This is a genomic window from Streptomyces sp. NPDC037273, assembly GCF_055603625.1.
The window spans coordinates 336,735-392,380 of record NZ_JBVJVO010000008.1; the positions used below are offsets into that span (position 1 = coordinate 336,735).

Below are 55,646 nucleotides of genomic sequence, written 5' to 3' on the forward strand. Positions count from 1 at the left end.
GTCGCAGGACTGTCCCACCCCCCCCTGATCCGACATGGGAGGGGAGGGGGGCCCACGCCCGCCCCCGCACGACGGGGGGGGCGCACCCCCGCCCACCCCCCCCGCCCCCCCCCCCGCCGCAGGTCGTACTCGTGCAGGATCGCCTTGGCGTGCCCGTACGCGAGGTCGTGCGCCCCGCGGAGCCAGCTCAGCCGCTCCTCGAAGCGGAGGAGGGACGGGCCCTCCTCGACCGTGCGCATCCAGTCGGCGATCTCACGACCGGTGCGGCGCGGGATCCGGGCCAGCATGTTGCGGTGGGTCTCTGCGGAGAATGTCTGGGACATCGGCGCCTCCGGACGCTTCGTACCGTGTGCTCCTGCTCTTCCCGTCACCGTGCCCAAGGGTTCGCCCGTTGGCAAGGGGCCCGGGACGGCGCGTAGGGTCGCGGGGTGCGCGATACGAGTGAACTGACCGCCGCCGCCGACCGCCTCGCGGACCGGCTGCGCGCCGCCCCGCAGAGCCGCCTCCAGCGCGGCGCCGCGGCCGAGGGGCTGGCCCTGGCCAGGGAGTTGGCCGTACGGGCCCAGCGTGCCGAGGAGCCCGGAAGCGAACCGCGGATCATGCCCGACGCCGGCGTCTTCGCCGTCGCCGACCAACTCGTCGTCGCCGCCCACGATCTGGCCGAGATCATGCGAACGGCCCCGGCCGGCCCCCACGAAGGGGACCTGGACGAGGCCGTGGAGCTGGTACGGGAAGCGACGCGGCGAGCGGGGCTGTAGCGGACCCCGGGGGGCCTACAGGGAGGCGATCACGCGGTCGGCGAGGATGTAGACGTTCTCCTCGTCGGTGTCGCCGTACGAGAACGTGAGGGCGAAGGCGCCCGAGACGCCCGAGCCGCCGAGCAGCACCGGGGTGCGGCCGGAGCGCAGCGCCTCCGCGAGGAGCTCCGCGGTCTCGCGGTGACCGGGGGTCATACAGAGCGTGGTGCCGTCGGCGAAGACGTAGACGTCCAGGGTGCCGAGCGGGCCGGGACGCACGTCGGTGAGCGCGGTGCGGGTGTCCGCGAGCTCCTCGAGACGGGCGACCGTGCGCTCGTGGTCGGTGACGACCGGCGTCTGCACCGGCACGAAGTCCGGGTGCGAGGGGTGCCGGCGACGGGCCGCGGCCAGCTCCGCCGAGTCCTCGGGGTACTCGTCCAGCGCGTCCGGGCCGTCGAGCGCGGCGGCCTCGGCCTCCATGGCCTCCAGCGCCATCGCCTCAAGGCCCGCGAAGTCCGCCTGGCGCGGCACGAAGAACGCGCCGTCCTCCGCCGGGCCGCCGAAGCCGCCGAGCAGCGACGGGGCGTCGGCCGCGTCCCTGGCCTCCTGCGCGGCCCAGAACGCGCGCGCCTCGGCCAGCTCGCGCTCACGCTCCTCGGCCAGCGCCTCCGCGACCGCGGCGCGTATCTCCGCGACGGGCGAGGCGGTGCGGGCGGCGGGCACCGTGACGCCCTGGCCGGCGGCCAGCTCGCCCCGGAGGGCGGTGACCTCCTTGCGGAGACCGTGGACGGCGTGCAGGGCAGCAGCGCCCACGGCCGTGGCAGCGGCCGTGGTCAGCAGCAGGGCAAGAGACATGGCGCTCACTGACGTACTCCCGATTCCGAGTCGATCCCCCGACTTCCTACATCAGCTTGTCCCGGGGCGGGGCATGCTGTCAGTGCATTACGTCACGAATTGGACAGGTATTTCTGCCAGGTGTTTAGTCCCGAAACGGCTCTGACCTGGGAAAACGAACTCCCCCGGGACGTAGGTCACATCCTGGGGGAGATTCGGTCACGGCTCGGACGCGGAGCGGTTGACCCGCTCGGTCAGTGGAGAGCGGGGCACCCGGTGCGGTGCCCGCTCGGGCGCGTGGGCTCGCGCGTCAGCTGAGGCGCTCGATGACCATCGCCATGCCCTGGCCGCCGCCGACGCACATGGTCTCCAGGCCGAACTGCTTGTCGTGGAACTGGAGGCTGTTGATCAGGGTGCCGGTGATGCGGGCGCCGGTCATGCCGAAGGGGTGGCCGACGGCGATGGCGCCACCGTTGACGTTGACCTTGTCGAGGTCCAGGCCGAGGTCCTGGTAGGACGGGATGACCTGGGCGGCGAAGGCCTCGTTGATCTCGGCCAGGTCGATGTCGCCGATGGTCAGGCCGGCGCGCTTGAGGGCCTGCTTCGAGGCCTCGACCGGGCCCAGGCCCATGATCTCGGGGGAGAGGCCGGAGACGCCGGTGGAGACGATCCGGGCCAGCGGGGTCAGGCCCAGCTCGCGCGCCTTGGTGTCCGACATGATCACGAGCGCGGCGGCGCCGTCGTTCAGCGGGCAGCAGTTGGCGGCGGTGACCAGGCCGTCGGGGCGGAAGACCGGCTTGAGGCCCTGCACGCCCTCCAGGGTGACGCCGGCGCGCGGGCCGTCGTCCGCGGAGACGACCGTGCCGTCCGGGAGGGTCACCGGGGTGATCTCGCGCTCCCAGAAGCCGTTCTTGATGGCCTGCTCGGCGAGGTTCTGCGACCGCACGCCGAACTCGTCCATCTCCTGGCGGCTGATGCCCTTCAGGCGGGCCAGGTTCTCGGCGGTCTGGCCCATCGCGATGTACGCGTCGGGGACGATGCCGTCCTCGCGCGGGTCGTGCCAGGTGGAGCCCTCGGAGGCGGCGACCTCGGCGGTGCGGGCCTCGGCCTCGGCGAAGAACGGGTTGTGCGTGTCCGGCAGCGAGTCCGAGTTGCCCTTCACGAAGCGGGACACCATCTCGACACCGGCCGAGATGAAGACGTCGCCCTCGCCGGCCTTGATGGCGTGCAGCGCCATCCGGGAGGTCTGCAGCGAGGAGGAGCAGTAGCGGGTGATCGTGCAGCCCGGCAGGTGGTCCATGCCCATCTGCACGGCCACGATCCGGCCCAGGTTGTTGCCCTGCTCGCCGCCGGGCAGGCCGCAGCCCAGCATCAGGTCGTCGATGTCGCGCGGGTCCAGCTCCGGCACCTTCGCCAGGGCGGCCTGGACGATGGTCGCGGTCAGGTCGTCCGGCCGCAGGTCCTTGAGGGAGCCCTTGAAGGCCCGGCCGATGGGCGAGCGGGCGGTCGAGACGATCACTGCTTCGGGCATCACGGCTCCATGAGGGTGCGGAGTAGGCGGACCGACTAGGAAGTTACCCGTACGTACTGCCGCGGTCACCGTCCCATCACTGTGACCCCCACCTCTTTTCTAAGCGCTCGCTCAGGTCTGGGCCTCCTCGGGGGCGGGCGTGCCGGCCGGGAGGGGGAGGCGCCGCCGGCGCCGGTGCTTGAGGAGGGCCCAGGGGGCGCGGGCGCCGGTGACCTCGGTGCCGGCCTCCTGGGCGGCCTCGGCGGCCGCCTTGGCGACCGGGAGGATGTTCTCGCGGCGGGCGGGCTCCAGGCGGTCGGCCTCGGGCCAGACGCCGAGGGCGGCGCAGAGCGTGGGCAGGACGGCCATCGCGGCGGTCGCGTACCCCTCCGCCGAGGGGTGGAAGCTGTCGACGCCGAACATCTCCCGGGGGTTCGCGGCGAACTCGGGCCCGAGCAGGTCGCCGAGCGACACCGTCCGCCCGCCCTGCTCGACGACGACGATCGTCTGCGCCGCCGCGAGCTGCCGGGAGGCCCGCCGGGCCAGCCAGCGCAGCGGCTGGTAGACGGGCTCGATGGTGCCGAGGTCGGGGCAGGTGCCGACGACGACCTCGGCGCCGGTCGTCCGCAGCCGGCGGACCGCCGCGGCAAGGAGTCGTACGGACTCGGTGGCCGGCAGCCGGTGGGTGACGTCGTTCGCGCCGATCATGATGACGCAGACGTCGGGCGGCCCGAGCGGCTGGGCGAGCAGCAGCGACACCTGGCGTTCGAGGTCGTCGGAGCGGGCTCCGGAGAGCGCCACGTTCCGCAGGACCACCGGCCGCTCGGCCACCGCCGCGAGCCCGGACGCGAGCAGCGCGCCGGGGGTCTGACCCGAGCGGCGCACTCCCTGGCCGGCCGCCGTGGAATCACCCAGAAGGGCCAGCCGCAGGGGGTCCTCCGTGCCGAAGGCGCGGCCGTAGAGTCCGTCCGCCCCCGGGGGCAGCGGCGCCGCCCCGCCCCCGACGGTCCGCTTGGCGAGCTGCATCTCGGCCAGCAGGACCCCGACCGCCGCCACCCCGAGCAGCCCGATGCTGCCGCCGCCGTACGCGGCACCCGCCGCGATGCGCCGCGCCACCCTCGCCCTCGACATGGGGCCATCACCTCCTTCAAGCCGTTCAGGGTCTAACTGCCCCGTAACCCGCTCCGACTACGCATACGCTGGCCACACCATTACGGAGACCCCGGAGATTACGGTGCAATTCCACGACTCGATGATCAGCCTCGTCGGCAACACCCCGCTGGTGAAGCTCAACAACGTCACAGCGGGCATTCAGGCGACCGTCCTGGCCAAGGTCGAGTACTTCAACCCCGGCGGCTCGGTCAAGGACCGCATCGCCGTCCGCATGATCGAGGCGGCCGAGGCGAGCGGCGCGCTCAAGCCCGGCGGCACCATCGTCGAGCCCACCTCGGGCAACACCGGCGTCGGCCTGGCGATCGTGGCCCAGCAGAAGGGCTACAAGTGCATCTTCGTCTGCCCCGACAAGGTGTCGCTCGACAAGATCAACGTGCTGCGGGCGTACGGCGCCGAGGTCGTGGTCTGCCCGACCGCCGTCGACCCCGAGCACCCCGACTCGTACTACAACGTGTCGGACCGCCTCGTCCGTGAGACGCCGGGCGCCTGGAAGCCCGACCAGTACTCCAACCCGAACAACCCGCGCTCCCACTACGAGACCACCGGTCCCGAGCTCTGGGAGCAGACGGACGGGAAGATCACCCACTTCGTGGCGGGCGTCGGCACCGGCGGCACGATCTCCGGCACCGGCAACTACCTCAAGGAGGTCAGCGGCGGGGCGGTCAAGGTCGTCGGCGCCGACCCCGAGGGCTCCGTCTACTCGGGCGGCTCGGGCCGCCCGTACCTGGTCGAGGGCGTCGGCGAGGACTTCTGGCCGACCGCCTACGACCGGAACGTGACGGACCGGATCGTCGCGGTCTCCGACAAGGACTCCTTCCAGATGACCCGCCGCCTCGCCAAGGAGGAGGGCCTCCTCGTCGGCGGTTCCTGCGGCATGGCGGTCGTCGCCGCCCTGGAGGTCGCGAAGGAGCTCGGCCCCGACGACGTCGTGGTCGTCCTGCTGCCGGACTCCGGCCGCGGCTACATGTCGAAGATCTTCAGCGACGAGTGGATGGCCGGCCACGGCTTCCTTGAGGACACCTCCACCGCCACCGTCGCCGACGTCCTGCGCCACAAGGAGGGCGTCCTGCCCTCGCTCGTCCACATGCACCCGGACGAGACCGTCGGCCAGGCCATCGAGGTGCTGCGCGAGTACGGCGTCTCCCAGATGCCCATCGTGAAGCCCGGCGCCGGCCACCCCGACGTGATGGCCGCGGAGGTCGTCGGCTCGGTCGTCGAGCGCGAGCTGCTCGACGCCCTCTTCACCCAGCGCGCCTCCCTTGAGGACCCGCTGGAGCGGCACATGAGCGCGCCGCTGCCGCAGGTCGGCTCGGGCGAGCCGGTCGCCGCCCTCATGTCGGTCCTGGGCGACGCCGCCGACGCGGCGATCGTGCTGGTCGAGGGCAAGCCGACCGGTGTCGTCAGCCGCCAGGACCTGCTGGCCTTCCTGGCCGGCGGCGGGAAGTAGTCCCGAGAACGGTGTGCGGCGGGGCGTGAAACGGGTTCTTCGTACAACCGGTACGAGCGTGACACGTGCCCGCAGCACCCGCTTAACACCCGCACGGCACAGTGGGGTCTGTCGGCGTCAAGGACTTCCGGAGCGGCTCCCGGGTCTCCCACGACGCCGCGGACGCGGAGACCGGCCCTGACCCGGGCCCGTGTCCCCCGCGGGGACCGCCGTCGTCCCGCCCCCCGTTCACGGGGGTGCGGCGGTCCCCGCGCCACTCCTTTCGCTCTCCTCACCGGACTGCATATCCTTATGCAGAGTCATTCGCTGGTGAATAGGTGAGGGGGCGGCATGAGCGACAGCCCGGCCGGTCGGCTGCAGGCGCTCTTCGAGGGGCACCGGCTGACGCCCACGCAGCGGCGGATCGCCCACTGCATGGTGCGTCGCGCCAACGACGTGCCGTTCCTGTCCAGCGTCGAGCTCGCCGAGCTCGCCGGGGTCAGCCAGCCCTCCGTCACCCGCTTCGCCGTCGCCCTCGGCTTCGACGGCTACCCGGCGCTCCGCAAGCACCTGCGGGAGGTCGCGCCGCCCGAGGCCGAACCCCAGCGGGCGCAGGAGAACGAGTACCAGCAGGCCGTGCTCGCCGAGATCGAGAACCTGCGGCACCTCGCCGGGCTGCTCGCCGACCCGGCGCCCGTCGAGCGGGCCGGCCGGCTGCTCGCCGGCTCCCGCCCGCTGCCGGTGCTCGGACTGCGGGCCGCCTCCTCGCAGGCCCGCGGCTTCGCCTACTTCGCCGCCAAGGTGCACCCCGACGTCCGCCTCCTCGACGAGGGCGGCTCGATGCTCACGGACCGCGTCGACGCGGCCGTACGGGCCGGGGCCAGTGCCCTGCTGTGCTTCGCGCTGCCCCGGCACGCCCGCGAGGTCGTCGAGGCCCTGGAGTACGCGCGGGCGGCCGGGCTCGCGGTCGTGACCGTCGCCGAGTCGGCGTTCGCGCCCGTCGCCGCCCACAGCGACGTCCTCATCCCGGCCGCCGTCGGCACCGGGCTCGCCTTCGACACCGCCTGCGCCCCGATGATGCTCGGCCGGGTCCTCCTGGAGGCCATGGCGGACGAGCTCCCGGACGCGCAGGCGCGCCTGGAGGAGTTCGACGCGAAGGCGGCGGCGCGGGGCCTGTTCGTCGAGTAGGCGGTGGGGAGGGTCAGATCTCCAGCTCGGACTCGATCTGCTTCAGGCGGTGGCGGGCCATCGCGAGGTTCGCGGTCTCCTTGTCCAGGGCCAGGTAGAGGAACAGGCCGTTGGTGCCGCGGCCCTTCAGCAGCCTGATCAGGTGGTACTGCCGGCCGAGGGTGATCAGGATGTCCTCGATCTCGTCGCCGAGGCCGAGCAGCTGCATCGCCTGGACCTTCGCCCGGACGACGTCGGTGTTGGCCGCCGCCGCCACGTTCAGGTCGAGCTCCTTGCCGCCGCCGATGGTGCCGAGCGCCATGCCGCTGGTGTAGTCGACCAGCGCGGCGCCGATCGCACCGCTGATGGAGGCCGCTTCCTTGAGGGAGGTCTCGGTGTTCGCCATGGTGTCGTACTTCCTTTTCGGGTGAGCGGGTGTGCTGTTCGGACGGGTCAGTTCAGGTCTTTGCGTTCCAGTGCGCCGTCGACGAGCTCCCCTATCCGGGCGCTGGACCGGCGGGCCTCCAGGTGGAGCCGCCCGACGTTGATCCGGGGCTCGGCGAGCAGGGTCAGGACGGCCGCGCCGCCCGCCGCGTACGTCGCGACGTAGCCGTCCTCGCCGCGGACCAGGAGCTCGCGGAAGCGGCCCTGGCCGGTGGAGTCGGTCAGCCGCTGGCCGACGCCGAGCGCCGCCGCCGTCAGCGCGGCCACGCTCTCCGCCTCGCCGTCGACGGTGTCGTGGGCGAGGACGAGTCCGTCGGCGCTCGCCGCGAGCGCCCCGGTCAGCTGGGGCAGCCGGGCGCGCAGCCGTCTGAGTTCGCCGAGGACCTCGGCTTCTGCCGTCATGAGCTGTTTCCTTTCGGCGCGCAGGCGCAGGGCACGCCTCATCACAGGTGTGCCTCCAGGGCGTCACGGAGCCGGCGCAGCAGGGCGATGTCGGGATCCGTGACCCGCGGGGCCGGTAAGGGCGCCGGCGCCGGCGGTACGGAGTCGGGTTCGGGGGGTGTGGCGACGAGCCCGGCGGCGGCCAGCCGCCGTACGTCGAGCAGGGTGTGGAAGGCGGGGCGGCCGAGCAGCCGGGCGAGCTCGGCCGGGGTCCGCTCCCCGTCGGCGGCGGCGAGCAGGGCCCGCTGGCGGGCGCCGACGCTCTGGCCGGGGGCGGCGGGGCGCGGCACGACGGGGGCGGTGTCGACGGAGGCGTACGGCCAGACGGCGTCGAGGAGTTCGCGGCGGCGGACGGTCTCGCGCTCGACGGCCTCGGCGGAGACCGGCCGCACGGTGCCGAACCAGTGCCCGACCCCGTACCGGAAGCGGGTGGGGCCGCTGGTGGGGGAGAGGGCGAAGAAGGCGGCGTCGAAGACGGCGCCGAGGTGGCAGATCTCCAGCTCGCCGTCGTGCAGCCGGCCGCTGTCGACGAGGAAGCGGCCGACGGCCCGGTGGGCGCCGGCCCGGTCGACGGCCTCGTCCCAGCCTTCGCGGGGGAGCCGGCCGCCGGCGGTCAGGAGGACGTCGACGCCGGGGGCGGCGGGGGACTCGGCGTGCACGACGCGGCCGTCGACGAGGTAGAGGGTGCCGTGGTCGCGGAGCAGGGCGCCGGTGGCCTTCTCGGCGGCGAGCCGGACCAGCATGGGGGAGACGGGGGTGGCGACGGCGCTCATCCGAGGACCAGCCTCTCGGCGAGGTCGCGCAGCCGGAGGCGGGCGAGGGCGAGGTTGCCGGTGTCGCGGTCGAGCCACAGGTGGAGGAAGACGCTGCTGTCGAAGGAGGTCTCGACGAAGCGCAGGACGTGGTAGCCGGCGCGGGTGGTGACGATCAGGTCCTCGACGGGCGGGCCGGCGGGTATCTCCCCGGGTGTCGGGGCGGTCGTCGTGAAGGAGTCGAACTCGGCGGCGGCGCGGGCGAGTTCGGCGGTCTCGGCGGCCGTGGTCTCGTGGTCGCCGGTCGGTGAGTCACCCGCCGTCCCGAGGGCGAGCCCGCTGGTCCAGTCGACCAGGGAGGCTCCGCGAGCGCCTGGCAGGGCCATGGCCTCCAGAAGGCACTCGTCGATTCCGGGCACGCGGATTCCCCTCCCGATGCGGCGTGCGAACGTACGGCAGTGACGGTGACGCTACTGAACGTTCCGGCCTCGGGTGGGCGTTCTGGCATTTTCCATCGGAACATGCCTGGGTCTGACGGAAATTGATCCGCGGGGTGCCGGACGGAGGGATCAGAGACGGGACTCGACGGCGTTCGCGATGTCGGACAGGTCCTTCGCCAGCGCCTTGGCGACCGCCTTCGCGCCGAAGCGGGCGAGCAGCCGGGCGAGGAATCCCGGGGCGCGGCCGCCGGTCGGACGGGCCGAGAAGGCCATCCGCAGGGTGGTGCCGCCGCTGCCGTCGGAGGCCAGGGTGAGCTCGGAGACGTAGTGCATGCCGTGCGAGTCGGCCGCCGTGACGTACCGCTCGGGCGCCTCGCACTCGGTCACGGTCATCTCCTCGGTGGCCTCCTTGCCGAGCATCCGCCGGGTCTCGCGCCAGCGGGTGCCCACGCCGAAGACGCCCTCGGTGAGCACCTCCACCCGCTCGACCCCGCTCAGCACCCGGGGCAGGTCCCGCAGGTCGGTGATCGCCTCCCAGACCCGGCCCGGAGAGGCGGCGACCCGGCGCTCGACGACGACGGAGGTGGTGTCCGTACGCGTAGCAGTCATGCCCTCATCGAAACCGCGCCGCCGGTCCGCCGCACCCCGAGTCCTAGGGGGTGAGAGCGTCCGCGCGCGCCCCGCCCGCCTCGGCGACGATCTCGTCGAGCGTCTGGGCCTTGCGTACGGTCGCGAAGGTCACCGCCCCGTCGGGGGCCACCGTGAAGCCGTGGATCGCGGGGCGGGGCAGGCTGTTGTAGGCGTAGTGGTGGGCGAAGTAGTAGGCGCCGGTGTCCGGGACGGCCACGACGTCGCCGGGGTGCAGCAGCGGCAGGGCGCGCCCGGTGGCGATCAGGTCCCCGGCGAAGCAGGCGGGGCCCGCCACGTCCTGGACGGTGACGTCACCGGCCCTGGGGCGGCCCTCGGAGTCGTACGCGAGGACGCGCAGTGGCCAGGAGTCGGGGGCGTAGACCGTTCGGGTGGCGAGCTGGACGCCGGCGTGGGTGACGGCGATGGGGCGGCCGCCGGAGGTCTTCGTGTACTCGACCCGGGCGAGGACCGTGCCGTGTTTGGCGAGCAGGGAGCGGCCGAACTCGGTGACGAGGCGGTAGCGGCCGTCGAAGAGTCCGGGGGCGGTGTCGGCGAGCAGCCGGGCGTACTCGGCGTACGTCGGGGTCTCCTCGTCGGAGGCGAAGTTGACCGGCAGGCCGCCGCCGATGTCGACGGTGTCGATCTGCTGCCGGCCGGCCGCCCGGTTGATCTCCTCGGCCAGCGCGTACGCCTCGCCGACGCCCTCCGCCATCAGGGCGAGCGGAATGCCCTGGGAGCCGGTGTGGGTGTGCAGCCTGGTCAGCCAGGGCCGCTCCAGGTACGCCTGGACGACGCCCTTGCGGGCGCCCTCGTCGCGGAGGGCGACGCCGAACTTGGAGGTGGCCGTCGCGGTCGAGAGCGCGCCGATGGAACCGGCTCCGACCTGCGGGTTCACCCGGAGTCCGAGGGGTGAGGCGGTGGGTGCGGAGGCGACGAGCGCGTCGAGCCTGGCCAGCTCCTGGAGGTTGTCGGCGTTGACGGCGATGCCGAGCGCGAGGGCCTGGCGGAGCTCGGCCGGAGTCTTCGCGGGGGAGTCGAGCACGGTGTGGCCGGGCGGGATTCCGGCGGCGCGGGCGAGGGCCAGCTCGCCGGGGCTGGCGACCTCGACGCCGAGCCCCGCCTCGTGGAGCAGGCGCAGGACGGGGACGAGGGGGGCGGCCTTCACGGCGAAGGCGTGCAGCACGTGGGCGTCGGTGACGGCGGCGAAGGCGCTGGTCAGGGCGGCGGCGGAGGCGCGGATGCCGGCGGTGTCGAGGAGGGCGACGACCGGTTCGGCGGGGGAGAGGAGTCCTTGGTCGACGGAGGCTCGGACGGCGAGATCACGACGGTAGGAGGCCATGCGGCCCATCCTGGTGCATCCCTTCACCGGTACGGGTGAGGCCGCCCCTGTTGACTACAACTATTCAGCAAGTCAGGATGTGAATATCTGAACGACATTTCGAGGAGGCACCGCCATGTCAGGACCCCGCCCCGTACGAGCAGCCCGCGGTACGGAACTGAGCGCCCTGGGATGGCAGCAGGAAGCCGCCCTCCGGATGCTCCAGAACAACCTCGACCCCGAGGTCGCCGAGCACCCCGACAAGCTCGTCGTCTACGGCGGCACCGGCAAGGCCGCCCGCGACTGGCGCTCCTTCGACGCCATGGTCCGCACCCTGCGCACCCTCAAGCAGGACGAGACCATGCTCGTCCAGTCCGGCCGCCCCGTCGGCGTCATGCAGACCCACGAGTGGGCCCCCCGCGTCCTCCTCGCCAACTCCAACCTGGTCGGCGACTGGGCCAACTGGGAGGAGTTCCGCCGCCTGGAGCACCTCGGCCTCACCATGTACGGCCAGATGACCGCCGGCTCCTGGATCTACATCGGCACCCAGGGCATCCTCCAGGGCACCTACGAGACCTTCGCCGCCGTCGCCGCGAAGAAGTTCAACGGCACCCTCGCCGGCACCATCACCCTCACCGCCGGCCTCGGCGGCATGGGCGGCGCCCAGCCCCTCGCCGTGACGATGAACGACGGCGTCGCCATCTGCGTCGACGTCGACCCGCGCGCCATCGAGCGCCGCATCGAGCACCGCTACCTGGACGTCAAGGCCGACAACCTCGCCCACGCCCTCCAGCTGGCGACCGAGGCCCGCGACGCCCGCCGCCCGCTCTCCATCGGCCTCCTCGGCAACGCCGCCGAACTGCTCCCGCAGATGCTCGCCGAGGGCGCCCCCATCGACATCGTGACCGACCAGACCTCGGCCCACGACCCGCTGTCCTACCTGCCGATCGGCGTCGCCTTCGACGACATGGCCGACGCGGCCGCCAAGGACCCGGCCGGCTTCACCCAGCGCTCCCGCGAGTCGATGGCCAAGCACGTCGAGGCCATGGTCGGCTTCATGGACGCGGGCGCCGAGGTCTTCGACTACGGCAACTCGATCCGCGGCGAGGCCCAGCTCGCCGGCTACGACCGCGCCTTCGCCTTCCCCGGCTTCGTCCCCGCCTACATCCGCCCGCTGTTCTGCGAGGGCAAGGGCCCGTTCCGCTGGGCCGCCCTCTCCGGCGAGGCGAGCGACATCCACAAGACGGACAAGGCGATCCTCGACCTCTTCCCCGAGAACGAGTCCCTGCACCGCTGGATCAAGATGGCCGGCGAGCGCGTCCACTTCCAGGGCCTGCCCGCCCGCATCTGCTGGCTCGGCCAGGGCGAGCGCGACAAGGCCGGCGACATGTTCAACGACATGGTCGCCGACGGCACCCTCGCCGCCCCCCTCGCGATCGGCCGCGACCACCTCGACTGCGGCTCCGTCGCCTCCCCGTACCGCGAGACCGAGGCCATGCTCGACGGCTCCGACGCCATCGCCGACTGGCCGCTGCTCAACGCCATGGTCAACGTCGCCTCCGGCGCCTCCTGGGTCTCCATCCACCACGGCGGCGGCGTCGGCATGGGCCGCTCCATCCACGCCGGCCAGGTCTCCGTCGCCGACGGCACCAAGCTCGCCGGCGAGAAGATCCGCCGCGTGCTCACCAACGACCCCGGCATGGGCGTCATCCGCCACGTCGACGCCGGCTACGACATCGCCGAACGCGTCGCCGACGAGAAGGGCGTCCGCGTCCCGATGCGCGAGGGTGACTCCGCGTGACCTCGTCCCACGACGGCACGGCCGGGGAGTCCGCCTCCCCGGCCGCGCCGGCCACCCCGTCCTCCCCGTCGTTCCACGCCATGTGGCGCAGCCTCGCCCCCATCGGCCGCAACGCCGACTCCGGCGGCTACCGCCGCTACGCCTGGACCGCCGCCGACGCCGACTGCCGGCTCTGGTTCCGGATGCAGGCCGAGGCCCGCCGCCTGGACGTCGAGACCGACCGCAACGGCAACCAGTGGGCCTGGCTCGGCGACCCGACGGCCGGCGACGCCGTCGTCACCGGCTCCCACCTGGACTCCGTCCCCGACGGCGGCGCCTTCGACGGCCCCCTCGGCGTCGTCTCCTCCTTCGCCGCCCTCGACGAGCTCCGCAAGCGCGGCGTCTCCTTCAAGCGCCCCCTCGCCATCGTCAACTTCGGCGACGAGGAAGGCGCCCGCTTCGGCCTCGCCTGCGTCGGGTCCCGCCTCACCGCCGGCCGCCTCACGAAGGAGCAGGCGTACGAGCTCCGCGACGCCGACGGGATCTCCCTCCCGCAGGCCATGGAGGCCGCCGGACACGACCCCTCGACGATCGGCGCCGACCCCGAGCGGCTCGCCCGCATCGGCGCCTTCGTCGAACTGCACGTCGAGCAGGGCCGCGCCCTCGACCTCTCCGGGGACGCCGTCGGCATCGCCTCCGCCATCTGGCCGCACGGCCGCTGGCGGTACGACTTCGCCGGCGAGGCCAACCACGCGGGCACCACCCGCCTGGTCGACCGACGCGACCCGATGCTCACCTACGCCGAGACCGTCCTCGCCGCCCGCCGCGAGGCCGAACTCGCCGGCGCCGTCGCCACCTTCGGCAAGATCGCCGTCGAACCCAACGGCGTCAACGCCATCCCGTCCATGGTCCGCGGCTGGCTCGACGCCCGCGCCGCCGACCAGGGCTCCCTGGACAAGGTCGTCGCCGGCATCGAGGCCGAGGCCCGCGCCCACGCCGAACGGCACGGCATCGACCTCGCCGTCGTCCAGGAGTCCTTCACCCCGATCGTGGACTTCTCGCACACCCTGCGCGACGAGCTGTCCCGCATCCTCGGCGCCTCCGGGAAGGTCCCGGTGCTCGGCACCGGCGCCGGACACGACGCGGGCATCCTGTCCGAGTCGATCCCGACCGCCATGCTGTTCGTACGGAACCCCACCGGCGTCTCGCACTCCCCGGCCGAATCCGCGGCCGAGGACGACTGCGTGGCCGGGGTCCTCGCACTCGCCGACGTACTGGAGGAACTGGCGTGCCGCTGACGACGTACTGGCTGGAACACGCCTGGCTCGACACCCACGTCGAGCCGGACGTGGCCCTGGAGGTCGCCGACGGCCGCGTCACCGCGGTCCGGACCGGCGTGGCGACCCCGCCCCCCGGCGCCGTGGCCCTCCACGGCCTCACCGTCCCCGGCCTCTCCAACGCCCACTCGCACGCCTTCCACCGCGCCCTGCGCGGCACCGTCCAGGTCGGCTCCGGGACCTTCTGGACCTGGCGCGAGGTCATGTACACCGTCGCCCAACGCCTCACCCCCGACAGCTACTTCGCCCTCGCCCGCGCGGTGTACGCGGAGATGGCGCTGGCCGGCATCACCTCCGTCGGCGAGTTCCACTACCTCCACCACGCGCCCGGCGGCACCCCCTACGCCGACCCCAACACGATGGGCGAGGCGCTCATCGCCGCCGCCGCCGAGGCCGGCATCCGCATCACCCTCCTCGACACCGCCTACCTCTCCTCCGGCTTCGGCGCCGCCCCCGAGCAGCACCAGCTCCGCTTCACCGACGGCACGGCGGAGAAGTGGGCCGAGCGGGTCTCGGCGCTCAAGGACCGGGAGGGCGTACGCGTCGGCGCGGCCATCCACTCCGTACGCGCCGTCCCCGCCGACCAGCTCGCGACCGTCGCCGCCTGGGCGTCCGAACGGAACGCGCCCCTGCACGTCCACCTCTCGGAGCAGACCGCCGAGAACGACGCCTGCCTCGCCGCGCACGGCATGACGCCCACCCAGCTCCTCGCGGAGCACGGCGTCCTCAGCCCCCGCACCACCGGCGTCCACAACACCCACATGACGGACGCGGACATCGCCCTCATCGGCTCCACGTCCACCGGCACCTGCATGTGCCCCACGACCGAGCGCGACCTCGCCGACGGCATCGGACCCGCCGTCGCCCTCCAGCGCGCCGGCTCCCCGCTCTCCCTCGGCAGCGACAGCCACGCCGTCGTCGACCTCCTGGAGGAAGCGCGGGCCATGGAGCTCAACGAGCGCCTCCGCACCCGCACCCGCGGCCACTGGACCGCCGCCGCGCTGCTCCGCGCCGCCACCGCCGACGGCCACGCCGCCCTCGGCTGGCAGGACGCCGGCGTCCTCGAGGAAGGCGCCCTCGCCGACTTCGCCACCATCGCCCTCGACACCGTCCGCACCGCGGGCCCCGTCCCCCGCCTCGCCGCCGAGACCGCCGTCTTCGCCGCCACCGCCTCCGACGTCCGGCACGTCGTCGTCGGCGGCCGCCACATCGTCCGCGACGGCTTCCACACCTCCGTCCCCGACGTCGGCAAGGCCCTCGCGGACGCGATCGCCGCGCTGAGGGGCTGACACCCGGGCCACCTGCCCGCACCCGAACCCCCAGCCCCCCACCGGAGAGCAGCATGACGACGACGCTCATCACGAACATCGCCACCCTCGTCACCAACGACCCGGCCCTCGGTGAAGGCCCCCTCGGCCTGATCCAGGACGCCGCCCTCGTCCTCGACGGCGCGACCGTCGCCTGGGCCGGCCCGGCCGCCGCCGCGCCCGTCGCCGACCGCCGCGTCGACGCGGGCGGACGCGCCGTCCTCCCCGGCTTCGTCGACTCCCACTCCCACCTCGTCTTCGCCGGCGACCGCACCGCCGAGTTCAACGCCCGCATGTCCGGCCAGCCCTACAAGGCGGGCGGCATCCGGACCACCGTCGCGGCGACCCGCGCCGCCTCGGACGCCGAGCTGTCGGCCAACGTGGCCCGCTACCTGCGCGAGGCCCTCGCGCAGGGCACCACGACGTTCGAGACCAAGTCCGGCTACGGCCTGACCGTCGAGGACGAGGCCCGCGCCCTGCGCATCGCGGCCGAGCACACCGACGAGGTCACCTACCTCGGCGCGCACATCGTGTCGCCGGACTACGCGGACGACCCGGCGGCGTACGTGGAGCTCGTGACGGGCGAGATGCTGGACGCCTGCGCCCCGTACGCCCGTTGGGTGGACGTCTTCTGCGAGAAGGGCGCGTTCGACGGCGACCAGGCCCGGGCGATCCTCACCGCCGGCAAGGCGAAGGGCCTGCACCCCCGGGTGCACGCCAACCAGCTCACGTACGGCCCCGGTGTCCAGCTGGCGGTGGAGCTCGACGCGGCGAGCGCGGACCACTGCACGCATCTGACGGACGAGGACGTCGACGCGCTGGCCTCCGGCAACACGGTGGCCACGCTCCTCCCGGGGGCGGAGTTCTCCACCCGCGCCGAGTGGCCGAACGCCCGCCGCCTCCTGGACGCGGGCGTCACCGTCGCCCTGTCCACGGACTGCAACCCCGGCTCCTCCTTCACCTCCTCCGTCCCCTTCTGTATCGCCCTCGCCGTACGGGACATGGGCATGACCCCCGACGAGGCCGTCTGGTCCGCCACCGCCGGCGGCGCCGCGGCCCTCCGCCGCACCGACGTCGGCCGGCTGTCCCCCGGCGCCCGCGCGGACCTCACCGTCCTCGACGCCCCGTCCCACGTCCACCTGGCCTACCGGCCCGGCGTCCCGCTGGTATCGGAGGTCTGGCGCAGGGGCGTGCGCGTGGTCTGAGCACCCGGTTGAGTAGACGTACTCAGGCGGGGGCGATCAGCCCCCGCCCAGACTGTGATCATGACTTCGACCTCCCCGCTCCCCAGCCGAATCCGCCGCGGTCTCGCGCTCGCCGCGCTCTCCGCCCTCGCCCTCACCGCCTGCGGTACGGAGAGCGGGGGAAGCGCCCGCCTCGACGCGTCCGGGCCCGGGGCCGGGGCCACGAGCTCCGCGTCGCCCGCCCCGACGCCCACCCGTACGCCCACGGCGCCCGCCGTCGACCCCGCCGACGACCCGAACCGCACGCCCGAGGAGCAGGCGGCCGAGCTGAGATACATGCAGTTCCTGCTCAAGGTCGCCGAACCCTGCGTGGACGCCCCGCCCACCGGCCCCCTGCCCGTGGAGCCGGACAGCACGCCGCACACGGGCCCGAGCGCCCCGCCCGAGCCCCCCGTCGAGGACGCGACCCCGCCCGCCCCGACCCCCTGGAACTTCGAACGCGCCCGCCAGGAACACGACTTGACCGACGTCGACAAGTGCGCGGCCCCCCTCCACGGCAAGCGCCTCTCGAAGGCCCTGCACGGCACCACCCCCGCCACCCCCGCCGCCGTCACCCAGACCCTCCGCGGCCTCGGCTACGACATCCCCTACCGCCTCCACCTCCCCCAGCAGACCCCCGGCCAGGTCACCTTCACCCTCGACCTCCGCTCCATGGGCGGCGAACTCTGCCTCTCCGCCACCTACGACGGCACCCACACCACCCTCGACCCCTACGCCGCCTCCCCGGACATCACCTGCCAGGACGTCAAGCGCCGCGCCTGATCAGCGGAACTCGTGGACGACCTCGATCACGCCCACGATGTGCGCGTTGAACTCCGCGAGCTCCTCCGCCGGCACCCACAGCTCCAGGATCGTCCGGCCACCGGCCTGCTGTACCGGGTACCTGCGCAGGAACTCGGTGTCGACCTCGAACCGGGTCACGTAACCGGCTCCGTCGTGCTTCACGTTCCAGTCGCGGGCGATCCTGATCGCGTAGTCCTCGTTGAGCACCGGGTAGAAGATCGGCTGCTCCGGCAGGCGCGGTGGCCAGGCGCGCCACTCCAGCTCCTGTACGAGCTCCAGCTCGACGGGCCCGGTGGGGCGCCACAGTGTCGTCGTCGGGCTGGTGTCGCCGGTCATGATGCTCGCTCGCTCTCTCCGTGTGTCGTTCAGGGCAGGCGAAGGTACCGGTGGGGCCCCGGGAGGGGCCAGCCGGTTTCGGTGGGGGTGGGGCTATTCGTCGAGGGTGAGGCCGTGGCGGAGGCGGGTGAGGGTGCGGGAGAGGAGGCGGGAGACGTGCATCTGGGAGATGCCGAGCTCGGCGCCGATCTCGGACTGGGTGAGGCCGGTGACGAAGCGGAGGGAGAGGATGAGGCGTTCGCGTTCGGGGAGGGAGGCGATCATCGGCTTGAGTGAGGCGACGTACTCGATGCCGGTGAGGCCGTGGTCCTCGTAGCCGAGCCGGTCCGCGAGGGCGGTCTCGCCGCCCGAACCGTCCTCCTCGTCGGGCTGGGCGTCGAGCGAGGCCGCGGTGTAGGCGTTGCTCGCGGTCATGCCCTCGACGACCTCCTCGGTGGAGATGCCGAGCGCGTCGGCGAGTTCGGCGGCGGTGGGGGAGCGGTCGAGCCGCTGGGAGAGCTCGTCGCCGACCCTGGCGAGGTCGAGGCGGAGTTCCTGGAGCCGCCGGGGCACGTGGACGGACCACGAGGTGTCGCGGAAGAAGCGCTTGATCTCGCCGATGATCGTCGGCATGGCGAAGGTGGGGAACTCGACCCCGCGGGCGAGTTCGAAGCGGTCGATCGCCTTGATGAGGCCGATGGTGCCGACCTGGACGATGTCCTCCATCGGTTCGCTGCGGGTGCCGTAGCGCGCGGCGGCGAACCTGACGAGGGCGAGGTTGAGTTCGACGAGCGTGTTGCGGACGTACGCGTGCTCGTGGGTGCCCTCTTCGAGCTCCGCGAGCCGGGCGAAGAGCTGCTTGGAGAGGGCGCGGGAGTCGACCGGTGCGATCCGGTCGAGGGGTACGTCGGCGGGGACGGTGAGGCCGAGCGCTGCCGACGGCGCGTCGGGGGTACGCGGGGCGTCGAGCCGGGGTGACATGAGTCTCCTTCGTTGTTCTTCTGCTGCGGTTTGCGGCGCCTCCGAAGCCGGTCGTGTCGGGTGTTCCCTTCTAGCCCTACCTGCTCGACGCTGATCGTTGCAAGTGCCAATAATCCGTTTCGTGCCGATATGCACCAGCCCATGGGTGCAAGGAAGGGTGCCTCGCTTGTAGGGTTCGACGCACGTCAGTCGGCATCCGCGAGAGCGAGAAGAGGCACGGTCATGGACCGCCAGCACATCGGCAGCGCGCAGCCCGCCCGGCTGCGGGTCGAGGTCCGGACCGTGGACGGCGCGAGCGAACTCCTCACCCCCGTGGGTGAGCTCGATCACCACACCGCCGGAATCCTGAGCGCCCCGCTGGACAGCGCGCTCGACGCGGGCCGTTCCCGGCTCGTCGTCGACTGCTCGGGCCTGGAGTTCTGCGACTCGACCGGGCTGAACGTGCTGCTCGGCGCCCGGCTCAGGGCGGACGCGGCCGGCGGTGGCGTCCATCTGGTGGCGATGCGGCCCCCGGTGGCCCGGGTGTTCCACATCACGGGCGCGGAAGCCGTCTTCACCCTCCACGAGACGCTCGCCACGGCGCTCCCCGGCTGAGACCGGCGCCGCCGCGGCGCCCCGGCACGGCCCGTACGTCCCGAACCACGTTCCGCCCCTCTGCCCCGTCCACCCTGTCTCGTCAACCGGTGAGGTGAAGCGCTGATGGACCGCGATCCCGACGTCCGTACGCTCGCCCTCGGCGAGACCAGCGGTACGGTGCCGCTCGCCCGCGACTTCACGAGGACCGCGCTCCAGGAGTGGGGCTGGCTGCCCGCCGCCACCGCCGACCGCAGGGCCGCCGCCGAGGACGTCCTGCTGGTCGTCTCCGAACTCGTCACCAACGCCTGTCTGCACGCCGAGGGCCCCGAGCGGCTGCGCGTCCTGCGCAGGTCCGCCGTCCTGCGCCTCGAAGTCACCGACCGCGGCGCCGGTCAGCCCGCGCCGCGCACCCCGCACCGCTCCGGCCGGCCCGGCGGGCACGGGATGTTCATCGTGCAGCGGCTCTGCCTCGACTGGGGCATCGAGCGGACCCCCGGCTCGCCTGGCAAGACGGTCTGGGCTGAACTCGCCGCTCCCTGACGGGAATCGGGGCCGGCGGGGCGGCCCTCACGGGACCCCTCAGGACTTTCACCGTCTCTCTTCCTTCTTGCTTCTTCCCTCCGTGAGGCCTCAGGCGTACCTTGACGGCCAATCTGAAAGACCGTCAGTTTCGTTGCGGTGAGGGGTGCTCGGGTGTCCAAGGTGCCGAACCGGAGGAGAACGACCGCCGCGCTCACGGCGGCCGTCGCGATGACGGGCGCGACCGTACTGGCCTCGGCCCCGGCCGCCCAGGCGGCCGTCGTCGACGTCAACTACGCGTGCCAGACGAAGATCGGGCCCAAGAGCGCGGTCTCGCCCGTCGACATCAAGGCCGTCAAGAGCGGCAGCGGCTACACGATCACCATGTCGTTCGAGAAGGGCGTCTCCGACAGCCCGATCGAACTCCCCAAGGGCGTCATGACCCCCCGCGCCGAACTCGTCCTCGGCGGCGCCGCCTCCGGCACGGTCAAGGTCACCGGCAGCCCGAACACCGCCGCCATCCCCGCCTTCAAGCCCATCGCCATCGGCAGCCTCACCGGCACCTTCACGCCGAAGAAGAACGGCAAGGTCACCTTCACCGCCGGCAAGCTGACCGTCCACGCCCTCGGCATGGACGCGGCCGTCTGCACCCCGAAGAACAACCCCAAGCCGTCCCTCGAACTCGATGTCACCGGCGCCTCGGGCGGCTCGGACACCCCGCCGCCCGCCGACGACGGCTCCGGGGCGGAACTGCCCAAGACCGGCCCGCTCGACTCCGCCATGGCCCTCGGCACCCTCGGCGGCACCGTCCTGCTGACCGGCGCCGCCGGAGTCCTCTGGCTCACCCGGCGCACGGCACGCTGATGCGGGCGGCCCCCCGCTCCGGCCTCCTGGCCGCCGCGACCGCCCTCGCCGGCGTGGTCGCGGCGGCTCCGGCGGTCGCCACGTCCTCCGCCGGCGCGGCGGCCCCCGCAGGGGCGCCCGGCCGGACGGCGGCACCCGCCTGGACCGCGGCGCCCGCCGCCGGACGGCCGTACGCCTATCTGGAGGGCCCCGCCGGCAGCGTCCTCCAGGACACCCTGTCGGTGACCAACCCGGGCGCGGGGCCGCTCACCGTCCGCCTCACCGGGCAGGGCGCGCCGGTGGCCTTCGCCGCCCGGAGCGTGACCGTGCCGGCCAGGACCAGGGCGGACGTGCCGTTCGCCGTGACCGTCACCGCCGACACCCCGCCCGGCGAACACCGCGGCACCGTCCGCGCCACGGCCGCCGGACGGGAGGTGCGGGTGGACCTGAGGCTGCGGGTGAACGGCCCGCGGCTCGCCGCGCTCACCGTCGAGGACGTCCGCGTCGACGCGGGCACCCTCCACTACACCCTGGTTAACCGCGGCAACACGGTCCTCGCCCCGGCCCTCGCGGTCCGGGCCGAAGGCCTCATCGGCACGGTCCTCGACCGGCCCGAGCGCCCCCTGCCGCTCACCCTCAGGCCCGGCGAGCGGGCCGCCCGCACCGAACCCTGGCCCGATCCGCCCGCCCTCGACTCCGTCACCGTCCGGCTGACCGCCACCGCCCCGGGCGCCGCCCCCGCCACGGCCCGCGCCGAGGCGGCCTTCGCGTCGGGCCCCGCGCTTGCCGCGGTGGCCGGCCTGCTCCTGGCGGCGGGCGGCGGCGCCTGGCGGATACGGCGGCGCGGCGCGTCCCGCGGGGCCTGTTCTTCCGGCCGAGCCACGGAGGGAGCGACATCATGAGGACGATCCGAACGGCCGCCGCCCTGCTGGCGGTCCTCGCCCTCGCGCTGCTGCCTGCGGCACCTTCGGCCGCCGCCCCGGGGCCCGCCGTCGAGCTCTCGCAGCCCGAGGGCGGCAAGGGCGGCGAGATCACCGTCAGCGGCAGCGGCTGGAAACCCGGCGCGCTGCTCATGCTGCTCGTCTGCGGGCAGGCCACCCCCGCCAGGGGCGTCATCGGCGGCACCAACTCCTGCGCCAACACCGACGGCCGGGCCGCCACCGTCGACGCCCGGGGCGCGTTCAGCACGAAACTCCCGGTCGCCGAACCGCCCAAGCCCTGCCCCTGCGTGGTGCACGTCGCCGGGGTCACCGGGCAACAGGACGCCGTCGACAAGGAGTTCACCGTCGCCGGGCATCCCGTGGCGCCGCTCCCCGAGGCCGCGGGCGACGGCCGGCTCGCCGTCCTCGCCGCCGTACGGCTCGACGGTTCCAGCGGCCTCCTCGTCTGGTTCGGGGCGCCCCCGCGCCGGGAGATCGTCTTCACCGTCGGCAACCTCGGCTCCGCGGCCGTCCGCGACCCCGTCTTCGAAGTGGGCACCAGCCACGGCGTGTTCGCCCCGCAGTACGAGGAACGCCAGTGGCGCGGCACCATCCCGCCCGGCGGCAAGGCCCTCGTACGGCTCCCGGCCGAACTGACGGCCGGCGCCCACGGCGACTACCAGCTCTCCGTGCGGTACGCGGGCAAGGTCCTGGTCGAGCAGCCCTGGGGGGTCGGCAGGCCCTGGGGCGTGACGCTCTTCTGGGCGCTGCTCGCCGTGGTCGTACCGGCGGCGCTGTTCCGGATCGGGATGGCCGTCGTCGACAAGGTCCGCCCGCGCACCGGCGGCCCCACCCGTGCCCGGGCGCGCACCCGGACCCGTACCCGTGCTTCCGTCCCCGCGGCCCGCGCACCCGGCGGCCCGGCGGACGAGGAACCGACCACGGTCCTGCCGTGGTTCAGCCCTGACTCCGCACCGTCAGCGCCAGAGAGCAGCAGCCCGACGACGAAGGGACATGCGTGAGTACGCAACGGAGGATGAGCGCGGCCGGGGTCGCGCTGATGCTCGGCGGCGCGGGGATCCTGTATACCGCCGGCCCCGCACAGGCCGCCGAGATCTCGTACAAGACGGAGTGCATCCCGCCGTCCATCTCCGGACTTCCGCCGGTGCAGGGCGCCACGAAGGTGCTCGTCACCGCGCCGGCGGAGGCGAAGGTCGGCGACGAGGTGGAGATCGTCTGGAAGACCGTCCAGGCCGCCTCGAAGAACCCCGACGTGCTCGACCTCGGCAAGGACACGGTCAAGCCGACCGGCGTCCTCACCGTCGGCGGCGCGGACTCCGGGACCGTCGCCATGGAGGGGCCGCGGCAGAACCCGCCGATCCCCAAGAACAGCCCGATGGTCCTGCCCGACATGAAGGGCAAGCTGAAGCTGACCAAGGCGGGTGACATCACCCTCACCCCCGGCAAGTACACGATCAACGTGTCCAAGCCGATCTCCACCGACACCAAGTGCACCCCGAAGGAGGCCGTGCCCGTCGGCGCCACCATCAAGGTCACCGACGCCGGCGGCTCGACCTCCGGCGGCTCCTCCTCCACCACCACCTCCGGCGGCTCCTCCTCCACCACGACCTCCGGCGGTACGAGCTCCACCACTTCCGGCGGTACGAGCTCCACGACCTCCGGCGGTACCAGCTCCACGAGCTCCGCGAGCGGTGGGTCCGGCGACACGGGCGACACCGGCGGGTCCGCCGTGACGTCGAGCGGCGGCACGGGCGGCTCGGCGAGCACGTCGACGAGCACCTCGGGCGGCGGCTCCGGCGGGGGCGGCGGGCAGACCGACTTCCCCGGCAAGGAGGTGTCGGTCGCGTTCGCCTGCGACTCGCCCGGACCGGCGAACATCAAGTCCAAGGTGACGATCAACGCCAAGAAGAACGGCGAGGTCTACGACCTGGTCGTGAAGACGGCCAAGGGCGTCATGCCCAGCCCGGCGGCCTTGCCCAAGGGCGCTCTCAAGCCCTCCATGGTGCTGAAGATCGGCGGGGCCGACAGCGGCACCGTGAAGGTCGTCGGCGCACCGAACCCGACCGCTCTGGCGGAGAAGGCCCCGGTGAGCCTGGAGGACATGAAGGGCACCTACCGGCCCGGCGCGACCGGCAAGTCGACGCTCAGCCCCGGCACGCTCACCATCAACGTCTCCATCGGCCCGGTGAAGATGGCGATCCCGTGCAGGATCAAGGGCGCCGTGAACGCCTCCCTCGAACTGGACACCAGCAAGCAGGCGGGCGGCGCCGCCGGCGGCGCGGACGCCGGTCCCAGCACGAGCGCGGGCACGGACTCGGCCTCCGGCGGCTCCTCCGGCGAGAACCTCGCCGAGACCGGCGCGGCGAGCGACGGCGCCCTGCGCGCCCTCGCCCTGGTCGCGGGCACGGTCATCCTGCTCGGCGGCGCGGTCTTCACCTTCACCCCGTGGGCGCGGCTCAGGAGGTGACGGGAACGGCGAAGGCCGCCGCACCGGTTCGGTGCGGCGGCCTTCGGTCGTACGAAGCCGTACGGGGGTGGGGTCAGTGGACGCTGCCCATGAGCCCCTGGACCTTCTTGCGGTACATGTAGATCGCGAAGCCGGCCGCGACGGCGAGCGCCGCCTGCAGGGCGATGATCCCGGTTCCGTTCAGGTCCACGCCCGCGATGGAGAGCAGACCCGTGGTGCAGTCACCGGCGGTGACGGCCAGGAACCAGACACCCATCATCTGGGAGGCGTACTTCTGCGGGGCCATCTTCGTGGTGACGGAGAGGCCGACGGGGGAGAGGCACAGCTCACCGATGGTCTGGATCATGTAGATCGAGACGAGCCACATCGGGGAGACCTTGGTGCCGTCGCCCGCCATGTTCATCGGGACGATGAAGACGAAGAAGGACGCGCCGACCAGGACCAGGCCCATCGCGAACTTCACGATGGTGTTCGGCTCCTGGTTCTTGCGGGCCAGCCACAGCCACAGCCAGGCGAAGACCGGGGCCAGCGCCATGACGAACAGCGGGTTCAGCGACTGGTACCAGGTGGCGGGGAAGCCGAGGCCGAAGATGGTGTCCGCGGTCTTGGCGTCGGCGAACAGGGAGAGCGTCGAGCCACCCTGGTCGTAGATCATCCAGAAGATCGCGGCGGCGACGAAGAACCAGATGTAGCCGGTCACGCGGGACTTCTCGCCCGCGTTCAGGTCCTTGTCGCCCTTGATGCGCGCCAGGACGGCGACCGGGATGATCAGGCCGGCGAGGGTGATCGGGACCATCGCCCAGTTCAGGGTGTACATGCCGAGGGCGACCACGGCACCGTAGAACGCGGCGACGACGACGGCGACGACGGCGACCTTGGTGATGACGGCCTTGCGCTCGGCCGGCGACAGCGGGTTCGGGACCTCGCTGCTCTTCGGGTTCAGCGTCTTGCCGAAGGCCAGGAAGACGGCCAGGCCCAGGCCCATGCCGACGGCGGCGAGGGCGAAGCCCAGGTGCCAGTTGACCTTCTCGCCGACGGTGCCGATGACCAGGGGAGCGAAGAACGCGCCCAGGTTGATGCCGATGTAGAAGAGCGTGAAGCCACCGTCACGGCGCGGGTCGTCGGCGCCCTTGTAGAGGTGGCCGACCATCGTCGAGATGTTGGCCTTGAGCAGACCGGATCCGACCGCGACGAGCGCGAGGCCGACGAAGAACATCGCCTGGCCGGGGATGGCCAGCGAGATGTGACCGAGCATGATCACGGAGGCCGCGATCGCGACCGTCTTGCGGGCGCCCCAGACGCGGTCGCCGAACCAGCCGCCGGGCATGGCCATCAGGTAGACCATCGACACGTAGACGGAGTAGATCGCCGTCGCCGTGGCCGCGGTCATCGCGAGGCCGCCGCCCTGGCTGCCCGTGGCGGCGTCCACGCCGCCGGAGACCAGGTACAGAACCAGAAGGGCCCGCATGCCGTAGTAGGAGAAACGCTCCCACATCTCGGTCATGAAGAGGGTGGCCAGGCCGCGGGGGTGGCCGAGGAAGGTCTTCTCGTAGCCGAGGGGTTCGGCCGAGTCCTTCGTCAGGCTGGACGCCATGTCGATCCTTGCTCTGTCGGGACGCACGCCTTGTGAGCGTGATGCGCCCGGTGGGGGAGGCCGGCACCGGCGAAGTCGTGGGACTCCGCCGGGATCCACGCCCCGGGAGATGCGTCGTCGCTTCCCGGGACCCGGCCCACAGGTCATTCGCCGTCATCCGAGGCTGGCAGGGCCCACCTCACGCAGAAAGAGGACCTTGGCGCGCGAAGCTGGCCAAAGGTCCCCGAATACCGCTACTGACGTCTCGACACCATACGACACGACAGTGCCGGATATGGAAGGACTTGAGAGATGGATCACAGGCGCGGATGCAACCACGCGCCGTCATTCGAAGGTCATGTGCAAGATACCCACAAGATCCCCAGGGGTCGTCCGGCCCGTGCCGATCCCGCCCCGGCCCGGTACGCCTGCGGACTACCATCACCCCATGACCCGTGTACTGCTCGCCGAGGACGACGCATCCATCTCGGAACCGCTGGCCCGCGCCCTGCGGAGAGAGGGGTACGAGGTCGAGGTCCGCGAGGACGGCCCGACCGCCCTCGACGCCGGACTCCAGGGCGGCGTGGACCTGGTCGTGCTCGACCTGGGCCTGCCCGGCATGGACGGCCTCGAAGTCGCCCGCCGGCTGCGTGCCGAAGGCCACACGGTCCCGATCCTGGTCCTCACCGCACGGGCCGACGAGGTCGACACCGTCGTCGGGCTGGACGCGGGCGCGGACGACTACGTCACCAAGCCCTTCCGGCTCGCCGAACTCCTCGCCCGGGTCCGGGCCCTGCTCCGGCGCGGCGCCACCGAGCCCGCCGTCGCCCCCGCCACCCACGGCGTCCGCATCGACGTCGAGTCGCACCGGGCCTGGATGGGCGACGAGGAGCTCCAGCTCACGGCCAAGGAGTTCGATCTGCTGCGGGTCCTCGTCCGCGACGCGGGCCGGGTCGTCACCCGCGACCAGCTGATGCGGGAGGTCTGGGACACCACCTGGTGGTCCTCCACCAAGACCCTCGACATGCACATCTCCTGGCTCCGCAAGAAGCTCGGGGACGACGCCGCCAACCCGCGGTACATCGCCACCGTCCGCGGCGTCGGCTTCCGCTTCGAGAAGTCCTGAGTCACCGTTAAGCCATGCGCCGCCGCCTGATCAACTCCACGCTCGCCGTGGTGCTCGTCGTCATCTCCGTCTTCGGTGTCTCCCTGGTCCTCGTGGAGACCCGCACGATCGCCGGCAGCGCGCAGGAGAGCGTGGACTCGGAGGCGCTCCGAATCGTCTCGATCGTGGACAGCCGGCTGATCGGCGGGGAGCCGGTGAACCCGGACATCCTGGCCGAGCAGAGCGGCGCCAAGCGCTACGCCCAGATCCGCATCCCGGGACGGGAGTCGATCGAGATCGGCACCCGCCCCGAGGGCGACGTCATCCGGGGCCTGGCCGAGGGCGAGCGCGGCGAGACCGTGATCGTCGAGGAGTCCCGCTCGACCGTCACCGCCGAGGTCGGCCGCACGCTCCTGATCATCGGCGCCGTGGCCCTGCTCGCCGTCGTGGCCGCCGTCCTCCTCGCCGTGCGCCAGGCGGACAAGCTGGCGTCCCCGCTCACCGACCTCGCCGAGACCGCCGAACGCCTCGGCTCCGGAGACCCCAGGCCCCGGCACAAGCGGTACGGGGTCCCCGAGCTCGACCGCGTCGCCGACGTCCTGGACGCCTCGGCCGAACGCATCGCCCGGATGCTCACCGCCGAGCGCCGGCTCGCCGCCGACGCCTCCCACCAGCTCCGTACGCCCCTCACGGCCCTCTCCATGCGCCTGGAGGAGGTCGCCCTCGCCGACGACCTCGACACGGTCAAGGAGGAGGCGACGATCGCGCTCACCCAGGTCGAGCGGCTCACCGACGTCGTCGAGCGGCTGCTGACCAACGCCAGGGACCCGCGCACCGGCTCCGCCGTCGCCTTCGACCTCGACGAGGTCGTCAAGCAGCAGCTGGAGGAGTGGCGGCCGGCCTACCGCAGCGCCGGCCGGGCCATCGTGCACTCCGGCAAGCAGGGGATGCGGGCCGTCGGCACCCCCGGGGCGGTCGCCCAGGTCCTCGCGGCCCTCATCGAGAACTCGCTCATGCACGGCGGCGGCACCGTCGCCGTGCGCACCCGGGTCACCGGCAACCAGTCGGTGATCGAGGTCACCGACGAGGGCCCCGGCGTCCCCGCCGACCTCGGCGCCCGGATCTTCGAGCGGGCGGTCAGCGGCCGCAGCTCCACCGGCATCGGCCTGGCGGTCGCCCGCGACCTCGCCGAGGCCGACGGCGGGCGCCTGGAACTGCTCCAGCAGCATCCGCCGGTCTTCGCGCTCTTCCTGAGCCGTGAGGTCAGGAGCCGTACGGAGGAGCTCCCGGAGCGCCCGGTCCGCTGACCGCGCGTCCCCGGCGGTACACGCGAAAGGGCCGGTCCGATGACGGACCGGCCCTTTCGGGAAGCGGGGGGATCAGACCCGGTCGGGCTGACGGCGGGTGGCCTGGCGCGGGGCGTGCTCCAGGAAGGACTCGGCGGCCTGCACGGCCTCCTTCTCCTCCGGGGCGGGCAGCGCGCGGAAGACCCAGGTGCGGTACGACCAGAAGCGGAAGACCGTGCCGACGCCGATGCCGAAGAACTTGAAGAAGTTGCTCTGCAGCGGGCTGTCCCAGCCGAAGCCGTACGTCGCCGCGTAGAGCACGCCGTTCTCGATCACCATGCCGATGGCGCTGAACAGCAGGAAGAGGGTCAGCTCGCGGGCGCGGCCGGACTTCTCGCGGTCCCGGTAGGTGAAGTACCGGAAGCCGACGTAGTTGAAGGCGATGGCGACGACCGTGGCGATCAGGCTCGCGCGGACCACGGGGAGCTCCGTGGTGTTGCGCACGAGGTTGAAGACACCCATGTTGACCAGGACGCCGAGGCCGCCGACGGCCCCGAATTTCACCACCTCGCGGGCGAGCTGGTTCAGCTTCGTGCGCAGCGCGCCCGGTTCACTCATGGTGGTGGCCCGTCTCATCAGTTCATATGACGTCCGGGTGACGTCAACCAAACCATGCTAACCAGCCGGTCCGGTGATCGTCCTCCGGCCGCCGAAACTGTGAGCCTTCCCCGTCCCACCTGTGCCAACACACAGCCGCGTGAGTGATCAAAGCTTGTGCGGATACCCTAAGAGGGTGACGTTCCCCGTAGTAGGCATGGTCGGTGGCGGTCAGCTCGCCCGTATGACCCACGAGGCGGGTATCCCCCTCGGTATCAAGTTCAAGCTGCTCAGCGACACCCCGCAGGACTCCGCGGCCCAGGTGGTGAGCGAGGTCGTCATCGGCGACTACCGCGACCTGGACACGCTGCGTGACTTCGCGCGCGGATGCGATGTGATCACCTTCGACCACGAGCACGTGCCCACCGAGCACCTGCGCGCCCTCGAAGCCGACGGCATCCCCGTCCGCCCGGGCCCCGACGCCCTCGTTCACGCCCAGGACAAGGGCGTGATGCGCGCGAAGCTCGACGAGATCGGCGCCCCCAGCCCCCGGCACCGCATCGTCGCGGACGCCGAGGACGCGGTGGCCTTCGCCGCCGAGGTGGGCGGCTTCCCGATCATCCTGAAGACCGTGCGCGGCGGCTACGACGGCAAGGGCGTCTGGTTCGTCCGTACCGCCGAGGACGCCCGCGACCCCTTCCTCGCCGGGGTACCGGTCCTCGCCGAGGAGAAGGTCGACTTCGTCCGCGAGCTCGCGGCGAACATCGTCCGCTCCCCGCACGGCCAGGCCGTCGCCTACCCGGTGGTCGAGTCCCGCCAGGTCGACGGCGTCTGCGACACCGTGATCGCGCCCGCGCCCGACCTCGACGACGCGCTCGCGGTCCAGGCCCAGGAGCTGGCGCTGCGGATCGCCAAGGAGCTCGGCGTCGTCGGCCACCTGGCCGTCGAGCTGTTCCAGACCACGGACGGCCGCATCCTCGTCAACGAACTGGCGATGCGCCCGCACAACTCAGGTCACTGGACCCAGGACGGGGCGATCACCTCGCAGTTCGCCAACCACGTCCGGGCGGTGCTCGACCTGCCCCTCGGCGATCCGCGACCGCGCGCGCCGTGGACCGTGATGTGCAATGTCCTGGGCGGCGACTACCCGGACATGTACTCCGCGTACCTGCACTGCATGGCCAGGGACCCGCAGCTCAAGATCCACATGTACGGCAAGGACGTGAAGCCCGGCCGCAAGGTGGGGCACGTCAACACCTACGGCGACGACCTGGACGAGGTGCTGGAGCGCGCCCGCCACGCCGCCGGATACCTGCGAGGAACGATCACCGAATGAGCCACGCCACCTCCGACGCCCCCGTCATCGGCATCGTCATGGGCTCCGACTCCGACTGGCCCGTCATGGAGGCCGCCGCCCAGGCCCTCGACGAGTTCGAGATCCCCTACGAGGTCGACGTCGTCTCCGCCCACCGGATGCCCCGCGAGATGATCGCGTACGGCGAGGAGGCGGCCGGCCGCGGCCTGAAGGCGATCATCGCGGGCGCGGGCGGCGCCGCCCACCTGCCGGGCATGCTCGCCTCGGTCACCCCGCTCCCGGTCATCGGCGTGCCGGTGCCGCTGAAGTACCTCGACGGCGTGGACTCGCTCTACTCGATCGTGCAGATGCCGGCCGGCATCCCGGTCGCGACGGTCTCCGTCGCCGGCGCGCGGAACGCGGGCCTGCTCGCCGTCCGCATGCTCGCCGCGCACGACCCCGAGCTCCTCGCGCGGATGGAGGAGTTCCTCCAGGACCTCAACGCCCAGGCGACGGAAAAGGGCAAGCGCCTGCGGGCCAAGGTCGAGGGCGCGGAGTCGTTCGGCTTCGCCAAGTGACCGCGGCGGACCGGCTCGCGGAGGCCAGGGAACTCCTGGCCTCCGCCCCCGTCGTCGACGGCCACAACGACCTGCCGTGGGCCCTGCGCCAGCACGTCCGCTACGACCTGGACCGCCTCGACATCGGCGCGGACCAGACCGGCGTGCTCCACACCGACCTCGCCCGCCTGCGGGCCGGCGCGGTCGGCGCCCAGTTCTGGTCGGTGTACGTGCCCTGCGCCCTCACCGGCGACAACGCGGTCAGCGCGACCCTGGAGCAGATCGACATCGTCGACCAGCTCCTGGAGCGGTACGGCTCCGAGCTCGCCCCCGCGCTGACGGCGGCGGACATGGAGGCGGCCCGAGGCCAGGGCCGTATCGCCTCCCTCAAGGGCGCCGAGGGCGGCCACTCGATCAACAACTCCCTCGCCACCCTGCGGGCGTTCCACGCCCTGGGCGTCCGCTACATGACGCTCACGCACAACGACAACAACGACTGGGCGGACTCGGCCACCGACGAGCCCGGCGTCGGCGGACTCTCGGCCTTCGGGCGCGAGGTCGTCCGCGAGATGAACCGCTGCGGCATGCTCGTCGACCTCTCGCACGTCGCCGCCACCACCATGCGGGACGCGCTCGACGCCACGACCGCGCCGGTGATCTTCTCGCACTCCTCGTCCCGCGCGGTCTGCGACCACCCGCGGAACATCCCGGACGACGTCCTGGAGCGGCTGCCCGCCAACGGCGGCGTCGCGATGGCGACGTTCGTGCCGAAGTTCATCCTCCCCGCCGCCGTCGAGTGGACGGCACGGGCGGACGACAACCTCCGGGCGCACGGCTTCGACCACCTCGACACCACCGCCGAGGCGATGAAGCTGCACCGCGCCTTCGAGGCGGAGCACCCGCGCCCGATCGCCACCGTCGCCACGGTCGCCGACCACCTCGACCACATGCGCGAGGTCGCCGGCGTCGACCACATCGGCATCGGCGGCGACTACGACGGCACGGCCTTCTCCCCGGCCGGACTCGACGACGTCGCCGGCTATCCGAACCTGATCGCGGAGCTCCTGCACCGCGGCTGGTCCCGGCCCGACCTCGCCAAGCTCACCTGGTCCAACGCGGTCCGCGTGCTGGGCGACGCGGAGTCGGTCTCCCGCGACCTCAGGAGCCGTACGGCTCCGTCGAACGCCACCATCGACACGCTCGACACGCCCTGATCCACTCACCCGGACGGCGTACTCCGCCGCGCCCCCCGAGGGGGCCGGTGGCACGGTGGACGGTACTGCCCCGCCGCTCTCGGCGGGGCGGTACTGCATCGCCGAGTTCGGAGTAAGACCATGGCGGAACTGCTAGACGACCATCCCACCCTCTCCACCGTCCCTGCCGCCGCCGGCGAGCTCGACCCCCCGGAGCCACCCCCGCCGCTCGACGAGACGGCCCGGGCCCGGGCCCTCCTCGCCGCCCAGCCCGTCACCGAGGGCCACACCGAACTCCCCGGGTCCCTCGACCCCGAGGACCTGCCGCCCGCCCGCGCCGCCGAGGCCGGGGCGCAGCTCTGGTCGCTGCACGTGGAGGCCGACGAAGGCGTCATCGGGACCCTGCGGCGGATCGACGGCGTCCGGGCGCTCGTCGCCGCCTGCCCCGAGGACCTGCGCCTCGCGTACACGACCTCGGAGATGGCCCACGCCCGCAACTGCGGCCGGGTCGCCGCGCTCCTCGGTCCGGTCAGCTGGACCGCCCTCGGCGGCTCGGCGGCCACCCTGCGGGCCTACCACGCGCTCGGCGTCCGGGCGGTGAACCTCACCCGCTTCGACCGCTTCGCCCGTGACGCGGTCCGCGAGATGAACCGCCTCGGCCTGGCCGTGGACCTGTCCGGCGCCGACCAGGACACCGTCCGCCGCGCCCTCGCGGTGACCCGCGCCCCGGCGCTGCTCACCCGGGCGGCCACCGAGCCGCTGCCGGACGACGTGCTGCGCCTGCTCGGCGCGAACGGCGCCGTCTGCATGGTCACGGTGACCGAGGACACGGCGGCCGCCGCCGACGAGCTCGACCGGGTACGCGCGGAGGCCGGCGCCCCGTGCGCTGGCGTCTCGCACACCACCGACCCGGCCAGCGGCTACGTCCCGCTCTTCGCGGAGCTGCTCCGCCGGGGCTGGACCGCGCAGGAGCTCGTCGGCCTCGCGCACGCCAATGTCACCCGGGCGCTGCGGGAGACGGAGTTCCTGGCCCGGACGAACCGGATCCGCCCGGCCGCGGCCTGACCACAGGGACGCGAGAGGGGCGCACCGCCAAGGCGGTGCGCCCCTCTTCGTTCGCCGTGATGACCGGGTCAGGCGCGCGGGCGGCCCATCGCCCGGTACGTCCAGCCGGCCGTCCGCCAGCGCTCGCCGTCCAGCGCGTTGCGGCCGTCGAGGATCACCCGCGAGGAGGCGACCTTCGCCAGCTCCGCCGGGTCGAGCTCGCGGAACTCCCGCCACTCGGTCAGGTGCAGCACCACGTCCGCCCCACGGACGGCCTCCAGGGCCGAGTCGGCGTACCCGAGGGTCGGGAAGACGCGGCGGGCGTTGTCCATGCCCTTCGGGTCGTAGACGGTGACCTGGCCGCCCTGGAGGTGTATCTGGCCGGCCACGTTGAGCGCGGGGGAGTCGCGGACGTCGTCCGAGTCCGGCTTGAAGGTGGCGCCGAGCACGGCGACCCGGCGGCCGAGGAAGGTGGCGCCGCCGAGGGCCTCGCGGGCCATCTCGACCATCTGGCCGCGGCGCCGCATGTTGATGGAGTCGATCTCGCGGAGGAAGGTCAGCGCCTGGTCGGCGCCGAGCTCGCCCGCGCGGGCCATGAACGCCCGGATGTCCTTGGGCAGGCAGCCGCCGCCGAAGCCGATGCCGGCGCGGAGGAACTTGGCGCCGATGCGGTCGTCGTGGCCGATGGCCTCGGCGAGCTTGGCGACGTCGCCGCCGGCGGCCTCGCAGACCTCGGCCATCGCGTTGATGAAGGAGATCTTGGTGGCGAGGAAGGAGTTCGCGGCCGTCTTCACCAGTTCGGCGGTCGGGAAGTCGGTCAGCACGAACGGCGAGCCCTCGCCGACGGGGACCGCGTACACCTCGCGGAGCGTCTTCTCGGCGCGCTCGCCGGGGCCGCGCACGCCGACGACGATCCGGTCGGGGTGCAGGGTGTCCTGGACGGCGAAGCCCTCCCGCAGGAACTCCGGGTTCCAGGCGAGGTCGACGCCCTGGGGGAGGAGCGCGGCGAGCCGCTCGGCCGAGCCGACGGGCACGGTCGACTTGCCGACGACCAGGGCCCCTTCCCGGACGACCGCGGCGAGGGAGGTGAAGGCGGCGTCGACGTAACTCATGTCACAGGCGTACTCGCCGTGCTTCTGCGGAGTGTTCACACAGACGAAGTGCACGTCGCCGAAGGCGCCCACCTCCTCCCAGGAGGTGGTGAAGCGCAGCCGCCCGCTCGATCCCTCGATGCCGGCCACGTGCTTCGCGAGGAGGTCCTCGAGGCCGGGCTCGTACATCGGGACCCGGCCGGCGGCCAGCATCTCGATCTTCTCGGGCACGACGTCGAGCCCGAGCACCTCGAAGCCCAGCTCCGCCATGGCCGCGGCGTGGGTGGCGCCGAGGTAGCCGGTGCCGATCACGGTGATCTTCAGGGCCATGCGGGTCTCCAGTGAACGTCGGCCGGAAATGCCTGCCCGAGCATAGTCGTGCCCTGGTCCGGGGCCGGGTCACGCCCTACCATTTCAGTTACTTAACGGTAGTTAGCAAGTGTGGGAGTGAGTGAACGTGACCGGTTCCAAGGACTTCGACCTGTATCGGCCCTCCGAGGAGCACGACATGCTCCGGGAGTCGGTCCGCGCGCTCGCGGAGGCGAAGATCGTTCCGTTCGCGGCGGCGGTGGACGAGGAGGGCCGGTTCCCGCAGGAGGCGCTGGACGCGCTGGTCGCCAGCGACCTGCACGCGGTGCACGTCCCGGAGACCTATGGCGGTGCGGGCGCGGACGCGCTGGCCACGGTGATCGTGATCGAGGAGGTCGCGCGTGCGTGCGGCTCGTCCTCGCTGATCCCGGCGGTCAACAAGCTGGGCTCGCTGCCGGTGATCCTGTCGGGCTCGGAGGAGCTCAAGCACAAGTACCTCGCGCCCCTCGCCCGTGGTGAGGCGATGTTCTCCTACGCGCTCTCGGAGCCGGACGCGGGTTCGGACGCGGCCGGCATGAAGACCCGCGCGGTGCGCGACGGCGACTTCTGGGTCCTCAACGGCGTGAAGCGGTGGATCACCAACGCGGGCGTCTCGGAGTACTACACCGTGATGGCCGTCACCGACCCGGACAAGCGTTCCAAGGGCATCAGCGCCTTCGTCGTGGAGAAGTCCGACGAGGGCGTGTCCTTCGGCGCCCCGGAGAAGAAGCTCGGCATCAAGGGCTCCCCGACCCGCGAGGTCTACCTCGACAACGTCCGCATCCCCGCCGACCGCATGATCGGCGCCGAGGGCACCGGCTTCGCCACCGCGATGAAGACCCTCGACCACACCCGCATCACCATCGCCGCCCAGGCCATCGGCATCGCTCAGGGCGCCCTCGACTACGCCAAGGGCTACGTCAAGGAGCGCAAGCAGTTCGGCAAGCCGATCGCCGACTTCCAGGGCGTGCAGTTCATGCTCGCCGACATGGCCATGAAGCTGGAGGCGGCCCGCCAGCTCACCTACGCCGCCGCCGCGAAGTCCGAGCGGGTCGACGGCGACCTCACCTTCTTCGGCGCCGCGGCCAAGTGCTTCGCCTCCGACGTCGCCATGGAGGTCACCACCGACGCCGTCCAGCTCCTGGGCGGTTACGGCTACACCCGCGACTACCCCGTCGAGCGCATGATGCGCGACGCCAAGATCACCCAGATCTACGAAGGCACCAACCAGGTTCAGCGCATCGTGATGGCCCGCAACCTCCCGTAATCACCGGACGCCGCAAGGCGAACAGAAGTGTTGCCGGAGGCGGTCATCCGTGCTCGCCTCCGGTCCGCACAGACGCGCGGTTGGGCTAGATTTAGCGCTTCGTACACCCGATCGTGTTAGGGAAGACAATGACGGAAGCGGTGCTGCTGGTCGGCGGACAGGGGACGCGCCTGCGACCCGTCACGGTCAACACCCCCAAGCCGATGGTTCCAGCCGCAGGGGTCCCCTTCCTGGCCCACCAGATAGCCAGGGCCGCCGACGCGGGTGTGACCCACATCGTCATGGCGACCTGCTACCTCGCCGAGGTCTTCGAGCCGTACTTCGGTGACGGCTCCGCGTTCGGCGTCCACCTGGAATACGTCATCGAGGACGAGCCGCTCGGCACCGGCGGCGCCATCCGCAACGCCGCCCGCCGCCTCACCAGCGGCCCCGACGAGCCCGTCCTCGTCTTCAACGGCGACATCCTCACCGGCCTCGACATCCGCGGCCTCGTCGAGTCCCACCAGGCCGCCGAGGCCGACGTCTCCCTCCACCTCGTCCGCGTCGCCGACCCGCGCGCCTTCGGCCTGGTCCCCACCGACGCCGAGAACCGGGTGCTGGCCTTCACCGAGAAGCCGCAGACGCCCGAGGAGATCGTCACCGACCAGATCAACGCCGGCTGCTACGTCTTCCGCCGCTCCGTGATCGACGCCATCCCCGAGGGGCGTCCGGTCTCCGTCGAGCGCGAGACCTTCCCCGGCCTGCTCGCCTCCGGCGCCAAGCTGCACGGCAAGACCGAGGACACCTACTGGCTGGACCTCGGCAAGCCCGAGTCCTTCGTCCAGGCCTCCGCCGACCTGGTCCGCGGCGTCGTCGCCTCCCCGGCCGTCCCCGGCCCCCGCGGCGAGGCCCTCGTCCTCCCCGGCGCGCAGGTGGATCCCGCCGCGAAGCTCGGGGACGGTACCGTGGTAGGAGCCGGTGCGCGCATCGAGGCCGGCGCCGTCGTCCAGGGCTCCATCGTGCTCGACGGCGCCACCGTACGGGCCGACGCCCAGGTGACCGCCAGCCTCATCGGCGCGCGCTCGGTCATCGGCGAGCGCACCGTCGTCGACAGCTCCGTCGTCGGTGACGGGGCCCGGGTCGGCGCGGACAACGAAGTGCGCGCCGGCGCGCGTGTGTGGTGCGAGGCAGAGCTGCCCGACGCCGCGCTCCGCTTCTCCTCGGACCGCTGACCCGGTCCCGGGTCTCCGCGTGATCTCCAACCTTTCAGTCGTCAGTGAGGCAGCAATCCAGTGACAGGTGTGTACCAGAACCCCGGTGCGGATGACGTCGCGACCGCGAGCGCACTCCCCGAGTCGTGGGGCCGTACCCCGCTGACCGTGGTCATGCCCACGTACAACGAGGCCGGAAACGTGCCGCGCATGGCCGAGCTCCTCATGGACCTCGACATACCCGGCCTGCGGCTGCTGATCGTCGACGACTCCTCCCCGGACGGCACCGGCCAGATAGCCGAGGAGCTCGCGCAGAAGTTCCACGCCGAGGACGGCACCCCGCGCATGTCGGTCATGCACCGCACCGCGAAGGACGGCCTCGGCCGCGCCTACGCCGCCGGCATGACCAAGGCCGTCGAGGACGGCGCGCGCTACGTCCTCCAGATGGACGCCGACGGCTCCCACCCCGAGGGCAAGATCGCCGAGATGCTCGGCGTCGCCCTCTCCACCGACGCCGGTCTGGTCGTCGGCAGCCGGTACGTCCCCGGCGGCACCCTCTCCGACGCCTGGGGCGCCCACCGCAAGCTCCTCTCCCGCTGGGCCAACGCCTACGCCAGCACCATCCTCGGCACCCGTGTGCGCGACATCACGGGCGGCTTCAACCTGTGGAGCGCCGAAGCGCTGCGCGCCATCGACCTCGGCTCCGTCGGCTCGGCCGGCTACAGCTTCCAGGTCGAGATGAAGTACGCCGCGCTCCGCCGGGGCTTCCAGGTCATGGAGGTGCCGATCCACTTCGAGGACCGCACCGTCGGCGAGTCCAAGATGAACCTGGCCGTCCAGCTGGAGTCCATCGCGATGCCTTGGAAGCTGCGTGTGCGCTCCCGGGGCCGTAAGTGAGCCTCTCCGACATACGCAGGGACTCCCCGGCCGATGTGAACCGGGCGACGGCCGACAGGCCCGCCCGCACGTCGGTCGAGGGGTCCTCGTGGACCGCCCGGCTCTTCTCCGAGAGCCGGGTGCTCGCGGTGGTGCACGGCGCGCTCCTGCTCGTCGTGACCGCGTTCGTGTTCATGGTGGTGCGCCTGCCCTGGACCGGTGACCTCGGCGTGCACGCCGCCACCATCCAGCGGCTGCGGCACGACCTGATCCACCCGGGCAACCCGATGGTGGACTCGGCCACGGACAGCCCGTACTACTCGCCGTGGATGGTCTTCCTGAGCCTGGTCGCCAAGGCGACCGACCTCAACACCTTCCACATCCTGCGGCTCGCGGCCGTCCTCAGCCTGGTGCTGCTCTTCACGGGCATCTGGTTCTTCACCCGGACCTTCACGGACCGGCGCGTGGCCCCGCCGCTCGCGGTGCTCTGCGTGCTGTTCCTCTGGGGCACCAAGGGCTTCGCCTGGAGCGGCTTCCTCGGCTTCGCCTCGCTCGGCCTGATCATGTCGTACCCGAGCGTCTTCACGCTCGCCCTCGGCATGCACTTCCTGGCCCTGCTCCGCGTCGCCCTGCGCCGCGGCACGGTCACCGGCTGGTTGCCGTACGCCGGACTCGGCGTCATGTGGGCCGTCCTGATGCTCAGTCACCAGTTCTCCGGCGTCGTGATCACCCTCGGCGCGATCGGCGTCCTCGGCGGCGCCCGCCCGTGGCCCGTCAAGGAGACCTGGTTCAAGCTGACCGGCGCCGTCGTCGCCGGCGTCGCGGTGCTGGCCCTGTGGCCGTACTACCCGTTCTTCTCGCTGTTCGGCATCGGCGGCCTGGAGGACATCCACAAGGTCCTCTACAACAACCTCTTCCCGGTCTACGGGCTGGTCATGGTCGTCGGCGGCGTCGCCCTCGTCATGCGCTTCGTCCGCGACCGGCGGGACCCGCTCGTCCTGTGGTTCCTCGTCGCGCTCGCGATGGTGACGGCCGGCTGGTTCCTCGACAAGTGGTCGTACGGCCGCGTGCTGCCCGCCGTCGTCATCCCCGCGCAGATCGCCGCCGCGATCGCCGCCGCCGAGGCGGGCCGCAAGCTCGTCAAGGCGCTCTTCGGCACCGCCCTCGCCGCGGCCCTCGTCATGGGCCTCTGGGGGCAGCGCTCCGGCCTCGGCTTCGTCCTCCGTCAGGACGCCCTGTCCACCACGGTCACCGAGGGCACCTGGCAGCCCCCGCGTACGTACCACTGGGTCGCGGAGCACGCCAAGTACGGCGACGTCTTCATGACCGACTGGAAGGCGGCCCAGAAGCTGCCCGCCTTCGGCTTCTACACGGTGACCGTCCCCTACCCGGACTTCTTCCTGCCGGACGAGGACGAGCGCGTCGCCGACTCGAAGCGGTACTTCGCCGAGGGCGCGTCCCGCGACGAGCGCCTCGCGCTGCTCCACAAGTACGACGTCACCTGGGTCCTCCAGTGGAAGGGCCAGCCCGGCCTCCCCGAGGGCGACCCGGCCGTCCGCAAGGTCGAGACCGGCCCCAACGGCCAGACCCTCTACCGCGTCGTCGGCTGACACCGCGCACCGGACACGACGAAGGCGCCCCCCACGAGTGATCGTGAGGGGCGCCTTCGCCGTGTCACCGGTGTACCGGCTCCTACCGGCTCCTACCGGTTCTTACCGGTTCTTACCGGTTCTTACCGGTTCGACTCGACGGTGACCTTCTCGTCGTTCTTGATCTGCTCGACGAGCTGCTTCACCTTCGGCATGTCCCACTTCAGGGAGTTCTGCGGCGCGGAGCCCGCGAGCGGCATGTTCATCGACTTGCCGTCACCGCTGTTGATGCCCTTCATCGCGAAGAACATCTTCCCGAGGTCGTACAGCGACATGTCCTTGTCCACGATCAGCGTGTCCAGACCGGCGCCGAGCGTCGGGTACAGCGCGAACGGGTTGAGGATCGTGCCCGGCGTCGCCGCCTGGTTGGCCAGCGCGGAGAGGAACTTCTGCTGGTTCTTCGTCCGCTGGAGGTCCGAGTCGGCGAAGGCGTACCGGGTCCGGACGAACGCCAGCGCCTGCTCGCCGTTGAGGGTCTGCTTGCCGGCCTGGAAGTTCGCGCCGGACTTCTTGTCCTTGAAGCCCTTGTCGATGTTCAGCTCGACGCCGCCGAGCGCGTCCACGATGTTCGCGAAGCCGGCGAAGCCGATCTCCGCGTAGTGGTCGATGCGCAGCCCGGTGTTGAACTCCACGGTCCGCACGAGCAGCTCGGGGCCGTCCATCGCGTAGGCCGCGTTCAGCTTGGAGCCGCCGCGCGCCGGGTACGCCTTTCCGGACTCGGAACCGACGAAGTTCGGGATCGTCACCCAGGAGTCACGGGGCAGCGAGACCATCGTGTTCCCGCTGGAGCAGGCCGCGAGGATCATCATCGAGTCGGTCCGCTTGCCCTCGGCCGAGCCGGTGTGCAGCTTCTTCTTCTCCTCGGCCGACATGCCCTCACGGCTGTCGGAGCCGACGATCAGGTACGTCGTGCAGTCGCCCTCCTCGGGCCGCTCGATGACCTTGGAGAGATCGACCTCGTTCCGCATCTGCGAACTGGCCCACGCGTACGTGCCGATGCCCCAGGCGAGCACACCCACGACCAGCACGATCGAGCCCACCTTGGCGCGCTTGCGCCAGTCCGGCGCGGGCCGCCCCGGCCCCTGCGGGGTGTACGGGGGCGGGGTGCCGCGGCCGCCCTGGCCGCCGCCCTGCGGGGAGCCGTAGACCTGGCCGGTGCTGTAGCCGGAGTCGTAGCCCTCGTTCCGCGCCTGCGTGTAGTTCGGGTTGTAGCCCTGGCCCTGGCGGGGCTGCTGCTGCGGTCGCTGCACGTGGCTCATCCGGCGGGGTCCCTCGGGCTGGGAGTTCGCGCCGCCGCGCCCGTACCCACCGTCTTCAGGCCAGTCATTCATACGGACCAGTGTGCCGGGCAGGCCGATCGGGGCGACAGCCCGGGTAGAAGATCGGACCGGTGCTGTTGCCAAGCTGATGCAAACCGGACCTGACGACGACGCCGACCAGACCCGGCATATGGTGGAGGGCATGACAGAACAGGGCGATATCCCGGACGAACTCCCGGGCAAGCCGACCTCCGCCTCCCGCACCACTCTCAGCCACATCATGACCAGCCACGACACCAACCTCCTCGGTACGGTGCACGGTGGCGTGATCATGAAACTGGTCGACGACGCCGCCGGCGCCGTCGCGGGCCGGCACTCCGGCGGCCCCGCCGTCACCGCCTCCATGGACGAGATGGCCTTCCTCGAGCCCGTCCGCGTCGGCGACCTCGTCCACGTGAAGGCCCAGGTCAACTGGACCGGCCGCTCCTCCATGGAGGTCGGCGTCCGCGTCCTCGCCGAGCGCTGGAACGAATCCACCCCCGCCACCCAGGTCGGCTCCGCCTACCTCGTCTTCGCCGCCGTCGACGCCGACGGCAGGCCCCGCCGCGTCCCCCCTGTCCTCCCCGAGACCGAACAGGACAAGCGCCGCAACCAGGAAGCCCAGATCCGCCGCACCCACCGCCTCGCCCGCCGCCAGGCCATCAAGGACCTCCGCGAACGCCGGGCCGCCGAGGGCTACGAGGACTGAGCACCCGGCCCCCGCACCCCCACGGGGCCTACGGGCACACCACCTGGTCCCCCGTGACCGCCTCGAACGGCCCGCCGCGCCCCGCGTCCTCCGCCCGCACGGCCCGCACGGCCCGGTAGTCACCGCCCACGATCACCCGCAGCACCCCGCCCCGGCCCGCCACCGCCTTCAGCTCCGCCCCCGGCAGCGCCGCCGCGAGGGACTTCGCCGAGCGGTCCCAGCGGGGGTCGTACTCGACCACGGTGCGCGCCCGCTCCTGCCCCGCCCCCGTCATGGGGGAGCGCGTGGTGTCGAAGCCGGTGGCGCGCAGCGCGTCGTCGACCTTGCGCCCGAGGCCGTCGGTGCGGGTCCCGTTGTAGACCTGGACGCGGATGGTCTTCGGCGCCACGTCCACGACGGCCGCCTTCGGCGCCTTCGAGGAGCTCGCGGCCTTCTGCGGGGCGAGCGGCCGGTCGTCGCGGAGGGCCTGGAAGAGCTTCTGGGCCTTGGCGGCGTCCCACTTCACGGTCGAGCCGATGCCCTTCACGGGGAAGCTCATGTCACCGATGGGGACGGAGACGAACTCGGAGGAGGCCGGCGTGAAGCCGTGCATCGCCTTGGCGAGGGCGAGCAGCTGATCCGTACCGAAGTCCTCGTCGGCCCGTACGGAGCTCAGCATCGTGGTGGCGACCTCGCGGAACCGCACCGGGTTGAGCAGCACCCCGCCGCTGGTGGTGCGCTCGATGAGCGCGGCGAGGAACCGCTGCTGGCGCTGCATGCGGCCGATGTCGGCGGCGCCGTCGATATGGCGGGAGCGGACGTACTGGAGGGCCTGGCCGCCGTCGAGCTCGTGGGTGCCGGCCGCGAGGTCGAGCCCGGTGTACGCGTCCTTGACCGCCCGGGTCGTGCAGATCTGGACGCCGCCGACCGCGTCGACGGTCTTCATGAAGCTGGTGAAGTCGACCTCCAGATAGTGGTCGATCTTGACGCCGGTCATCGACTCGACGGTCCGCACGGTGAGCGAGGGCCCGCCCTCGGCGTAGGCGGCGTTCAGCTTCACCGGGTGGGCGCGGTGCTTCCGGCCGCTGTTGAGGTCGGTGTGCTCGGGCATCTCGGCGTACGAGTCGCGGGGGAGGCTCACCACGCTGGCCCGTTCCCGGTCCTCGGAGATGTGGACGAGCATCACGGTGTCGGTGCAGTGGCAGGGGGCGCCGCCGAGCCGGTACTTCGCCTTCTCCTCGGGGGTGATCCGGTCGCGGCCGTCGGTGCCGACGACCAGGACGTTCATCCCGTGCCCGGCCCGCGGCCGGTTCTTCATGTCCTTGAAGGGGTCGACCCGGGTGATCCCGGTGTCCAGACCGGTCACCACGGCGTGCCCGATGCCCCCCGCGGCGAGGACCGTCACGGACAGCGCCGTCGCCATCCGCATCCCCCACCGTGGGCGCCTGCGCCGCCGTCGGACCGGTGCGGGGCGGGCGGCGGGCCGGGGACGGGGCGTGCGGGGCGGTGGGGGCACGGACGGACACCTCCGCGGGTGCGACAGCGGGAACCGTGAGCACGGTAGGCCCATACGATCAGCGCCAGCGGCCGCCACCCGCTCGGCGCGCACCGCTGTCCCCCATTCGCGGTAACGTGGCGGGCAATGAACGCCACGCCCCCCGTCTCCGTGATCATGCCGGTCCTCAATGAGGAGCGGTACCTGCGCACCTCCGTTCGTCACATCCTGGAGCAGGAGTACGAAGGAGAGATGGAGGTGGTGATCGCCCTCGGCCCGTCCACGGACCGCACGGACGAGATCGCCGCCGAGCTCGTCCGCGAGACCGCCTCGGGCAAGCGCCGCGTCATCACGGTGCCCAACCCGACCGGCCGCACCCCCGCCGCGCTCAACGCGGCGATCGAGGCCTCCCACCACCCGATCGTGGTACGCGTCGACGGCCACGGCATGCTGTCGCCGAACTACATCGCGACGGCCGTCCGCCTCCTCGAAGAGACCGGTGCGCAGAACGTCGGCGGCGTGATGCACGCCGAGGGCGAGAACGCCTGGGAGGACGCGGTCGCCGCCGCGATGACCTCGAAGATCGGCGTCGGCAACGCCGCCTTCCACACGGGCGGCGACGCGGGCCCCGCCGAGACCGTCTACCTGGGCGTCTTCCGGCGTGAGGCGCTCGAACGGCAGGGCGGGTACAACGTCGAGTTCATCCGCGCCCAGGACTGGGAGCTGAACTTCCGCATCCGCGAGGCCGGCGGCCTGATCTGGTTCTCGCCCGAGCTCCGCGTCCAGTACCGCCCGAGGCCCTCCGTGAAGGCCCTCGCCAAGCAGTACAAGGACTACGGCCGCTGGCGCCACGTCGTCGCCCGCTACCACCAGGGCTCCATCAACCTCCGCTACCTCGCCCCGCCGACCGCCGTCTGCGCCATCGCCGCCGGTCTCGTCGTCGGCGCCGCCCTCACCCCGCTCGGCTTCGTCGTCCCGGCCGGCTACCTCGCCGCCATCGCCGTGGGCTCCGTCCCGGCCGGCAAGGGCCTCTCCCTGAAGGCCCGCCTCCAGATCCCCGTCGCCCTCGCCACCATGCACATGTCCTGGGGCTACGGCTTCCTCACCAGCCCCCGTTCCCTCGCGAACAAGGTCATCGCCAGCCGCCGCCCGGCGGTCCTGACGAGCGAGCCCGAATCGGTCTGAGCGCCCTCCGCGCACACGACGACGGCCGGACCCTCAGGGGCCCGGCCGTCGGTCGTGTCCGCGGGTACGCGCGTCAGTAGGTACGCGCGCTCTTCCCGTCCCACTTGTAGGGCGAGAAGACCTGCATGCAGCCCTTGTCGTTGCCCCGCAGGACCTCCGCGCCGTCCGGGATGTCACCGGCCTCGGCGGCCGGCTTCTTGTAGACGGTGCCCTCGCGCCAGTCGGCGCCGACGACGAGCGTGAGGCCGGTGGCCTTCGCGTCGGCCCGGGCGGCCGACTCGGGCAGCCCGAGCGCCTTGGCGACGGACTGGGCGTTCGCCTTGCCCTGGTCTCCGTCGGCCTTCGGGTAGGTGACCACGGTGTCCGGCCGGCTCGCGCCCTCCTTGGAGGACTCGGCCTGCGTGAAGCCCTTGCCCTGGAGGAGCTCGGTGACGGCGCGGGCACGGCCCTCGGCGGCGGGCTGGGCGTCGCTTCCGGTGCCGTTGACGACCGCGACCGCCAGCGAACCGGGCGCCTCGGCGGTGGCCTTCGGCTTGGCGGACGAGCTCGGCTTCGGCTTGGTGCCGGCCGGGTCGCCGTTCTTGTCGAAGGCGATGTCGTCGCGGAGCATCGCGAACATCTTGTCCGCCGACTTCTGGACCAGGACGTTCTTGTTCTTGTCCTGCGACCACTCGGCCGTCGGGATGTTCGCCGTGGTGAGGCGGTCCAGCTTCACGTTCTTGAGCTGCATGGCCAGGTCGAAGAGCCCCTTGACCGACTTGATCTCGTCGGAGACCTGGAGTGCGCTGGTGGCGGTCTCCGCCAGGCCCGTGAGGCGGCCGGTGTCGGTCCAGGCGTTCTGGTTCTGGAGCTTCTCGACCATGCCGTTCATGTACATGTGCTGGGCCTTGGCCCGGTTCTGGTCGCTGCCGAAGGCGTGCCGGGTACGCAGCCACTGGAGCGCCTGCTTGCCCTTGACCTCGGTCGTGCCCGGGGGCAGCTTCAGGCCCGAACCGCCCGGCTGGAGCCGTGTCGGATGGTCGCTGACACCGGGGTTCACACAGACCGGGACGCCGCCGACCTCGTCGGCCATGGCCACCACACCGGCGAAGTCGACCATGATCCAGTGGTCGACGTAGACCCCGGTGAGGCTCTCCCAGGTGGTGAGGGTGCAGCCGGGGCCGCCACGGCCCAGCGTCTCGTTGATGGGCCGGTTGGTGGTGGCCTGGAAGGTCTCCTTGCCGTCCTCGGACTTGCACTCGGGGATGGGCACGACCGTGTCGCGCGGGATGGAGACCACCGAGGCGTTCTTGCGGTCGGCCGAGACGTGCAGCAGCATCTGCACATCGGCCAGCGGCTTGTTCTCCCTGAGGTTCTTGCCGCCGCCCAGGGCCACGTTCTTCGCGTCCGCGCGGCTGTCGGAGCCGATCAGCAGGATGTTCAGCGGGGTGTCGCCCAGCGCGTTCGGCGGGGCCTTCTTCACGCCGCTGTCGCCGCCGGCCCGTGCGCCGCCGCGGATGTTGCCGTTGAGATGCTCGTAATACAGATATCCGGCGCCGGCCGTGCCGAGTATCAGCAGCGACAGGGTGATGGCCGTCCAGCGCAGCACCTTGCGTTTGCCGGTCTTCTTGGCGCGCCGGCGGGCCGCGGCACGTCCGCCGGGGCCCGTACCGCCGCCACCGTCGCCGCGCCGGCGCGAGGCGCGGCCCGACGCGGGAGCGTCGGCGTCGGGCGCCGCCTCCTCGGGAGCGCGCCCGCCCGCGCCGGTGGCTTCACCGGCGCCGTACAGGTCGTCGTCCCAGCCCAGTTCTCGGGCGCGCGGAACGCTTTTCCGCGTTCCCTCCCCACGCACGCTGTTCTGTCCCACCCCAGGTCCCCTCGTCAGTCAGGAGTGCGCCAAGTCCCGGTGTCTCCGGTCTACTTGGCGCACACCTGCTTGTCAGCTGCTACCTTCTCCAGATCCTTCGGCGCCTTTGCCGGTCCGGTGACGGGCACCCCCGCGCCCTTGAAGTCGGCGCCGAGGACGAGCGTCATGGGCTCGCGTACCCCGGCGTCCTGTGTGCCCGGCTTGAGAGCCGAGGCGGGCAGGCCCATCATGTCCGCGAGCTTGCGGGCCTGATCGGCCTGGTTCGGTGCGTACGTGAGCGTGGTCTTCGCCGCCTTCTCGGGGGCGTTGCTCCGGTTCGTCGAGCGGGTCACCCCCTGCTCGTTCTGCAGCCAGTTGATGGTCGACTGGGCCGCGCCGCGGACGCCGCTGCCGTTGTAGACGTCGACGCGCACCTCGGCGGCGGTGGACCGCGCGCCCTTGAGGAGCGCGGCCTGCGCCTGCGACTGGGCGTTCTTGGCTTCCTGCTGCTGCTTCTTCACCTCGGTGAGCGAGGTGTCGGACTGCAGCATCGCGAACAGCTGCGGTGCCTTGACCGGGTCGGGGACGACCGTCGCCCTGATCTTCTCGGCGGGGTTGTCGATGACCGGCAGGGTCGTGAACGCGATGTTCTTGGTGTCGATCGAGGACAGCTCGCCGGCCAGGTCCTGCAGCTTGGTGAGTGAGCCTATGCCGGAGTCGACGGTGAGCGCGCTCGTCGCCGCGTTGGCGAGGTCGAGGAGCTTGCCCGGGTCCGTCAGCGTGTCGTCCGACTTCATCTGGCGGATCATCGAGCTGAGGAACTGCTGCTGGACCTTGATGCGGTCGAGGTCGCTCTCGTTGCCGAAGCTGTGCCGGGTGCGGACGAAGGCGAGGGCCTGCTCGCCCTGGATGACGGACTCGCCGGCGGGCAGCTTCAGATGGGACTTCGAGTCGTTCACCGGCTTCTCGACGCAGACCTTCACGCCGCCGATGGCCGTCGTCATCTCCTTGACGGCGTTGAAGTCCGCCATCATGAAGTGGTCGACCTCGACGCCGGTCAGCTCCTTGACCGTGCGCATGACGCAACCGGCGTCACGGCCGTTCTGGCCGAGGCTCACGTTGAAGCGGACGTCCTGCTCGGCCGGGATCGTCTTGATGCTCTTGTCGGGCTGGCGCGTCTCGCACTCGGGGATGTTCGTCTTCATGTCGCGCGGGATGGAGAGCGCGGTGGCGTTCGTCCGGTCCTTGGAGACGTGGAAGAGGATCGTGGTGTCGGCGTGGCCGGGACTGTTCTTGTCGCCGTAGCCCGCGTTGCCCTCGCCGGTGCGCTTGTCGGTGCCGATGATCAGGATGTTGAAGGCCTTGCCCTTGGCGAAGCCCTCGCTGGCGTTCTTGCCGACGACCTCGACGACGTCGAGGTTGCCGTCGAGCTTCTTGTACAGGGCGTACGCGCCGGCCGCGCCGCCCACCAGGACGAACGCCATGGTGCCGCCGGTCCACAGGAGGACCTTCTTCTTGCGGGAGGCGCCCTGTTTGCGCTTGCGGCGGCCCTGGGAGGGGATCTGGCCGGTTCCGGACTGTTCCGGGGCGCGGCGGCGGCGCTGGCCGGGGACGGGTGCCTCGGTCGGCGCGGGTGTGGCGGGGGAGGGTCTGCGGGTGTGGGCGGGGGCCTGCGGCTGCCCAGCGGAGCGGTCCAGTCGCAGTTCGTAGTTGCCCGTCTGCGGGTTGAGAACCCACTGGTCGGCGGGGTCGATCTCGTCCGCCCGTCCACGGCTGTGCGCGTCCACGGTTACTCGAATCCTCCGTCGGTGCCACGCGAGGCGCCTCCCCCACAGGGCGCCGCTCTCTCGGTCGTTCGATCCTTGGTGAGTGCGACGACCACATGGTCGGGGTGCACCGGATCGCGTCACACTATCCGCCCAGTTCAGCGTGGGGCGACGTCCGTGACAAATTCCACGCCGCTTACAACCGGACAATTTGCCCAAACCTCATCGCTCCCCACCCTCCCCTTGAGTAGCCCTTTACTCGCCGACCCCTTCCGGCACCGCTACGCGCACACCGCCTCCGCCGCGTTCCGCCCCGTGAAGGTGGGCGTCGGCGAGGGCGCCTGCGCGTCGGCGTCGTCGGGCTTGCCGTCCGTGTCGCCGCCCGTGTTCCCGCCCGTGTTCCCGTCCGTCTTTCCGTCCTCGGGGCTCGGCGCCACCACGACGGGCCGGTCCTCCCGCAGCTGCTTGAAGAGCTGACTCGCCGCCGGCTGCACCAGTTCGTCACGGTTCGCGTCGTATGTGTACGAACGCCGGGGCACCGTGAGGAACTGCACCTTCTCCGTCGGTACGGACCGCATCGCGCGCGCCAGGTCGTACAGGTCCCGCAGCGAGTCGAGCCCCGGGTCCGTGGTGATCGCCTTGGTCGCCGCGTCGAGGACCGGGTAGAGCTTCGTCGGGTTGAGCAGCACCCCGTCGCTCTGCACCTTGTTGACGAGCGCGCCGAGGAACTGCTGCTGGCGGTCCATGCGTTCGGTGTCGCTGCCGTTGCCGATGGACTTCCGCGCCCGCACGAAGCCGAGCGCCTGCTCGCCGTGGAGCGTCTGGCGGCCCGCGGGCAGCTTCAGGTGGGCGTCGGCGTCGTTCACGGGCTCCTTGAGGCAGATCTCCACGCCGTCCACGGCGTCCACCATCTTCTTGAAGCCCCGGAAGTCGATCACCATGTGGTGATCCACCCGGATCCCGGTCAACTTCTCGACCGTACGGATCGTGCACGCCGTACCGCCGAACTCGAACGCCCAGTTGAACTGCGCGAACTGCTCGCGGGTGCGGGTCCCGTCCGGCTTGCGGCAGCTGGGGATCGTCACCATCAGGTCGCGGGGCAGGGACACGGCGGTCGCGCTCGCGTTCCCCGCCGACAGGTGCAGCAGGATCGTCGTGTCGGAACGCTGGGTGCCCTTGTCCCGGCCGTACTTCGTGTTCCCCGCGCCGGCCCGCGTGTCCGAACCGATGAGCAGGATGTTCCGGGCCGTCGAGGTGCCCGCGGGCGGCCGCTCCTTCTCGTACCTCCGCAGCTCGTCGGCGGCCGTGGTGTCCGTCGTGATGTTGCCGTCGAGCTTCCGGTAGAACCACCACCCCACCCCGGCCGCGGCCAGCACCACCACCGAGACGCCGAGCGCCGTCCACCGCAGCCAGTGCCGCTTGCGCGGCGGCTCCTCCGGCGCGCCGGAAGCCGTCCCGTCCTCTGTGTCCTCCGCTGCCGCCGGGTCCGGTTCGGCGGGCGTGCCTGCGCGGTCCGTCACGTCTGGGTCCCGTCCTTCATGGCGTCGGCGGCGCGCCGGGCGGCCACCGGTCGTGGAAGGAGACGGCCGAGCCCGACACATGGTTCTGCGGAAGGAGTCGACTCCCCCCGGCCGATCATGTACCGGACTCGGCGCGGGCACCCGGGAACAGGGCGCGGTGCTAGGCCAAACGTGTCTGCGCCGTCAGCGCGAGGTGTGGGTGACCCGCTCGCTCTCCACGCGCTTCTCCAGGGCCTCGCCGCCGAGCCGGTCCAGATGGCGGCAGAGGACGACGGAGGCGCCGGAGGCGAGCGGGGCGTAGAGACCGGAGGAGAGGCCCTGCCAGTCGGTGTAGTCGAGGCCGGAGAGGAGGCGGGAGCCCGGGGCGAGGCCGAGGGCGGCGGCGTCCGTGCGGGCCCGCTCGACGAGCTGGGCGGCGCTGAGTTCCGTACCGTCGACGACGAGGGCCGCGGCCTCCGGATCGACCGGCACGAACGGGGCGAAGCGGTCGCCCTGGCTCGGCACCTCGACCGCGTAGTCCGCGTACCCGGCGGGCGCGGCGGGGAAGCGGCGGCCCAGCGGGGCCAGGGAGAGCGCGATCCGCTCCCCGGAACAGGCGAGACCCGCCTCCAGGGTGTCCGGACCCGCGACCACCACGTCGGCGTCCGAGGGGTCGCCGCCGAGCTCCGCGGTCACCCCGACGGACGAGCAGGCCAGCAGCCAGACGGCCGTCTGCCAGTGCGCGGGGAGCAGCAGCGCGAGCCGGTCGCCCGGGGCGGCGGACAGCTCGCCCTGGAGCAGGTTCGCGGTCTTGGCCACCCAATTGGCGAAGGTGGCGACGGACAATTCCACGCGCTCACCGGTGGCGTCGTCGTAGAAAGTGATCAAGGGGCGGCCCGGATCCGCGGCGAGCGCGGATCGCAGCAGGTCGGCGGGGGTGCGGTCGCTGGCGTTCACGCCGGACAGCGTACGCGGACGGGCGCGCCGGGTCCGCCGTACCGGTGACGCCGTCCACCGGTCGGCCCGACGCCCCGTCAGTTTCCGGACGGGTTCCCGGCGCGCGGAACCTCCCCGCCCTCCGCACGATCGGCCTATGCGTGCCTCACTCGCCTCCTCGATCGCCGTCACCTGCGCGGCGGTGCTCGCCCTGCCGGTCTCCCTCGCCGCCCCCGCCGCGGCCACGGCCCTCGCGGCACCCGAGCTCCCCAAGGCGGTCTCCGCGCTGCCGTCGACGGCCCCCGCCGGAACGGGCGGGGACGCCACGACGCCCGCCCTGCCGTCGACGGCCCCGGCCCCAGCGCGCGAGGGCACCACGACGCCCGCCCTGCCCCCCGCGCCCGAACTGCCGGGCTCCACCCAGTCCCTGCCGCTCGGCCCGCCGGCCGGTGCCACCCGGGCGCTGGGCGACGGGCCGGCCGGCGCGGACGAACAGGGACTCACCCGGCGCGACGTCAGGCCCTTCTCGCTGGTGGGCGTCGTCTGGGACGATCCGGCCGCCCCCCTGCACGGCACCGTTCAGGTTCGCACCCGGGCCACCGGCGGCTCCGCCTGGTCGCCCTGGCAGGACGTCGAGACCCACAACGAGGAACACGGCGCCGACCCCGACACCGCCGAAGGCACCACCCGCGCGCTCCGCGGCTCCACCGCCCCCCTCTGGGTCGGCGACTCGGACGGCGTCGAGATCCGCGTACGGGGCGAGGAGCCCCTCCCCACCGGCCTCCGCCTCGAACTCGTGGACCCGGGCGAGGCCCCGCCGGCCCCGCCCGCCCCGCAGGACCCGGCGGACCCGTGGAGCCGTACGGCCGCGGCCCCGGCCGTCCCGGACACCGCCGCCGCCCCGGAGACCCCGGCCGCCCCGGCCATCGCGGCCGCCCTGAGCGCCCCCGAGGCGGCGGCCAGCGCGGTCAACTCCCAGCTGGCGGCGTTCGGGGCGGGCTGGATCCCGGCCCTGTCGAAGGAGAAGACGGAGCTCACGGTCCGGCAGCTCCCGCCCCGCCCGCCGCTCGGGCGCCCCCTGGCCGGGAAGGCGCCCGCGGCGAACGCGGCGGCGAAGCCGTTCATCGGCCCCCGCCCCAAGATCATCACCCGCAAGGGCTGGGGGGCGGACGAGCGGCTCCGGGAGAAGGGCTTCGTGTACACGAAGACGATCAAGGCCGCGTTCGTGCACCACAGCGCCACCGGCAACAACTACAGCTGCCGCCAGGCCCCCGCCGTCCTGCGCGGCATCTACCGCTACCACGTGAAGAGCAGCGGCTGGCGGGACTTCGGATACAACTTCGCGGTCGACAAGTGCGGCAACATCTACGAGGGCCGCGCGGGCGGCGTGGCCAAGCCGGTCCTCGGCGCCCACACCCTCGGCTTCAACACCAACAGCATGGGCATCGCCGTCCTCGGCACCTACAGCCGCAGCAACCCGCCCGCCGCCGCCCTCACCGCCGTCGCCCGCCTCACCGCCTGGAAGCTCGGCCTGCACGGCGTCAACCCCAAGGCCCCCGCCTACCTCGTCTCCGGCGGCGGCAACCGCTACCGCAAGGGCAAGACCGTCCGCTTCAACGCCATCGCCGGCCACCGCGACGGCTTCGCCACCGAATGCCCCGGCCTCCGCCTCTACAACAAGCTCTCCACCGCCCGCACCACCTCCGCCAAGTACCAGGGCCGCCGCTGACCCCACCCACGCCCCGCCCCGAGAGCCCGGCCCCCGCTACCCTCGAACCATGGCCGGCCGCTTCACACCACGACCCACCCGCACCACCGTCCGCGGCGGCGACATCCCCCTCACGCACAGCCACGCACCGGCCGACGGCCAGGACCTGGACCTCGCGCTCACGCTCGGCCCGCTGCGCCGCGGCCCGGCCGACCCGACCTTCCGCACGACGCCCGACGGCTCGTTTTGGAGGGCGACGCGCACGCCGGACGGCCCGGGAACCCTGCGGGTCCGCGCGGTGGGGGGACGGATCGAGGCGGAGGCGTGGGGGCCGGGGGCGGGCTGGCTGCGGGAGACGCTGCCGGCGCTCCTCGGGGCCGAGGACGACCCGGCGGCGTTCGTCCCGCGCCACAAGCTGCTCCTCGCGACCCACCGCCGCCGCCCCGGGCTGCGCCTGACGCGTACGGGTCTGGTCCTGGAGTCGCTGATCCCCTCGGTCCTGGAACAGAAGGTGACGACGCACGAGGCCTACGGCGCCTGGCGCGTACTCGTACGGAAGTACGGCGACCCGGCTCCCGGACCCGCCCCCGACGGCATGTACGCGATGCCCGACGCCCGTACGTGGACCCAGATCCCCTCCTGGGAGTGGCACCGCGCGAACGTCGACGGGAAACGTTCCGCCACGATCGTCCGCGCGGCCAGGGTGGCGGCCCGGCTGGAGGAAGCGGTGCTGATGGACCCGCCGGACGCACGCGCCCGCCTTGAGCTGATCCCCGGCATCGGCCCGTGGACGAGCGCCGAGACGATCCAGCGCAGCAACGGCGCCGCCGACGAGGTCACCACCGGCGATCTGCACCTCCCGGGCATCGTCGGCTGGGCCCTCGCGGGCGACCGCACCGCCGACGACGCGGCGATGCTCGGCCTCCTGGAGCCGTACGCGGGCCAGCGCCACCGCGCGGCTCGCCTCATCCTCCTCAGCGGCCGCGTCCCGCCCCGCCGCGCCCCCCGGATGACCCCGGGCGACATCGCGCACCTCTGACCACCGGCCGCGCCCGCCTCAGCGCACCTCGATGAACCCCCCGGCCGTCCGCTCCGGCCGGTCCTTCGGGGCCGTCGCGGCGTGGCCGATGGCCACGGCGCCGAGCGGGTCCCAGGACTCGGGGAGCGAGAGGACCTCGCGGACGACCTCGCGGCAGAACATGGTGGAGGAGACCCAGGCGGAGCCGAGGCGCTCGCCGGCGAGGGCGACCAGGAAGTTCTGCACGCCGGCACCGGCGGCGACCAGGAACATCTCGCGCTCGGCGGCGTCCCGGCGGGGATCGCCGTAGTGGTGGGAGCCGTCCATGACCAGGCAGGGGACGGCGAGGTACGGCGCGTTGCGCAGGACGTCACCACGGCGGACGCGCTTGGCGATGGACTCCTCGGACTTCCCGTCACGGCGCAGGTCCGCGATCCACGCGTCCCGCATGGCGTCGAGGAGACGCAGCCGCGACTCCGGCGATTCGAGGAGGACGAAACGCCACGGGGTGGTGTGGTGCGGGGCCGGCGCGGTGACGGCGGCGGCGACGGCCCGGCGCACCGAGCCGGGGTCGACGGGCGCGTCGGTGAACTCGCGCACGGTCCGGCGCAGCGTGAGCGCCTCCCGTACGGCCTCCGAGGTGCCGAGCCGGAACATGTCGTCGGCGGCGCCGCGCACCAGGGCCCGGGCACCCGGCTCCTCGTCGTCGGCGACGACGTGGGGGAGACCGCGGACGACGGCGACGGGGAGGCCGGCGGCCTTGCCCTTCACGAGGTCGCCGGCGGCCGCGAGTTCGTCGGCGGTGGCGACGATCGTGGCGCTGAGCGGGTTGCCGTGGGCGTCGGTGCCGCCGCGGAGGTCGTCGAGGACCCGGACGCCGGCCGCGCCGATGGCGACGTCGGTGAGGCCGGAGCGCCAGGGCCGGCCGAAGGTGTCGGTGATGACGACGCCGACGTCGACGCCGAGGGCCTCGCGCAGGCCGGTGCGGATGCGGCGGGCGGAGGCGTCGGGGTCCTCGGGCAGCAGGAGGACGGTTCCGGAAGGGGTGTTGGAGGCGTCGACGCCGGCCGCGGCCATGACGAGCCCCTGCCGGTTCTCGACGATCCGGAGCGTGCCGCGCCGCGCCACCACCCGTACCGTCTCGGCGTCGATGGCCTCCTCGCGGTCGTCGGCGGCGATCACCCGCCCCTCCGCCTTGCTGACGATCTTCGACGTGACGAGGAGGACGTCACCGTCGGCGAGTTCGGGCGACACGGAGGCGATCAGCTTCGCGAGGTCGTCCCCGCCGGCCACCTCGGGCAGCCCGGGCAGGGCCCACACCCGGTAGGACGGGGACTGGGACGCGGAAACGGCGCTCACGCGCGTACCTCCTCGGCGAGCCGCAGGGCCTCGCGGGCCATCTCGGCGGTGGCGTCGACGTCGGTCATCATCAGCGGTACGGCGCGGCAGCGGATGCCCGCCGCCTCGACGTCCGGCACGGCACCGGCGTCGACGGTGTCGACGAGCCAGCCGTCGACGAGCTCGGATCCGTAGTGCCGGGCCACCGCGGCGGCCGTGGACTCGACGCCGACCGCGGCGAGCACCTTGTCGGCCATGCCGCGCACGGGCGCGTCGCCGACGATGGGGGAGAGGCCCACGACCGGCGCCCCGGCGGCGACGACGGCCTCGCGGATGCCGGGCACGGCGAGGATCGTCCCGACGCTCACGACCGGGTTGGACGGCGGAAAGAGGATGACGTCCGCCGCGGCGATGGCGTCGAGGACGCCCGGCGCGGGCTTCGCGGTCTCCGCGCCGACCGGCACGATCGCCTTCGCGTCCACGGAGGCCCGCAGCTTCACCCAGTACTCCTGGAAGTGCACCGCACGCTGCTCGCCGTCCACCTCGATCGCCACATGGGTCTCGACGCGGTCGTCGGACATGGGGAGGAGGCGTACGCCGGGCTGCCAGCGGGCGCACAGCGCCTCGGTGACGGCGCTCAGCGGGTAGCCCGCGCCGAGCATCTGCGTACGGACGATGTGCGTCGCGAAGTCGCGGTCGCCCAGGCCGAACCACTCGGGTCCGACGCCGTACGCGGCGAGCTCCTCCTTGACGGTGAAGGCCTCGTCGAGGCGGCCCCAGCCCTGTTCCTCGTTGATGCCACCGCCGAGGGTGTACATCACCGTGTCCAGGTCGGGGCACACCTTCAGCCCGAAGAGATGAATGTCGTCACCGGTGTTGCCGATGACCGTGATCTCCGCGTCCGGCACGGCCCGCTTGAGGCCGCGAAGGAAACGAGCACCACCGATACCACCGGCCAGAACCACAATGCGCATGCGGACAGTCTGTCAGCCGAAGGCTGATCGTATGAGGGGTGGTGGTCGGGCGACGGGCGGGACTGTCAGGCCACGATCATCCTGGGGGCTTCCGGGGCGAGAGTGGCCGGAGAGCACTGGGCCTGGAGCGACTCGTGCATCGGCATCTCCGTCAGGCCGGGGAAGTAGACGTGCAGGCTCACGGCCGGTTCGAGCGAGCCGTTGACGACCTCGTGGACGTACCCGGGCGCGAAGACCTGCTGCGAGCCCCCGGTGAGCTTCCGTACGCCCCGGTCCGTACGCTCCGTCAACTCGCCCTCCAGGACGGTGAGGACGCCGGAGGAGAGGCCGTGGTCGTGGAGCCCGCTGCCCTGGCCGGGCACCCAGGAGAGCAGCCACACCTCGTAGCCGGGGCCGGTGCGCAGCCGGTGGTACCAGCGGGTGGTGGCGTCGTACTCGACGTAGGGCGCCCACTGGGAGCGGTCGTCGGCGATCGAGCGCGCGAGGCCGGCGAACTCGGCCACGGTGACGGGGTGCGCACGCTCGGGCTGGAGGAGGTGCGGGACCTCGAGGATGTCGCCGGCGATCTGAAGGTCGCTGTCCATGTTCATGGGGTGGGGAGGTTCCTCAGCAGAAACAGAAGCGGTGGGGGGTCACGGGAAGACGTGACGCGAGTGACGCAGGGTGACGCTGGGAGAAGAAGCTGGAGCTCTACGGCATCAACAGCTGGAACAACAACAGCAACAGCGCGCCTGGACAGCGCGGCGGAACCCACGGGCGTGGGTCGCGGCGGGCGCTGTGGTCGCTGGCATGCCACCAAAGGTGGCGGCAAGGGCACCCGACTGTCAACTCAATGCCCGATTTGGCGGCAATGTTTCACCTCATCCGGTTACAGTGCCCGG

Annotated in this window: 51 protein-coding genes and 1 pseudogene; 28 read left to right on the forward strand and 24 right to left on the reverse strand. The window is 72.3% G+C overall.

Annotated elements, in window-relative coordinates; genetic code table 11:
- Positions 1-113: 113 nt before the first annotated feature.
- Positions 114-323, reverse strand: a pseudogene (locus ACZ7G1_RS23145) (DUF4287 domain-containing protein); the annotation flags it as partial.
- A gap of 105 nt (positions 324-428) precedes the next feature.
- On the opposite strand from ACZ7G1_RS23145, the gene ACZ7G1_RS23150 reads away from it, so the two are divergent.
- A complete protein-coding gene (locus ACZ7G1_RS23150) occupies positions 429-758 on the forward strand; it encodes a hypothetical protein (protein ID WP_470877386.1) in 330 nt (109 codons plus the stop codon).
- A 15-nt stretch (positions 759-773) separates the two neighbouring features.
- Here ACZ7G1_RS23150 and ACZ7G1_RS23155 read toward each other — a convergent pair whose 3' ends face one another.
- From ACZ7G1_RS23155 to ACZ7G1_RS23165, 3 genes are all read right to left on the reverse strand, one after another.
- The gene (locus tag ACZ7G1_RS23155; protein WP_470877385.1) at positions 774-1,592 is read right to left on the reverse strand and encodes a hypothetical protein; all 819 of its coding nucleotides are present in this window, start codon (positions 1,590-1,592) and stop codon (positions 774-776) included.
- Positions 1,593-1,881: 289 nt separating this feature from the next.
- Entirely contained in the window at positions 1,882-3,102 is a 1,221-nt protein-coding gene (locus ACZ7G1_RS23160) for an acetyl-CoA C-acetyltransferase (RefSeq protein ID WP_470877384.1), read from the reverse strand.
- Between the two features lie 111 nt (positions 3,103-3,213).
- Positions 3,214-4,212, reverse strand: a complete 999-nt coding sequence (locus ACZ7G1_RS23165; protein ID WP_470877383.1) for an SGNH/GDSL hydrolase family protein — start codon at positions 4,210-4,212, stop codon at positions 3,214-3,216.
- 103 nt (positions 4,213-4,315) lie between these two features.
- On the opposite strand from ACZ7G1_RS23165, the gene ACZ7G1_RS23170 reads away from it, so the two are divergent.
- Together ACZ7G1_RS23170 and ACZ7G1_RS23175 are read left to right on the forward strand one after the other, a co-directional pair.
- On the forward strand, positions 4,316-5,701 hold the full coding sequence (locus ACZ7G1_RS23170; RefSeq protein ID WP_470877382.1) for a cystathionine beta-synthase: 1,386 nt from the start codon (positions 4,316-4,318) through the stop codon (positions 5,699-5,701).
- Positions 5,702-6,031: 330 nt separating this feature from the next.
- Positions 6,032-6,868, forward strand: a complete 837-nt coding sequence (locus ACZ7G1_RS23175) for a MurR/RpiR family transcriptional regulator (protein WP_470877381.1) — start codon at positions 6,032-6,034, stop codon at positions 6,866-6,868.
- A gap of 13 nt (positions 6,869-6,881) precedes the next feature.
- On the opposite strand, the gene ACZ7G1_RS23180 is transcribed toward ACZ7G1_RS23175, so the two are convergent.
- From ACZ7G1_RS23180 to ACZ7G1_RS23205, 6 genes are all read right to left on the reverse strand, one after another.
- Positions 6,882-7,253 carry a hypothetical protein gene (locus tag ACZ7G1_RS23180; protein WP_470877380.1) on the reverse strand — a complete coding sequence of 124 codons (372 nt, stop codon included), beginning with the start codon at positions 7,251-7,253 and terminating at the stop codon, positions 6,882-6,884.
- Between the two features lie 47 nt (positions 7,254-7,300).
- Entirely contained in the window at positions 7,301-7,693 is a 393-nt protein-coding gene (locus ACZ7G1_RS23185) for a roadblock/LC7 domain-containing protein (protein ID WP_470877379.1), read from the reverse strand.
- A 41-nt stretch (positions 7,694-7,734) separates the two neighbouring features.
- Positions 7,735-8,505, reverse strand: a complete 771-nt coding sequence (locus ACZ7G1_RS23190; RefSeq protein WP_470877378.1) for a transcriptional regulator — start codon at positions 8,503-8,505, stop codon at positions 7,735-7,737.
- The gene (locus ACZ7G1_RS23195; protein ID WP_470877377.1) at positions 8,502-8,903 is read right to left on the reverse strand and encodes a roadblock/LC7 domain-containing protein; all 402 of its coding nucleotides are present in this window, start codon (positions 8,901-8,903) and stop codon (positions 8,502-8,504) included. Before ACZ7G1_RS23195 ends, ACZ7G1_RS23190 begins: the two co-directional genes overlap by 4 nt.
- 150 nt (positions 8,904-9,053) lie before the next feature.
- On the reverse strand, positions 9,054-9,533 hold the full coding sequence (locus ACZ7G1_RS23200; protein ID WP_470877376.1) for an SRPBCC family protein: 480 nt from the start codon (positions 9,531-9,533) through the stop codon (positions 9,054-9,056).
- A gap of 43 nt (positions 9,534-9,576) precedes the next feature.
- Positions 9,577-10,902, reverse strand: coding sequence for a type III PLP-dependent enzyme domain-containing protein (locus ACZ7G1_RS23205; protein WP_470877375.1), 1,326 nt, complete (start codon positions 10,900-10,902; stop codon positions 9,577-9,579).
- Between the two features lie 106 nt (positions 10,903-11,008).
- Here ACZ7G1_RS23205 and hutU point away from each other — a divergent pair, with 106 nt between their 5' ends.
- The 5 genes from hutU (at position 11,009) to ACZ7G1_RS23230 (ending at position 17,302) form a co-directional block, all read left to right on the forward strand.
- Positions 11,009-12,673, forward strand: coding sequence for a urocanate hydratase (gene hutU, locus ACZ7G1_RS23210; protein ID WP_470877374.1), 1,665 nt, complete (start codon positions 11,009-11,011; stop codon positions 12,671-12,673).
- A gap of 80 nt (positions 12,674-12,753) precedes the next feature.
- Complete coding sequence (locus ACZ7G1_RS23215) at positions 12,754-13,950, forward strand: allantoate amidohydrolase (RefSeq protein ID WP_470877527.1); 1,197 nt, start codon at positions 12,754-12,756, stop codon at positions 13,948-13,950.
- The gene (locus tag ACZ7G1_RS23220) at positions 13,941-15,278 is read left to right on the forward strand and encodes a formimidoylglutamate deiminase (protein WP_470877373.1); all 1,338 of its coding nucleotides are present in this window, start codon (positions 13,941-13,943) and stop codon (positions 15,276-15,278) included. Before ACZ7G1_RS23215 ends, ACZ7G1_RS23220 begins: the two co-directional genes overlap by 10 nt.
- A gap of 53 nt (positions 15,279-15,331) precedes the next feature.
- The gene (hutI, locus tag ACZ7G1_RS23225; protein ID WP_470877372.1) at positions 15,332-16,501 is read left to right on the forward strand and encodes an imidazolonepropionase; all 1,170 of its coding nucleotides are present in this window, start codon (positions 15,332-15,334) and stop codon (positions 16,499-16,501) included.
- 60 nt (positions 16,502-16,561) lie between these two features.
- Positions 16,562-17,302, forward strand: a complete 741-nt coding sequence (locus ACZ7G1_RS23230; RefSeq protein ID WP_470877371.1) for a hypothetical protein — start codon at positions 16,562-16,564, stop codon at positions 17,300-17,302.
- Here ACZ7G1_RS23230 and ACZ7G1_RS23235 read toward each other — a convergent pair whose 3' ends face one another.
- Together ACZ7G1_RS23235 and ACZ7G1_RS23240 are read right to left on the reverse strand one after the other, a co-directional pair.
- Positions 17,303-17,659 carry a hypothetical protein gene (locus ACZ7G1_RS23235; protein WP_470877370.1) on the reverse strand — a complete coding sequence of 119 codons (357 nt, stop codon included), beginning with the start codon at positions 17,657-17,659 and terminating at the stop codon, positions 17,303-17,305. It abuts the gene before it with no gap.
- 93 nt (positions 17,660-17,752) lie between these two features.
- Complete coding sequence (locus ACZ7G1_RS23240; protein ID WP_470877369.1) at positions 17,753-18,619, reverse strand: RNA polymerase sigma factor SigF; 867 nt, start codon at positions 18,617-18,619, stop codon at positions 17,753-17,755.
- Between the two features lie 222 nt (positions 18,620-18,841).
- Here ACZ7G1_RS23240 and ACZ7G1_RS23245 point away from each other — a divergent pair, with 222 nt between their 5' ends.
- From ACZ7G1_RS23245 to ACZ7G1_RS23270, 6 genes are all read left to right on the forward strand, one after another.
- Entirely contained in the window at positions 18,842-19,213 is a 372-nt protein-coding gene (locus tag ACZ7G1_RS23245; RefSeq protein WP_470877368.1) for an STAS domain-containing protein, read from the forward strand.
- A 105-nt stretch (positions 19,214-19,318) separates the two neighbouring features.
- A complete protein-coding gene (locus tag ACZ7G1_RS23250; RefSeq protein ID WP_470877367.1) occupies positions 19,319-19,735 on the forward strand; it encodes an ATP-binding protein in 417 nt (138 codons plus the stop codon).
- 162 nt (positions 19,736-19,897) lie between these two features.
- A complete protein-coding gene (locus tag ACZ7G1_RS23255; protein ID WP_470877526.1) occupies positions 19,898-20,578 on the forward strand; it encodes a peptidase in 681 nt (226 codons plus the stop codon).
- On the forward strand, positions 20,578-21,459 hold the full coding sequence (locus ACZ7G1_RS23260) for a COG1470 family protein (protein WP_470877366.1): 882 nt from the start codon (positions 20,578-20,580) through the stop codon (positions 21,457-21,459). The genes ACZ7G1_RS23255 and ACZ7G1_RS23260 overlap by 1 nt, the downstream gene beginning before the upstream one ends.
- Complete coding sequence (locus tag ACZ7G1_RS23265; protein ID WP_470877365.1) at positions 21,456-22,499, forward strand: hypothetical protein; 1,044 nt, start codon at positions 21,456-21,458, stop codon at positions 22,497-22,499. The genes ACZ7G1_RS23260 and ACZ7G1_RS23265 overlap by 4 nt, the downstream gene beginning before the upstream one ends.
- 14 nt (positions 22,500-22,513) lie before the next feature.
- Positions 22,514-23,965: a hypothetical protein gene (locus ACZ7G1_RS23270; protein ID WP_470877364.1), complete on the forward strand. Its 1,452-nt coding sequence runs from the start codon at positions 22,514-22,516 to the stop codon at positions 23,963-23,965.
- Between the two features lie 73 nt (positions 23,966-24,038).
- Here the strand turns inward: ACZ7G1_RS23270 and ACZ7G1_RS23275 are convergent, their stop codons facing one another.
- A complete protein-coding gene (locus ACZ7G1_RS23275) occupies positions 24,039-25,559 on the reverse strand; it encodes a peptide MFS transporter (RefSeq protein WP_470877363.1) in 1,521 nt (506 codons plus the stop codon).
- A 427-nt stretch (positions 25,560-25,986) separates the two neighbouring features.
- On the opposite strand from ACZ7G1_RS23275, the gene ACZ7G1_RS23280 reads away from it, so the two are divergent.
- Positions 25,987-26,664, forward strand: a complete 678-nt coding sequence (locus tag ACZ7G1_RS23280; RefSeq protein WP_376446148.1) for a response regulator transcription factor — start codon at positions 25,987-25,989, stop codon at positions 26,662-26,664.
- A gap of 14 nt (positions 26,665-26,678) precedes the next feature.
- On the forward strand, positions 26,679-27,950 hold the full coding sequence (locus ACZ7G1_RS23285; RefSeq protein ID WP_470877362.1) for an ATP-binding protein: 1,272 nt from the start codon (positions 26,679-26,681) through the stop codon (positions 27,948-27,950).
- Positions 27,951-28,022: 72 nt separating this feature from the next.
- Here ACZ7G1_RS23285 and ACZ7G1_RS23290 read toward each other — a convergent pair whose 3' ends face one another.
- Positions 28,023-28,547 (reverse strand): GtrA family protein, encoded by a 525-nt coding sequence (locus ACZ7G1_RS23290; RefSeq protein ID WP_470877361.1) that lies wholly within the window; start codon positions 28,545-28,547, stop codon positions 28,023-28,025.
- 175 nt (positions 28,548-28,722) lie between these two features.
- Here ACZ7G1_RS23290 and ACZ7G1_RS23295 point away from each other — a divergent pair, with 175 nt between their 5' ends.
- The 4 genes from ACZ7G1_RS23295 to ACZ7G1_RS23310 all read left to right on the forward strand — a co-directional run bounded on the left by ACZ7G1_RS23295 (position 28,723) and on the right by ACZ7G1_RS23310 (position 32,635).
- Positions 28,723-29,862, forward strand: a complete 1,140-nt coding sequence (locus tag ACZ7G1_RS23295) for a 5-(carboxyamino)imidazole ribonucleotide synthase (protein ID WP_470877360.1) — start codon at positions 28,723-28,725, stop codon at positions 29,860-29,862.
- Positions 29,859-30,398 carry a 5-(carboxyamino)imidazole ribonucleotide mutase gene (gene purE / locus ACZ7G1_RS23300; protein WP_470877359.1) on the forward strand — a complete coding sequence of 180 codons (540 nt, stop codon included), beginning with the start codon at positions 29,859-29,861 and terminating at the stop codon, positions 30,396-30,398. The genes ACZ7G1_RS23295 and purE overlap by 4 nt, the downstream gene beginning before the upstream one ends.
- A complete protein-coding gene (locus ACZ7G1_RS23305) occupies positions 30,395-31,591 on the forward strand; it encodes a dipeptidase (RefSeq protein WP_470877358.1) in 1,197 nt (398 codons plus the stop codon). Before purE ends, ACZ7G1_RS23305 begins: the two co-directional genes overlap by 4 nt.
- Positions 31,592-31,711: 120 nt before the next feature.
- Positions 31,712-32,635 carry a membrane dipeptidase gene (locus ACZ7G1_RS23310; RefSeq protein WP_470877357.1) on the forward strand — a complete coding sequence of 308 codons (924 nt, stop codon included), beginning with the start codon at positions 31,712-31,714 and terminating at the stop codon, positions 32,633-32,635.
- 68 nt (positions 32,636-32,703) lie between these two features.
- Here ACZ7G1_RS23310 and ACZ7G1_RS23315 read toward each other — a convergent pair whose 3' ends face one another.
- A complete protein-coding gene (locus ACZ7G1_RS23315; RefSeq protein WP_470877356.1) occupies positions 32,704-34,035 on the reverse strand; it encodes a UDP-glucose dehydrogenase family protein in 1,332 nt (443 codons plus the stop codon).
- Between the two features lie 127 nt (positions 34,036-34,162).
- On the opposite strand from ACZ7G1_RS23315, the gene ACZ7G1_RS23320 reads away from it, so the two are divergent.
- From ACZ7G1_RS23320 to ACZ7G1_RS23335, 4 genes are all read left to right on the forward strand, one after another.
- The gene (locus ACZ7G1_RS23320) at positions 34,163-35,320 is read left to right on the forward strand and encodes an acyl-CoA dehydrogenase family protein (protein ID WP_470877355.1); all 1,158 of its coding nucleotides are present in this window, start codon (positions 34,163-34,165) and stop codon (positions 35,318-35,320) included.
- Between the two features lie 128 nt (positions 35,321-35,448).
- Positions 35,449-36,531 carry a mannose-1-phosphate guanylyltransferase gene (gene manB, locus ACZ7G1_RS23325; RefSeq protein WP_470877354.1) on the forward strand — a complete coding sequence of 361 codons (1,083 nt, stop codon included), beginning with the start codon at positions 35,449-35,451 and terminating at the stop codon, positions 36,529-36,531.
- A 69-nt stretch (positions 36,532-36,600) separates the two neighbouring features.
- Positions 36,601-37,407 (forward strand): polyprenol monophosphomannose synthase, encoded by an 807-nt coding sequence (locus tag ACZ7G1_RS23330; RefSeq protein WP_470877353.1) that lies wholly within the window; start codon positions 36,601-36,603, stop codon positions 37,405-37,407.
- On the forward strand, positions 37,404-38,996 hold the full coding sequence (locus ACZ7G1_RS23335; RefSeq protein WP_470877352.1) for a hypothetical protein: 1,593 nt from the start codon (positions 37,404-37,406) through the stop codon (positions 38,994-38,996). Before ACZ7G1_RS23330 ends, ACZ7G1_RS23335 begins: the two co-directional genes overlap by 4 nt.
- 122 nt (positions 38,997-39,118) lie before the next feature.
- On the opposite strand, the gene ACZ7G1_RS23340 is transcribed toward ACZ7G1_RS23335, so the two are convergent.
- The gene (locus ACZ7G1_RS23340) at positions 39,119-40,366 is read right to left on the reverse strand and encodes an LCP family protein (protein WP_470877351.1); all 1,248 of its coding nucleotides are present in this window, start codon (positions 40,364-40,366) and stop codon (positions 39,119-39,121) included.
- Positions 40,367-40,496: 130 nt separating this feature from the next.
- Between ACZ7G1_RS23340 and ACZ7G1_RS23345 the strand changes: the two genes are divergently transcribed.
- Positions 40,497-41,042 (forward strand): acyl-CoA thioesterase, encoded by a 546-nt coding sequence (locus tag ACZ7G1_RS23345; protein WP_470877350.1) that lies wholly within the window; start codon positions 40,497-40,499, stop codon positions 41,040-41,042.
- A gap of 28 nt (positions 41,043-41,070) precedes the next feature.
- On the opposite strand, the gene ACZ7G1_RS23350 is transcribed toward ACZ7G1_RS23345, so the two are convergent.
- Positions 41,071-42,591: an LCP family protein gene (locus ACZ7G1_RS23350; RefSeq protein ID WP_470877349.1), complete on the reverse strand. Its 1,521-nt coding sequence runs from the start codon at positions 42,589-42,591 to the stop codon at positions 41,071-41,073.
- Between the two features lie 72 nt (positions 42,592-42,663).
- Between ACZ7G1_RS23350 and ACZ7G1_RS23355 the strand changes: the two genes are divergently transcribed.
- Positions 42,664-43,701: a glycosyltransferase family 2 protein gene (locus tag ACZ7G1_RS23355; protein WP_470877348.1), complete on the forward strand. Its 1,038-nt coding sequence runs from the start codon at positions 42,664-42,666 to the stop codon at positions 43,699-43,701.
- A 73-nt stretch (positions 43,702-43,774) separates the two neighbouring features.
- Here ACZ7G1_RS23355 and ACZ7G1_RS23360 read toward each other — a convergent pair whose 3' ends face one another.
- From ACZ7G1_RS23360 to ACZ7G1_RS23375, 4 genes are all read right to left on the reverse strand, one after another.
- A complete protein-coding gene (locus ACZ7G1_RS23360; protein ID WP_470877347.1) occupies positions 43,775-45,547 on the reverse strand; it encodes an LCP family protein in 1,773 nt (590 codons plus the stop codon).
- A 50-nt stretch (positions 45,548-45,597) separates the two neighbouring features.
- A complete protein-coding gene (locus ACZ7G1_RS23365; RefSeq protein WP_470877346.1) occupies positions 45,598-47,313 on the reverse strand; it encodes an LCP family protein in 1,716 nt (571 codons plus the stop codon).
- A gap of 260 nt (positions 47,314-47,573) precedes the next feature.
- Positions 47,574-48,812, reverse strand: coding sequence for an LCP family protein (locus tag ACZ7G1_RS23370; RefSeq protein WP_470877345.1), 1,239 nt, complete (start codon positions 48,810-48,812; stop codon positions 47,574-47,576).
- Between the two features lie 183 nt (positions 48,813-48,995).
- Complete coding sequence (locus ACZ7G1_RS23375) at positions 48,996-49,748, reverse strand: TIGR03089 family protein (RefSeq protein ID WP_470877344.1); 753 nt, start codon at positions 49,746-49,748, stop codon at positions 48,996-48,998.
- 136 nt (positions 49,749-49,884) lie between these two features.
- Here ACZ7G1_RS23375 and ACZ7G1_RS23380 point away from each other — a divergent pair, with 136 nt between their 5' ends.
- Both ACZ7G1_RS23380 and ACZ7G1_RS23385 read left to right on the forward strand, forming a co-directional pair.
- Positions 49,885-51,456: a peptidoglycan recognition protein family protein gene (locus ACZ7G1_RS23380; protein WP_470877343.1), complete on the forward strand. Its 1,572-nt coding sequence runs from the start codon at positions 49,885-49,887 to the stop codon at positions 51,454-51,456.
- Between the two features lie 49 nt (positions 51,457-51,505).
- Positions 51,506-52,474: a DNA-3-methyladenine glycosylase family protein gene (locus tag ACZ7G1_RS23385; protein WP_470877342.1), complete on the forward strand. Its 969-nt coding sequence runs from the start codon at positions 51,506-51,508 to the stop codon at positions 52,472-52,474.
- 18 nt (positions 52,475-52,492) lie between these two features.
- Here ACZ7G1_RS23385 and ACZ7G1_RS23390 read toward each other — a convergent pair whose 3' ends face one another.
- The 3 genes from ACZ7G1_RS23390 to ACZ7G1_RS23400 all read right to left on the reverse strand — a co-directional run bounded on the left by ACZ7G1_RS23390 (position 52,493) and on the right by ACZ7G1_RS23400 (position 55,355).
- Positions 52,493-53,812, reverse strand: coding sequence for a coenzyme F420-0:L-glutamate ligase (locus ACZ7G1_RS23390; RefSeq protein ID WP_470877341.1), 1,320 nt, complete (start codon positions 53,810-53,812; stop codon positions 52,493-52,495).
- A complete protein-coding gene (gene cofD / locus ACZ7G1_RS23395; protein WP_470877340.1) occupies positions 53,809-54,765 on the reverse strand; it encodes a 2-phospho-L-lactate transferase in 957 nt (318 codons plus the stop codon). Before cofD ends, ACZ7G1_RS23390 begins: the two co-directional genes overlap by 4 nt.
- 65 nt (positions 54,766-54,830) lie before the next feature.
- Positions 54,831-55,355, reverse strand: a complete 525-nt coding sequence (locus ACZ7G1_RS23400) for a cysteine dioxygenase (protein ID WP_470877339.1) — start codon at positions 55,353-55,355, stop codon at positions 54,831-54,833.
- Between the last annotated feature and the right edge of the window lie 291 nt (positions 55,356-55,646).

What these genes read in the sequence shown, in the direction of transcription:
- hutU (WP_470877374.1), top strand. Translation starts at nt 11,009, where the DNA reads ATGTCAGGACCCCGCCCCGTACGAGCAGCCCGCGGTACGGAACTGAGC.
- cofD (WP_470877340.1), bottom strand. Translation starts at nt 54,765, where the DNA reads ATGCGCATTGTGGTTCTGGCCGGTGGTATCGGTGGTGCTCGTTTCCTT.
- ACZ7G1_RS23400 (WP_470877339.1), bottom strand. Translation starts at nt 55,355, where the DNA reads ATGAACATGGACAGCGACCTTCAGATCGCCGGCGACATCCTCGAGGTC.
- ACZ7G1_RS23185 (WP_470877379.1), bottom strand. Translation starts at nt 7,693, where the DNA reads ATGACGGCAGAAGCCGAGGTCCTCGGCGAACTCAGACGGCTGCGCGCC.
- manB (WP_470877354.1), top strand. Translation starts at nt 35,449, where the DNA reads ATGACGGAAGCGGTGCTGCTGGTCGGCGGACAGGGGACGCGCCTGCGA.
- ACZ7G1_RS23310 (WP_470877357.1), top strand. Translation starts at nt 31,712, where the DNA reads ATGGCGGAACTGCTAGACGACCATCCCACCCTCTCCACCGTCCCTGCC.
- ACZ7G1_RS23350 (WP_470877349.1), bottom strand. Translation starts at nt 42,591, where the DNA reads ATGGGCCTACCGTGCTCACGGTTCCCGCTGTCGCACCCGCGGAGGTGT.
- ACZ7G1_RS23385 (WP_470877342.1), top strand. Translation starts at nt 51,506, where the DNA reads ATGGCCGGCCGCTTCACACCACGACCCACCCGCACCACCGTCCGCGGC.
- purE (WP_470877359.1), top strand. Translation starts at nt 29,859, where the DNA reads ATGAGCCACGCCACCTCCGACGCCCCCGTCATCGGCATCGTCATGGGC.
- ACZ7G1_RS23205 (WP_470877375.1), bottom strand. Translation starts at nt 10,902, where the DNA reads ATGGGCCGCATGGCCTCCTACCGTCGTGATCTCGCCGTCCGAGCCTCC.
- ACZ7G1_RS23290 (WP_470877361.1), bottom strand. Translation starts at nt 28,547, where the DNA reads ATGAGTGAACCGGGCGCGCTGCGCACGAAGCTGAACCAGCTCGCCCGC.
- hutI (WP_470877372.1), top strand. Translation starts at nt 15,332, where the DNA reads ATGACGACGACGCTCATCACGAACATCGCCACCCTCGTCACCAACGAC.
- ACZ7G1_RS23340 (WP_470877351.1), bottom strand. Translation starts at nt 40,366, where the DNA reads ATGAATGACTGGCCTGAAGACGGTGGGTACGGGCGCGGCGGCGCGAAC.
- ACZ7G1_RS23355 (WP_470877348.1), top strand. Translation starts at nt 42,664, where the DNA reads ATGAACGCCACGCCCCCCGTCTCCGTGATCATGCCGGTCCTCAATGAG.
- ACZ7G1_RS23245 (WP_470877368.1), top strand. Translation starts at nt 18,842, where the DNA reads ATGGACCGCCAGCACATCGGCAGCGCGCAGCCCGCCCGGCTGCGGGTC.
- ACZ7G1_RS23175 (WP_470877381.1), top strand. Translation starts at nt 6,032, where the DNA reads ATGAGCGACAGCCCGGCCGGTCGGCTGCAGGCGCTCTTCGAGGGGCAC.
- ACZ7G1_RS23180 (WP_470877380.1), bottom strand. Translation starts at nt 7,253, where the DNA reads ATGGCGAACACCGAGACCTCCCTCAAGGAAGCGGCCTCCATCAGCGGT.
- ACZ7G1_RS23380 (WP_470877343.1), top strand. Translation starts at nt 49,885, where the DNA reads ATGCGTGCCTCACTCGCCTCCTCGATCGCCGTCACCTGCGCGGCGGTG.
- ACZ7G1_RS23275 (WP_470877363.1), bottom strand. Translation starts at nt 25,559, where the DNA reads ATGGCGTCCAGCCTGACGAAGGACTCGGCCGAACCCCTCGGCTACGAG.
- ACZ7G1_RS23165 (WP_470877383.1), bottom strand. Translation starts at nt 4,212, where the DNA reads ATGTCGAGGGCGAGGGTGGCGCGGCGCATCGCGGCGGGTGCCGCGTAC.
- ACZ7G1_RS23200 (WP_470877376.1), bottom strand. Translation starts at nt 9,533, where the DNA reads ATGACTGCTACGCGTACGGACACCACCTCCGTCGTCGTCGAGCGCCGG.
- ACZ7G1_RS23190 (WP_470877378.1), bottom strand. Translation starts at nt 8,505, where the DNA reads ATGAGCGCCGTCGCCACCCCCGTCTCCCCCATGCTGGTCCGGCTCGCC.
- ACZ7G1_RS23250 (WP_470877367.1), top strand. Translation starts at nt 19,319, where the DNA reads ATGGACCGCGATCCCGACGTCCGTACGCTCGCCCTCGGCGAGACCAGC.
- ACZ7G1_RS23345 (WP_470877350.1), top strand. Translation starts at nt 40,497, where the DNA reads ATGACAGAACAGGGCGATATCCCGGACGAACTCCCGGGCAAGCCGACC.
- ACZ7G1_RS23280 (WP_376446148.1), top strand. Translation starts at nt 25,987, where the DNA reads ATGACCCGTGTACTGCTCGCCGAGGACGACGCATCCATCTCGGAACCG.
- ACZ7G1_RS23260 (WP_470877366.1), top strand. Translation starts at nt 20,578, where the DNA reads ATGCGGGCGGCCCCCCGCTCCGGCCTCCTGGCCGCCGCGACCGCCCTC.
- ACZ7G1_RS23160 (WP_470877384.1), bottom strand. Translation starts at nt 3,102, where the DNA reads ATGCCCGAAGCAGTGATCGTCTCGACCGCCCGCTCGCCCATCGGCCGG.
- ACZ7G1_RS23155 (WP_470877385.1), bottom strand. Translation starts at nt 1,592, where the DNA reads ATGTCTCTTGCCCTGCTGCTGACCACGGCCGCTGCCACGGCCGTGGGC.
- ACZ7G1_RS23270 (WP_470877364.1), top strand. Translation starts at nt 22,514, where the DNA reads ATGAGCGCGGCCGGGGTCGCGCTGATGCTCGGCGGCGCGGGGATCCTG.
- ACZ7G1_RS23230 (WP_470877371.1), top strand. Translation starts at nt 16,562, where the DNA reads ATGACTTCGACCTCCCCGCTCCCCAGCCGAATCCGCCGCGGTCTCGCG.
- ACZ7G1_RS23285 (WP_470877362.1), top strand. Translation starts at nt 26,679, where the DNA reads ATGCGCCGCCGCCTGATCAACTCCACGCTCGCCGTGGTGCTCGTCGTC.
- ACZ7G1_RS23240 (WP_470877369.1), bottom strand. Translation starts at nt 18,619, where the DNA reads ATGTCACCCCGGCTCGACGCCCCGCGTACCCCCGACGCGCCGTCGGCA.
- ACZ7G1_RS23265 (WP_470877365.1), top strand. Translation starts at nt 21,456, where the DNA reads ATGAGGACGATCCGAACGGCCGCCGCCCTGCTGGCGGTCCTCGCCCTC.
- ACZ7G1_RS23215 (WP_470877527.1), top strand. Translation starts at nt 12,754, where the DNA reads ATGTGGCGCAGCCTCGCCCCCATCGGCCGCAACGCCGACTCCGGCGGC.
- ACZ7G1_RS23315 (WP_470877356.1), bottom strand. Translation starts at nt 34,035, where the DNA reads ATGGCCCTGAAGATCACCGTGATCGGCACCGGCTACCTCGGCGCCACC.
- ACZ7G1_RS23235 (WP_470877370.1), bottom strand. Translation starts at nt 17,659, where the DNA reads ATGACCGGCGACACCAGCCCGACGACGACACTGTGGCGCCCCACCGGG.